General features: G+C 60.8%; 58 protein-coding genes, 1 tRNA gene and 1 riboswitch (1 of these 60 running past the window's edge). Of the genes, 25 read left to right on the top strand and 34 right to left on the bottom strand.

What is annotated here, in order from left to right; genetic code table 11:
- From NW814_RS06955 to NW814_RS06945, 3 genes are all read left to right on the top strand, one after another.
- On the top strand, positions 1–82 hold the 3' end of the coding sequence (locus tag NW814_RS06955) for a ubiquitin-like small modifier protein 1 (RefSeq protein WP_414405712.1). 194 nt of this gene lie to the left of the window's left edge; 82 of the gene's 276 nt are visible here — the last part of the coding sequence; its start codon lies off the left edge, out of view; the stop codon is at positions 80–82.
- Between the two features lie 17 nt (positions 83–99).
- Positions 100–687, top strand: coding sequence for a DNA-3-methyladenine glycosylase (locus tag NW814_RS06950; protein WP_414405711.1), 588 nt, complete (start codon positions 100–102; stop codon positions 685–687).
- A gap of 539 nt (positions 688–1226) precedes the next feature.
- Positions 1227–3089: a hypothetical protein gene (locus NW814_RS06945; RefSeq protein ID WP_414405710.1), complete on the top strand. Its 1863-nt coding sequence runs from the start codon at positions 1227–1229 to the stop codon at positions 3087–3089.
- A 29-nt stretch (positions 3090–3118) separates the two neighbouring features.
- On the opposite strand, the gene NW814_RS06940 is transcribed toward NW814_RS06945, so the two are convergent.
- The 3 genes from NW814_RS06940 to NW814_RS06930 all read right to left on the bottom strand — a co-directional run bounded on the left by NW814_RS06940 (position 3119) and on the right by NW814_RS06930 (position 5279).
- A complete protein-coding gene (locus NW814_RS06940) occupies positions 3119–4585 on the bottom strand; it encodes a DASH family cryptochrome (RefSeq protein ID WP_414405709.1) in 1467 nt (488 codons plus the stop codon).
- A 22-nt stretch (positions 4586–4607) separates the two neighbouring features.
- Positions 4608–4955 (bottom strand): HU family DNA-binding protein, encoded by a 348-nt coding sequence (locus NW814_RS06935; protein WP_414405708.1) that lies wholly within the window; start codon positions 4953–4955, stop codon positions 4608–4610.
- Positions 4956–5051: 96 nt separating this feature from the next.
- The gene (locus tag NW814_RS06930) at positions 5052–5279 is read right to left on the bottom strand and encodes a cytochrome b6f subunit family protein (protein WP_414405707.1); all 228 of its coding nucleotides are present in this window, start codon (positions 5277–5279) and stop codon (positions 5052–5054) included.
- A 148-nt stretch (positions 5280–5427) separates the two neighbouring features.
- Here NW814_RS06930 and NW814_RS06925 point away from each other — a divergent pair, with 148 nt between their 5' ends.
- The gene (locus NW814_RS06925) at positions 5428–5871 is read left to right on the top strand and encodes an ATP-binding protein (protein WP_414405706.1); all 444 of its coding nucleotides are present in this window, start codon (positions 5428–5430) and stop codon (positions 5869–5871) included.
- Here the strand turns inward: NW814_RS06925 and NW814_RS06920 are convergent.
- Entirely contained in the window at positions 5868–7472 is a 1605-nt protein-coding gene (locus tag NW814_RS06920) for a DUF3352 domain-containing protein (protein WP_414405705.1), read from the bottom strand. The two genes, NW814_RS06925 and NW814_RS06920, sit on opposite strands and share 4 nt — an antisense overlap.
- Positions 7473–7811: 339 nt before the next feature.
- On the opposite strand from NW814_RS06920, the gene tatC reads away from it, so the two are divergent.
- The 3 genes from tatC to NW814_RS06905 all read left to right on the top strand — a co-directional run bounded on the left by tatC (position 7812) and on the right by NW814_RS06905 (position 11308).
- A complete protein-coding gene (tatC, locus tag NW814_RS06915) occupies positions 7812–8498 on the top strand; it encodes a twin-arginine translocase subunit TatC (RefSeq protein WP_414394817.1) in 687 nt (228 codons plus the stop codon).
- A 606-nt stretch (positions 8499–9104) separates the two neighbouring features.
- Positions 9105–10328, top strand: a complete 1224-nt coding sequence (locus tag NW814_RS06910) for an NAD(P)/FAD-dependent oxidoreductase (protein WP_414405704.1) — start codon at positions 9105–9107, stop codon at positions 10326–10328.
- Positions 10329–10453: 125 nt separating this feature from the next.
- A complete protein-coding gene (locus NW814_RS06905; protein WP_414405703.1) occupies positions 10454–11308 on the top strand; it encodes a DUF2993 domain-containing protein in 855 nt (284 codons plus the stop codon).
- A gap of 444 nt (positions 11309–11752) precedes the next feature.
- Here the strand turns inward: NW814_RS06905 and NW814_RS06900 are convergent, their stop codons facing one another.
- Positions 11753–13630, bottom strand: coding sequence for a cation:proton antiporter (locus NW814_RS06900; RefSeq protein WP_414405702.1), 1878 nt, complete (start codon positions 13628–13630; stop codon positions 11753–11755).
- Between the two features lie 198 nt (positions 13631–13828).
- Positions 13829–13908, top strand: a riboswitch (Glutamine riboswitch).
- Positions 13909–14004: 96 nt separating this feature from the next.
- Between NW814_RS06900 and NW814_RS06895 the strand changes: the two genes are divergently transcribed.
- The 3 genes from NW814_RS06895 to NW814_RS06885 all read left to right on the top strand — a co-directional run bounded on the left by NW814_RS06895 (position 14005) and on the right by NW814_RS06885 (position 16905).
- A complete protein-coding gene (locus NW814_RS06895) occupies positions 14005–14454 on the top strand; it encodes a DUF4278 domain-containing protein (protein ID WP_414405701.1) in 450 nt (149 codons plus the stop codon).
- 207 nt (positions 14455–14661) lie between these two features.
- Positions 14662–15645, top strand: coding sequence for a methyltransferase domain-containing protein (locus NW814_RS06890; protein ID WP_414405700.1), 984 nt, complete (start codon positions 14662–14664; stop codon positions 15643–15645).
- A 15-nt stretch (positions 15646–15660) separates the two neighbouring features.
- Positions 15661–16905 carry an FAD-dependent hydroxylase gene (locus NW814_RS06885; protein WP_414405699.1) on the top strand — a complete coding sequence of 415 codons (1245 nt, stop codon included), beginning with the start codon at positions 15661–15663 and terminating at the stop codon, positions 16903–16905.
- Here NW814_RS06885 and NW814_RS06880 read toward each other — a convergent pair.
- Both NW814_RS06880 and NW814_RS06875 read right to left on the bottom strand, forming a co-directional pair.
- Positions 16875–17093: a hypothetical protein gene (locus tag NW814_RS06880; RefSeq protein ID WP_414405698.1), complete on the bottom strand. Its 219-nt coding sequence runs from the start codon at positions 17091–17093 to the stop codon at positions 16875–16877. The two genes, NW814_RS06885 and NW814_RS06880, sit on opposite strands and share 31 nt — an antisense overlap.
- A 506-nt stretch (positions 17094–17599) precedes the next feature.
- Entirely contained in the window at positions 17600–17905 is a 306-nt protein-coding gene (locus NW814_RS06875; RefSeq protein ID WP_414394661.1) for an AbrB family transcriptional regulator, read from the bottom strand.
- Positions 17906–18334: 429 nt separating this feature from the next.
- Between NW814_RS06875 and coaBC the strand changes: the two genes are divergently transcribed.
- Both coaBC and cax read left to right on the top strand, forming a co-directional pair.
- Complete coding sequence (gene coaBC / locus NW814_RS06870) at positions 18335–19564, top strand: bifunctional phosphopantothenoylcysteine decarboxylase/phosphopantothenate--cysteine ligase CoaBC (protein WP_414405728.1); 1230 nt, start codon at positions 18335–18337, stop codon at positions 19562–19564.
- Positions 19565–19857: 293 nt separating this feature from the next.
- A complete protein-coding gene (cax, locus tag NW814_RS06865; RefSeq protein ID WP_414405697.1) occupies positions 19858–20979 on the top strand; it encodes a calcium/proton exchanger in 1122 nt (373 codons plus the stop codon).
- Positions 20980–21058: 79 nt separating this feature from the next.
- Here cax and NW814_RS06860 read toward each other — a convergent pair whose 3' ends face one another.
- The 4 genes from NW814_RS06860 to NW814_RS06845 form a co-directional block, all read right to left on the bottom strand.
- A complete protein-coding gene (locus tag NW814_RS06860) occupies positions 21059–21298 on the bottom strand; it encodes a DNA-directed RNA polymerase subunit omega (protein WP_414405696.1) in 240 nt (79 codons plus the stop codon).
- A gap of 73 nt (positions 21299–21371) precedes the next feature.
- On the bottom strand, positions 21372–22277 hold the full coding sequence (locus tag NW814_RS06855; protein ID WP_414405695.1) for a cell division protein FtsX: 906 nt from the start codon (positions 22275–22277) through the stop codon (positions 21372–21374).
- An 80-nt stretch (positions 22278–22357) separates the two neighbouring features.
- The gene (locus tag NW814_RS06850) at positions 22358–23044 is read right to left on the bottom strand and encodes a cell division ATP-binding protein FtsE (RefSeq protein ID WP_414405694.1); all 687 of its coding nucleotides are present in this window, start codon (positions 23042–23044) and stop codon (positions 22358–22360) included.
- Positions 23045–23352: 308 nt separating this feature from the next.
- Positions 23353–24144 (bottom strand): WecB/TagA/CpsF family glycosyltransferase, encoded by a 792-nt coding sequence (locus NW814_RS06845; protein WP_414405693.1) that lies wholly within the window; start codon positions 24142–24144, stop codon positions 23353–23355.
- A 36-nt stretch (positions 24145–24180) separates the two neighbouring features.
- Here NW814_RS06845 and NW814_RS06840 point away from each other — a divergent pair, with 36 nt between their 5' ends.
- Entirely contained in the window at positions 24181–25101 is a 921-nt protein-coding gene (locus NW814_RS06840; RefSeq protein ID WP_414405727.1) for an alpha/beta fold hydrolase, read from the top strand.
- Here NW814_RS06840 and NW814_RS06835 read toward each other — a convergent pair.
- The gene (locus NW814_RS06835) at positions 25078–25665 is read right to left on the bottom strand and encodes a pyridoxamine 5'-phosphate oxidase family protein (protein WP_414405692.1); all 588 of its coding nucleotides are present in this window, start codon (positions 25663–25665) and stop codon (positions 25078–25080) included. The two genes, NW814_RS06840 and NW814_RS06835, sit on opposite strands and share 24 nt — an antisense overlap.
- Positions 25666–25780: 115 nt before the next feature.
- On the opposite strand from NW814_RS06835, the gene NW814_RS06830 reads away from it, so the two are divergent.
- On the top strand, positions 25781–26002 hold the full coding sequence (locus NW814_RS06830) for a high light inducible protein (protein ID WP_414405691.1): 222 nt from the start codon (positions 25781–25783) through the stop codon (positions 26000–26002).
- A 54-nt stretch (positions 26003–26056) separates the two neighbouring features.
- On the opposite strand, the gene NW814_RS06825 is transcribed toward NW814_RS06830, so the two are convergent.
- Together NW814_RS06825 and NW814_RS06820 are read right to left on the bottom strand one after the other, a co-directional pair.
- The gene (locus NW814_RS06825) at positions 26057–28072 is read right to left on the bottom strand and encodes a CHASE2 domain-containing protein (RefSeq protein ID WP_414405690.1); all 2016 of its coding nucleotides are present in this window, start codon (positions 28070–28072) and stop codon (positions 26057–26059) included.
- A gap of 43 nt (positions 28073–28115) precedes the next feature.
- A complete protein-coding gene (locus NW814_RS06820) occupies positions 28116–30254 on the bottom strand; it encodes a polyribonucleotide nucleotidyltransferase (RefSeq protein WP_414405689.1) in 2139 nt (712 codons plus the stop codon).
- A 309-nt stretch (positions 30255–30563) separates the two neighbouring features.
- On the opposite strand from NW814_RS06820, the gene NW814_RS06815 reads away from it, so the two are divergent.
- The gene (locus tag NW814_RS06815; protein ID WP_414394640.1) at positions 30564–32213 is read left to right on the top strand and encodes a 2-isopropylmalate synthase; all 1650 of its coding nucleotides are present in this window, start codon (positions 30564–30566) and stop codon (positions 32211–32213) included.
- A gap of 64 nt (positions 32214–32277) precedes the next feature.
- Here the strand turns inward: NW814_RS06815 and NW814_RS06810 are convergent, their stop codons facing one another.
- The 5 genes from NW814_RS06810 to NW814_RS06790 form a co-directional block, all read right to left on the bottom strand.
- Entirely contained in the window at positions 32278–33285 is a 1008-nt protein-coding gene (locus tag NW814_RS06810; protein ID WP_414405688.1) for an ABC transporter ATP-binding protein, read from the bottom strand.
- 103 nt (positions 33286–33388) lie between these two features.
- On the bottom strand, positions 33389–33592 hold the full coding sequence (locus NW814_RS06805) for a phycobilisome linker polypeptide (RefSeq protein ID WP_011431036.1): 204 nt from the start codon (positions 33590–33592) through the stop codon (positions 33389–33391).
- 157 nt (positions 33593–33749) lie between these two features.
- On the bottom strand, positions 33750–34235 hold the full coding sequence (gene apcB, locus NW814_RS06800) for an allophycocyanin subunit beta (protein WP_414394636.1): 486 nt from the start codon (positions 34233–34235) through the stop codon (positions 33750–33752).
- Positions 34236–34287: 52 nt separating this feature from the next.
- A complete protein-coding gene (locus tag NW814_RS06795; protein WP_414359834.1) occupies positions 34288–34773 on the bottom strand; it encodes an allophycocyanin in 486 nt (161 codons plus the stop codon).
- A gap of 144 nt (positions 34774–34917) precedes the next feature.
- Entirely contained in the window at positions 34918–35610 is a 693-nt protein-coding gene (locus NW814_RS06790; protein WP_414405687.1) for a hypothetical protein, read from the bottom strand.
- 427 nt (positions 35611–36037) lie between these two features.
- Between NW814_RS06790 and NW814_RS06785 the strand changes: the two genes are divergently transcribed.
- The 3 genes from NW814_RS06785 to NW814_RS06775 all read left to right on the top strand — a co-directional run bounded on the left by NW814_RS06785 (position 36038) and on the right by NW814_RS06775 (position 38934).
- The gene (locus NW814_RS06785) at positions 36038–37141 is read left to right on the top strand and encodes an HhoA/HhoB/HtrA family serine endopeptidase (protein WP_414405726.1); all 1104 of its coding nucleotides are present in this window, start codon (positions 36038–36040) and stop codon (positions 37139–37141) included.
- Positions 37142–37192: 51 nt separating this feature from the next.
- Positions 37193–37795 (top strand): sigma-70 family RNA polymerase sigma factor, encoded by a 603-nt coding sequence (locus NW814_RS06780; RefSeq protein ID WP_414405686.1) that lies wholly within the window; start codon positions 37193–37195, stop codon positions 37793–37795.
- A gap of 368 nt (positions 37796–38163) precedes the next feature.
- Entirely contained in the window at positions 38164–38934 is a 771-nt protein-coding gene (locus tag NW814_RS06775; RefSeq protein WP_414405685.1) for an anti-sigma factor domain-containing protein, read from the top strand.
- Here NW814_RS06775 and ubiE read toward each other — a convergent pair.
- The 3 genes from ubiE to NW814_RS06760 form a co-directional block, all read right to left on the bottom strand.
- Positions 38931–39644: a bifunctional demethylmenaquinone methyltransferase/2-methoxy-6-polyprenyl-1,4-benzoquinol methylase UbiE gene (gene ubiE / locus NW814_RS06770; RefSeq protein ID WP_414394628.1), complete on the bottom strand. Its 714-nt coding sequence runs from the start codon at positions 39642–39644 to the stop codon at positions 38931–38933. The two genes, NW814_RS06775 and ubiE, sit on opposite strands and share 4 nt — an antisense overlap.
- A 31-nt stretch (positions 39645–39675) precedes the next feature.
- On the bottom strand, positions 39676–40437 hold the full coding sequence (locus tag NW814_RS06765) for a hypothetical protein (RefSeq protein ID WP_414405684.1): 762 nt from the start codon (positions 40435–40437) through the stop codon (positions 39676–39678).
- 61 nt (positions 40438–40498) lie between these two features.
- The gene (locus tag NW814_RS06760; protein WP_414405683.1) at positions 40499–40771 is read right to left on the bottom strand and encodes a hypothetical protein; all 273 of its coding nucleotides are present in this window, start codon (positions 40769–40771) and stop codon (positions 40499–40501) included.
- A gap of 132 nt (positions 40772–40903) precedes the next feature.
- On the opposite strand from NW814_RS06760, the gene cobU reads away from it, so the two are divergent.
- From cobU to NW814_RS06745, 3 genes are all read left to right on the top strand, one after another.
- The gene (cobU, locus tag NW814_RS06755; protein WP_414405682.1) at positions 40904–41467 is read left to right on the top strand and encodes a bifunctional adenosylcobinamide kinase/adenosylcobinamide-phosphate guanylyltransferase; all 564 of its coding nucleotides are present in this window, start codon (positions 40904–40906) and stop codon (positions 41465–41467) included.
- A gap of 69 nt (positions 41468–41536) precedes the next feature.
- Positions 41537–42025 carry a CRR6 family NdhI maturation factor gene (locus NW814_RS06750; RefSeq protein WP_414394621.1) on the top strand — a complete coding sequence of 163 codons (489 nt, stop codon included), beginning with the start codon at positions 41537–41539 and terminating at the stop codon, positions 42023–42025.
- A 5-nt stretch (positions 42026–42030) separates the two neighbouring features.
- A complete protein-coding gene (locus NW814_RS06745; protein ID WP_414405681.1) occupies positions 42031–42579 on the top strand; it encodes a hypothetical protein in 549 nt (182 codons plus the stop codon).
- On the opposite strand, the gene NW814_RS06740 is transcribed toward NW814_RS06745, so the two are convergent.
- The 7 genes from NW814_RS06740 to NW814_RS06710 form a co-directional block, all read right to left on the bottom strand.
- Positions 42555–43028, bottom strand: a complete 474-nt coding sequence (locus NW814_RS06740) for a YbhB/YbcL family Raf kinase inhibitor-like protein (protein ID WP_414405680.1) — start codon at positions 43026–43028, stop codon at positions 42555–42557. The two genes, NW814_RS06745 and NW814_RS06740, sit on opposite strands and share 25 nt — an antisense overlap.
- A gap of 48 nt (positions 43029–43076) precedes the next feature.
- Positions 43077–43161 (bottom strand) — tRNA-Ser (locus NW814_RS06735).
- Between the two features lie 202 nt (positions 43162–43363).
- Complete coding sequence (locus tag NW814_RS06730) at positions 43364–43621, bottom strand: DUF2358 domain-containing protein (protein ID WP_414405679.1); 258 nt, start codon at positions 43619–43621, stop codon at positions 43364–43366.
- Positions 43618–44415, bottom strand: a complete 798-nt coding sequence (locus tag NW814_RS06725; RefSeq protein WP_414405678.1) for an MBL fold metallo-hydrolase — start codon at positions 44413–44415, stop codon at positions 43618–43620. The genes NW814_RS06730 and NW814_RS06725 overlap by 4 nt, the downstream gene beginning before the upstream one ends.
- Before the next feature lie 4 nt (positions 44416–44419).
- Complete coding sequence (locus NW814_RS06720) at positions 44420–45760, bottom strand: TldD/PmbA family protein (RefSeq protein WP_414405725.1); 1341 nt, start codon at positions 45758–45760, stop codon at positions 44420–44422.
- Positions 45761–45778: 18 nt separating this feature from the next.
- Positions 45779–46723, bottom strand: a complete 945-nt coding sequence (locus tag NW814_RS06715; protein WP_414405677.1) for a DUF4351 domain-containing protein — start codon at positions 46721–46723, stop codon at positions 45779–45781.
- Positions 46724–46738: 15 nt separating this feature from the next.
- On the bottom strand, positions 46739–48199 hold the full coding sequence (locus NW814_RS06710) for a TldD/PmbA family protein (RefSeq protein WP_414394609.1): 1461 nt from the start codon (positions 48197–48199) through the stop codon (positions 46739–46741).
- Between the two features lie 263 nt (positions 48200–48462).
- Here NW814_RS06710 and NW814_RS06705 point away from each other — a divergent pair, with 263 nt between their 5' ends.
- Together NW814_RS06705 and NW814_RS06700 are read left to right on the top strand one after the other, a co-directional pair.
- A complete protein-coding gene (locus tag NW814_RS06705) occupies positions 48463–49068 on the top strand; it encodes a uracil-DNA glycosylase (RefSeq protein WP_414394814.1) in 606 nt (201 codons plus the stop codon).
- A 50-nt stretch (positions 49069–49118) separates the two neighbouring features.
- Positions 49119–50726 (top strand): B12-binding domain-containing radical SAM protein, encoded by a 1608-nt coding sequence (locus NW814_RS06700; protein ID WP_414405676.1) that lies wholly within the window; start codon positions 49119–49121, stop codon positions 50724–50726.
- Between the two features lie 15 nt (positions 50727–50741).
- On the opposite strand, the gene rbsK is transcribed toward NW814_RS06700, so the two are convergent.
- The gene (gene rbsK, locus NW814_RS06695) at positions 50742–51659 is read right to left on the bottom strand and encodes a ribokinase (RefSeq protein WP_414405675.1); all 918 of its coding nucleotides are present in this window, start codon (positions 51657–51659) and stop codon (positions 50742–50744) included.
- A 120-nt stretch (positions 51660–51779) separates the two neighbouring features.
- Between rbsK and NW814_RS06690 the strand changes: the two genes are divergently transcribed.
- Positions 51780–52091, top strand: a complete 312-nt coding sequence (locus NW814_RS06690) for a YbjQ family protein (protein ID WP_011431068.1) — start codon at positions 51780–51782, stop codon at positions 52089–52091.
- A gap of 5 nt (positions 52092–52096) precedes the next feature.
- Here the strand turns inward: NW814_RS06690 and NW814_RS06685 are convergent, their stop codons facing one another.
- Entirely contained in the window at positions 52097–52846 is a 750-nt protein-coding gene (locus tag NW814_RS06685; protein ID WP_414394604.1) for a YebC/PmpR family DNA-binding transcriptional regulator, read from the bottom strand.
- A 95-nt stretch (positions 52847–52941) separates the two neighbouring features.
- Positions 52942–53541: a hypothetical protein gene (locus tag NW814_RS06680; RefSeq protein ID WP_414405674.1), complete on the bottom strand. Its 600-nt coding sequence runs from the start codon at positions 53539–53541 to the stop codon at positions 52942–52944.
- A gap of 363 nt (positions 53542–53904) precedes the next feature.
- Between NW814_RS06680 and NW814_RS06675 the strand changes: the two genes are divergently transcribed.
- Positions 53905–54603 carry a hypothetical protein gene (locus NW814_RS06675; protein ID WP_414405673.1) on the top strand — a complete coding sequence of 233 codons (699 nt, stop codon included), beginning with the start codon at positions 53905–53907 and terminating at the stop codon, positions 54601–54603.
- Here NW814_RS06675 and NW814_RS06670 read toward each other — a convergent pair.
- Together NW814_RS06670 and NW814_RS06665 are read right to left on the bottom strand one after the other, a co-directional pair.
- Positions 54600–54917, bottom strand: a complete 318-nt coding sequence (locus NW814_RS06670; protein ID WP_414405672.1) for a hypothetical protein — start codon at positions 54915–54917, stop codon at positions 54600–54602. The two genes, NW814_RS06675 and NW814_RS06670, sit on opposite strands and share 4 nt — an antisense overlap.
- Positions 54859–55130, bottom strand: a 272-nt coding sequence (locus tag NW814_RS06665) for a hypothetical protein (RefSeq protein ID WP_414405671.1), incomplete at its 5' end; no start/stop codon positions are given. The genes NW814_RS06665 and NW814_RS06670, both read right to left, overlap by 59 nt.

Genomic DNA, 55130 nt, shown 5'->3' with positions numbered 1-55130 from the left:
CATTCGCTTCCTGAAAGGATCCGACACCCCTCTGCAGGATGGAGATGAGGTGAGCATTGTCCCTGCTGTGGCAGGGGGCTGAGGGCTAGTGAGCCTACGGTGGACGCTAGGGACTGGCTGAGCCAGCCAGCGCCGGTGGTAGCGCCTGCTCTGCTAGGCATGGTGCTGGTGCGACAATTTGCCGATGGGCTGCAGGTGCGGGCCCAGATTGTGGAAACAGAAGCCTACACAGCTGGGGATCCGGCCTGCCACGCCTATCGCCGTAAGACCCGCCGCAACCAGGTGATGTTTGGGCCGCCAGGGCATCTCTACGTCTATCGCATCTACGGCCTCTACCACTGTCTGAACATCGTCACCGACGCAGAGGGGATCGCGTCAGCCGTTCTAATCCGCGCAGCCCAGTTGGATTGCCTGCCGGAGTGGATCCCGGCCAATAAGCGCATGAAACCGGCGCGGGTGGCGGCGGGTCCGGGCCTACTCTGTCAGGCGTTGCGCATTGACGGATCCCACAACGGCTGGCGGCTGGAGCCGGTGGCAGTCGGCCAGGAAGGCATTTGGCTGGAGGGATCCCCTGCCTGGGAGGCACAGTTCCCCATTGTCCAGACCACCCGCATCGGCATTACCCGCGGTGCGGAGCTCCCGTGGCGCTGGTACATTAAGGGGCATCCGGCAGTGTCCTGCTACTAGAAGGGCAAGATGAACCCAAGCCCTGCGGGTCGCCAGTGGGGGAGCTTGATGCTTCTGGCTGCTCTGGCGCTTGGGGCAGCCTCACCTCTTTGGCGGCAGAAACCTGAATTGCGCTAGGGGTGCCGGTAGTCCTCAGATCTGCCTGGGGCGGAGGCAAGCTGAGGGGCACCGATCCCCAGAAGCGACGGCAGCGAAAGCTTCTGCTCGGGATCCCGTCTCTGACCGTTGGGCGAACAAAAACAGACCTGGCTTAGTAAGCATCAGATTGCAGCTGGCTTTTCGAAAGGGATTTGCGTAAGGATAGAGGGAGTGAGGGGTGCAACTCACCCTTGGGTGAGACAGGTTAAGCATGAATAGAGTTAGGGTTAAAGGCCCAGGACGGTGGTTCGGGGGCTTCTCCTTGCCCAATAGACGCTGGGGCGTGGCTGTCGGAAGGAAGGCAGCGGGGCAATTTCTGCCGGCTTTTAGGTAGTCGGTGTCAACATGAGGGGTTTGGGTTGCTGCCACTTCCCAGTTTGTGGAAGAGGATGAGCTGCACGATGCCACGACGGGTTTCCCCTGCGCTGCTCTCCCTGCCTGCACTCAGTGCCCTGGTGCTGGCCCTCTCAGCCTGCGGCCAGCTCTCTTCCTCGAATGTCTCTCCCAGCCTTGTTCCCCCTCCTACCCTGCAGCCAGTTTTCACGCCAACTCCCCTTGGTCTTTCCACCTTTGCCCTCACGCTCGAACAGGCCCGCCAATCGGGTTTGGCGGTGCCCAGCAACCGCATCGTTTTGCTGCTCCAAGAACAGGGATCCGATCTGGTGGCCCAGCTGCCGGCTTCTGAGGTGGAGCGCTGGCTGGCCCGCACCCCTACCTGGCCGGGGGTGGAAGGGATCGACCTGAGCATTAACCTGGGCAGCTACCGCCAGACTGCCAACGCGCCCCTACGCCCGGGGCAACCAGCCACCTTCACCTTTACCGACCCGCCCGCTGGCGAAGCCGAGCTTAGGGCTGTCGCCTACCGGGGATCCACCACCTTGGCACAAGGAAAGGGATCCCTGACTCTTTCTGCCCGCTCTGGAAGCGCTGACAGCAGCAGTCGCCGCCTGAGCCTGCTGGTGCTCTCCGAGGTGGAAGTGCCGCTGCTGCACGCAGGGGCAGGGGTGCCAGCGCCCGGCCAGCCGTTGTTGCTGTCGGGGGAAAATCTGGAGCGGGTGGAAAGCGTTCTTTTTGCCTCAGCCGCCAATCCGGAGCGCATCCTGAGGGGGGAAATTCGCTCGCGCAGCCGCAATAGTCTGACGGTGATGCCGCCAGCCTCTCTTTCCGGCACGGTCTGGGTGGCGGTGGCCGACGCTGAAGGACAAGGACTGGGAACCTGGATTTACGAGTGGCCCACTCCCACCCCCACTCCTACAGCGGCCTCGGGCTGGCGAGTGGAGACCCTCCTCGATGGCCGCACCGCTGCGGCAGCCAAGCCGGAGGGCAGCAGCTCCGATAACGAAGGGGAGGCCGGGATCTCCCTGCAGCAGATCGGCGGCATTGCCGCAGACCCCGAGGGGTTCTTTTACTTAGCCGACCCGGCCCAGCACCGCATTTTCCGGCTTTCCCCCGAAGGGGAACTGGAGGTGTGGGCGGGCAGCGGCAAGGCCGGCCACCGGGATGGGGTGGCGGAGCAGGCCCAGTTTCACTCCCCCCAAGGGCTACTTTGGGATCCCAAGGGGGGGTTGTGGGTGGCCGACAGCGGCAACCATTGCCTGCGCTACATCAGCCGACAGCGGCGGGTGAGAACCTTTGCCGGCACCTGTTCAGCCGGCCACCGAGATGGAGAGCGCGACGAGGCGCAGTTTCGCGAACCCTTTGGCCTGGCCCTGGGTCTGGACGGCAGCCTTTACGTGGCCGATCGCGCCAACCGCCGCATCCGCCGCATCACTCCCACGGGCAAAGTGACGACGGCCGCTGGCACCGGCCAGCCGGGATCCGCCGATGGGCCGGCAGAGCAAGCCCAGCTTCTGGAGCCGACAGCTCTGGCAGTGGACAAGGCGGGTAACCTCTGGATTGCCGATAGGCATCGCCTGCGCCGGCTCTCTGCCGACGGACACCTGACCACCCTCTCCCAGGCGGAAGCAGGCTACCGCGATGGCCCTCTGGCGGAGGCCCGTTTTCAAACCCTTGCAGGGCTGGCCTTCGACAGTGCGGGGGTCCTCTGGCTGGCCGACCAAGACAACCGCCGCATTCGCCGTCTTCAGCCCAGCGGGCAGGTCTCTACCCTGGCCGGGGGGGATGAGCCGGGCTGGCAGGATGGCCCGGTGGTCTCAGCTCGCCTCCAGCGGCCTGGCTCTCTGCTTGCCTTGCCAGACGGCAGCTTGGTGGTGGCGGATGCTGGCCTGCCTGGCTTGTGGCGTCTTAGCCGCGTCGTCCCCTAGCCCGCCACTCCCGTTTCGAGGGGATCCTCCTAGCCGCCACGGTGGCGGGCCAGGGCCGCTTCGTAAGCCCGCCGACTGGCCTGCAGGGACTTTCCCAAATCCACCACGGGGCGGGGATAGTCTACCCCCAGCCGCACGCCAAACTGCTTTTGCTCAGCAGCGCTGAGGCGGTAGGGCTCGTGGATCTTGTCCCCCGGGATCCCGGCCAGCTCCGGCAGCCAGTGGCGTAAGTAGTGGCCCTGGGGATCGTAGTCGCGGGATTGCTTGGGAATGTGGAAGTAGCGAAAGCCGCGGGCATCGTTGCCCACGCCGGCGGCGTAGTTCCAGTTGCCGTAGTTGCTGGCCACGTCGTAGTCAATCAGCAGCGATTCAAACCATTCCGCCCCCAAGCGCCAGTCGATCCCCAGGTTCTTGGTGAGAAAGCTGGCCACATTCTGCCGCCCGCGGTTGGACATAAAGCCGGTGGCGGCCAACTCCCGCATGTTGGCATCCACCAGAGGGTAGCCGGTCTCGCCGCGGCACCAAGCCTGAAAGCGGTCCCAGTCCTGCTGCCAGGGGATGGGGATCCCTTGGATCCCCGAGGGACGAAACAGCTTGGCGCCATGCTTGGCCAGGATGAAGCGAAAGTAATCCCGCCACAGCAGCTCGAAGACCAGCCAGTAGGTGGATTCGTTGCGCACCCGCTCCTCCTCGTAGCGCTTGACTTCGGCATACACCGTGCGAGGAGAAAGGCAACCCAACGCCAACCAAGCAGAAAGACGCGAGCTGTCGTTGGGATCCAGCATGCCGTTGCGGGTTTCTTTGTAGACGCGCAGCCGATCCAGATCCCAGATGTAGATCTGCAGGCGCGCCTGGGCAGCGGTGCTGCCGCCGGTATAGACAAAGCGGGCGCGGGGATCCAGCGGCGGCAAGCTCAACCCCAGCTCCGCCAGAGTGGGCAGAGGGCCAGGGTCCAGCCCTGGCGGCAGGGGCGGCAGGGAGGGGATAGGCAGGGGAGCGCGAACGGCGGCCTTGGCTTCCACCTGCTGGCGGAAGCGGGTGAACACCTCCGGCAGGTCTGCCAGGGCAAAGGGGAGGTCAGCAGGATGGTAGAGGGTGTGGCCCCACTCCAGGTGCAGCGGGATCCCTAAGGGCTGAAGCGCTTGCTGCAGGGCCCTGGCAACCGCCTCCTCCTCCGTGCCCACCTCTTCGTAGGCATAGACAGCCTTTACCCCCCACTCCCGCGCCAGGGCCGGGATCACCTGCTCCGGCTGGCCTTGGCGGATGACCAGATCAGAGCCGCGGGCCCGAAGCTGCTGCCGCAGGTCAGCCAGGCTTTCCAGCAGGAACTGGGCGCGGAAAGGACCGGTCTTAGGAAAGCCAAAGGCCGTCCGGCCAAAGTGGCGCGGATCCAGGCAGTAGAGGGGAATGAGGAAGGATCCCTGCTGGCAAGCCCGCGTCAGCGGCTGGTGATCCAGTAGGCGCAAATCGGTGCGAAACCAAAGCAGAACGGCCATTCTAGACGGATGGCGGCGCTTCTCAATCCCCTCGGCGTTCTCTCCTAGGGTGTCCCAGCTCCGGGCTGGGGGCAAAATAGGGCACTTGGGCAGCCGGGATGTGGACAGGAGCCTTAGTGCGGGGGTGATAGGTTTGCCGGGCCGGACGGGGCCGCAGCAAGAAGGTGCCAAAGCGCGCCAGCCGCACGGATCCTCCTTCCGCCAGACATTGGCTGATGCTGTCTAGCATGGCCTCTAGAGCAGCGGCAGCCATTTTGACGGTCAGACCATCCACCTGAGCAGCCATCTGGCGGGCCAACAAACGGCGATTTAGATGGGGAGAAGCCACAGCCACCTCCCAAAACGGCAAGATATTATCCCAAAACGGCAAGATATTATAAGCTTCCCTAGCTCTACAACGGCGCCGAAGCTGGCTACCAAGCCGAAACACCAGCATAGGGAAGCCTGCTTGGCTGCCTCCAGAGCTTCAGCGAGCCTTCTCCTGCGTCGGGTTGGAATCGACCTCCTCCACCTCACTTTCGAAAAACCAGTGCCGCGAGCGGTCAGGAAATTCCAGGATATAGCCAATGCCACTGCCATCGACCACCCGACGCGCCAGGACCACGCCCTCCTTGCCCACCAAGGCGCTCACCTCTTCCTGCCCGCGATCGCGAATGGAGCGCACCCTAACTTTATCGCCAACTTTGATCGCCATAACACTAGAGGTAACCGCGAAGAGCTTCACCACTCAAGATGGTACGGCAAAAATGGCCACCCCTTTCCCGAAACTGGCCTGCGCCGGCCGACGCAGACGGCCATTGCTAAGATCGACAAGAGCGTTGTGCGCCGGGAAGACCGCCCCTGTGATTGCCCTGTCCCTAAAACCCGCCCATTGCTCCTGGAGCGTTGTCAGCTTTCCCTCCACCCTCTACACGCAGCCGATTCTGGATCTGTTGGTTGCCAAAGTTCCTCCCCCCTGGAAGGCAGAGGTACGCCTGGGCCTGCAAGAAGCCCTCATCAACGCTGTCCGCCATGGCAATGGTCTGGATCCCAACAAGAGGGTGATCGTCGAATACACCAGCTCCGAGCGCTTCTACCAGTGGCTAGTGCGGGATCAGGGATCCGGCTTCTGTCCCCAGCAAGAGCTGCAGCGCTGCCGCTGCGGCCTCTTGGAAACAGAGGAATCGGGCCGGGGGGTGCTCCTGCTGACCCAAATCTTTGACTTTGTGGAATGGAACGAGACGGGCAACCAAGTCTATTTGGCCAAGTTCATCTACCCCGGCTGCCGCGATCCCTGGATAGTCTAATACCACTGCCAAAACAGCTTGCCCCTCTGGAGAAGCCAGCGGCCCCGATCGGGGTAGGGAGCTTCAGAGAACTTCAGGGCAGTAGTGGCAAAGGCAAAGCGAGTGGATGACCAGCGGGATCCCGAAAGCTGAGGCAGCCAGGTTTCCAGTAAGCCTAAGGATCCATATCCATAACCCAGGTTGCGGTGAGGCAGGGGAGCCACCAGGCGGCGCCAGGCACGAGTGGCGCTCAAGGGGGGATCTGCCAGGGCCGCTTCCAGAGCCGCCAAAGACGAAGCCAGATAGGAATAGCCGTCCCGGTCAGCGTGATACACCTGGGCTAGCGGCGGCGGCTTTGGGATCGCGGGCAGGTTCTGAGGCACCAACTCTGCTAGGGGCTGGACTACGGGTTTGCTCCAGGCGGTGGCGACGCCGTGTTTTGTTGCCATCGACACCACCTGCCAGCCCTGCGCAATTGCCCGCTCATCCAGCGTCGGTGCCTCCGGCCTCTTGCCAACCCAGAGCCAGGCCGGTTTCCCATCCGCGGGTAGAAGGGCAAGGGCAAACTCTCCCGTTTCCGGCACCAGCCGCTGCCAGTCCAGGTCGACCTGGGCTGGCCCCCACTGACCCGGATCCAGCGGCAATCCCAGAAGGCGGAGGGGCTGCACCTGTCCCAGGCTCTGCCAAAAGACAGCCCAGTTGCGGCCAGACACCAGCGCCAGCGTCTCGTCGGGCAGCTGACCAATAACCTGGGGACGAAAAGCTTCGCTCCTGGGCAGGGCAAAGTTGGCAGGCGTATGCCAAAGGGCAGCCGTTTCTGCTAGCAAACCCTGAAAGCTCACCCCTAGCCCCAGCCCCACCGCCTGCAAGGTCAACCCTTCAGCGGAGGCCGGCTGCGGATTTTGCCAGAAGGCCCAACCTACCTGCGCCGGTGGCAGCGCCTGGATGACCTGCCGAAACTGCGGCTCGGCCATGAGCGACAGCTGCGGCACCTGCCAGGCATCGATAGCGGCGCGAAGGGCTGCTGCCTTCTCCGCCAACAGCACGTAGCGCTCCCCGAAAAGGGCTGCCGCAAACCCCGGCAACCCTGGCAGCGGACTGGAGACTACCTGGATGCCCTTGTAGGTGTCCACCTGGACCGGCAGACCGGCCAAACTCTGCCGCTCCCACAACAGGTTGAGCTCAAACTGCGCCAGCGCTGGCTTGCAGATTTCCAGGGCAACCAAGGTGCCCCACTCCGGCAAGCTGGCCAAGAGGGTGCTTTTTCCCAGCCAGGGCTGCACCTCCCGCTCGAAATTCAGGGATCCCCCCGCCAAGAGGGATCCCAGCCATCCTGGACCTTCGCTGGAGAAAAATTTGCGCCACTGCTGGCGGGTAGCGCGTCGTTGGGAGGCGGGGGTTGCCGCTTGCCAGAATGCCTGCAGATTTTCCAGGGGAACAGCTAGCAGCAGCAGCGCCTGAGTGGAGCGGGGGGCCAGGCCCACAATCGGCGGCAGCTCATGGCGAACCAGCAACAAGGCCAGCGGACTTTGGGTGAGCAGCCAAGCGATTACCCACACGCTCATGGCCGCCAGCAGGCCCAGACCAATTAGGATGCCGCGCCGGAGTTGCCCTTGTCCCATACCTCCATCCCCAGTCTGGAATAGACGCTGTCTTGCCGCAAAGCTGGCAGTTAGCACCGCGTAACCATCTTACCTGGGAGGGGAAGTTGGCTCCCCTTGCTTGCCGTTAACCGCCACCTATAAAGAGTTTCCTGGAACAGCGGTGCGCTGACCCATGCTGAGGGGGGCGTGTTGGGCAGGCGCTTTTCCTTGAGGCTGGGGCAAGGCTAAGATAGCGGGAAAGGTTGTGTTACCAGCCGGCTCATGCCCCTTGCCTCTGAGACTGACTCCTCGCAGCAAGCTGCGCCAGCGCAAGCGCCCACGCGGCTGCCCAATCCAGAGTTTCCCTACGAGGTCGAGATGACCTTGATGGAGCACCTGGAGGAGCTGCGCCGCCGCCTCTTGGCCAGCCTCATTGCTGTGGGCCTGTGCATCGTCGCCTGTTTTCTGGGGGTAAACCGCCTTGTTGCTTTTCTGGAGGTGCCAGCCCAGGGGGTAACCTTCCTGCAACTGGCGCCGGGCGAGTACTTCTTCGTCTCCCTCAAGGTAGCGGCCTATGCCGGCTTGCTCTTGGCCACGCCCTTTTTGCTCTACCAAATCGTCCGCTTTGTGTTGCCAGGGCTAAGCGTCAAGGAGATCAGGCTGCTGGGACCGGCGGTGCTGGGATCCAGCCTCTTGTTTGTGGCGGGCTTAGCCTTTGCCTACTACCTTCTCATTCCGGCAGCGCTGAACTTCTTTATTCGCTATGGGGAAGGGGTAGTGGAGCAGGCATGGTCCATCGATCGCTACTTTGAGTTTGTGCTGCTGTTGATGTTCAGCACTGGCTTGGCCTTTCAGGTGCCAATTCTGCAGGCACTGCTGGGGGCTTTGGGGCTGGTAACTGCCGAGCAGATGCTCAAGGGCTGGCGCTACGTCGTTGTGGCTTCAGTGGTGGCGGGGGCCATTCTTACCCCTTCCACGGATCCCCTTACCCAGAGCCTCCTAGCCGGCGCGATCACGTTCCTGTACGGGTTGGGCGTTTTGCTGGTGAAGCTACTGGGTCGGTGACACGGGCGCTAGCTTGGGCAGCCCGGCTTCCCCGTGCGGGGAAAGCGGTTTGACCTTGGAAAGAAAGATGGACAAGCTCTACCTGCTCACCAAAATCCTTAGCGGTAACAGTCGAGGCTGCAGCCCTGGTTAGGGCTGGAATACCAGCCTTTGGCAACAGCCGCACCCTTTGGCCAGCAGAAAGGCTCATTGGGGCAGAGGGAAAGTTTGTCCAATTTGTCTATCCCGGCAGGGGATCCGCCCCGCCCCTACCCTAGCTCAGGCGAGGGGGGTAGCTAGCTATGCGCCCCTAGTAAGGGGTGTGGGCAACAGTTGCTGCTGTTTTCCATCTTCAGTAGCTGCTGCAGGGCCTTGGCCAGCGGGGACAGGCAGCAAAGCTTCCTACTGCTGCTCGCTGCCGAAGAGGCTGCTGCTGCAGAAGCGGATTTTCTGAACTTTCAAGAACGAGTTCTTGACCTCAGGGCTTCTATGCTTTCTTGGAGTTTTTGCCCCAAAACAAACCCCTATCCTGCTAGAACCTACGATCCTTCCTATCCAGTTGGCAGTTACTGGGACAGCACGATAGCAGACTCCAGTTGGCGACACCCAGCACCTCTGCAAGGGCAGGTGGAGGCTGAGGTAGCCATCATTGGGGGCGGGTTCACAGGGCTTTCGACAGCCCTGCACCTAGTCCGCGATCACGGCATTTCCGCCTGCCTGCTGGAGGCGGGATCCCTGGGCTGGGGAGCCTCGGGGCGTAATGGCGGTTTCTGCGGCGTGGGGGCAAGCTGCCTGACTCACGCCCAGATGGTACGGCGGGTAGGGCTAGCGGAGACGGAGCGCTACTACCGGGATCAATGGCAGGCAGTGGAAACCGTCCAAGAGCTGGCTGCTACCGAGGGCTTTTCCCTGGATGCCCAGGGCCAGGGCTGGTACGCGGTGGCCCATCGCCCCAGTGCTTGGCAGGAGTTGGAGGCGGAATACCAGATCTACACCCAGGTGGCCGGCTACCCCGTTCAGCTCCTTAGCCCCAAAGAGCTGCGGGAGCGGGGCTTCGACAGTCGGGAGAACTACGGCGCTCTCCACATCGGCATTGGTTTTGGCCTCAACCCCCTCAAGCTTACCCAGGGGCTAGCTCAGGCTGCCCGCCGGTGGGGAGCCCAGCTATACAGTGCTAGCCCGGTTATCGCCTGGGAGAAAGTGGGATCCTACCACCTTTGCCATACGCCGGGGGGCACAGTGCGGGCGCGCCACCTGGTGATTGCCACCAATGGCTACACGCCAGCCCACCTCTATCCCCAACTGGCGGGATCCCTGCTGCCGGTGCTTTCCAACATCGTGGTGACCCGCCCCCTGACGCCAGCGGAGCAAAAAGCCCAGGGCTGGTGGGATCCGACCCCTGTCTACGACACGCGGCGGCTTCTGTTCTACTACCGTCTCTTGCCCGATGGGCGGCTGCTGTTTGGGGGGCGGGATGGCACCTGCGACGACCCAGCGCAACGGCAGCGCCTGCAAGCTTGGATGGTGCAGCGGCTCTACCGCCTCTTTCCCGCCTGGGAGGGGGTGGAGATTGAGTACGCCTGGAATGGCTTGGTTTGCCTCTCCCGCCAGCTTCACCCTCACATCGGCCCTTCGCCAACGGATCCCAGCCTGTGGTACGGCCTAGCCTACCATGGCAGCGGTGTGGCCACAGGGGTGTGGGCGGGCAAAATCTTGGCTCAGGATATCGCCGGTCATCGACCCCAGATCAGTGCCCTCTTTCGTCAGCCGCCGCGGGTTTTCCCTTTCCCTGGCTTGCGGCTTCACTACCTGCGGTTGGGGTATCTTTGGTGGCAGTTGATAGACGGCTAGCTTCCCCAAGAGTGCGCGAGAAGCCCCTGGGCGCTGCCACCGCCCTGTCGTAATCTAGTCCTAGCCTGGCCCGAGAAAGCCCCCTAGCTTCTCGCCTTTTGGTTCTTATTCCCCTGAGGTGCCTCGTGCTGTCCCCATCTTGGCCTGAACAGGACTCTCTCCCCCTGAAGCCAACAACTAGCCGCCAACAACAGCCCTCCGCCGGGAGGCAGCGGCTGGGGTTTGCTCTGCTGCTTGGCCTGCCTGCTATGTTTTTGCCCTGGCCTGCCCTTGCCCAAATTGCCGGATCCCTGCTCAATCCTCTGGTGGCTGCCTGGATTCGCTCTGAGGTGCAGCAGGTGGACAACTTGCAGGTGCAAATTGCCGGTTCCGACGCCCAGATTCTCAAGGGTCAGATCCCTCAAGCTCAGGTCTCAGGAGACAACCTCATCTACCAAGGCTTCCAGATCAGCCATCTGCGGCTGCGGGGCCAAGATATTCGCCTCAATGTGGGGGAAGCTATTCAAGGGCGCAGCCCCCTGCGGCTGTTGGCCCCTGTGCCAGTGCAGGTAAGCTTGCGCCTCACAGAAGCAGACTTGAATCGCACCCTTCAGGCTCCCCTCATCCAGTCGCAACTGGCCCAAGCGCGGGTGCAACTGCCCTTTGGAGAGCAAACGGTTCCCTTTTTAATCCGCCAGCCCCAGGTTGCCCTAGAGCCAGGGCGGCTGCGCATCCGGGCCCAACTGGTTACTCCTGAGGGGGCGGAGGTGCCCGTTACGGTGGTGACTGGGCTGCAGGCTCAGGGCCCTAGCCAGTTGCGGCTGGTTAACCCTGTGTGGATAAGTGAAGGTCAGGAGATCCCTATCCCCGGCCTGGCAGATTTTCCCATCCAGTTGGATCCAGGTGTGCGCATTGATCGCTTGGAGCTGCAGCCCGGCCAGATCCTCTACGAGGGGATGTTGGTTATCTACCCGGAAGCGGCGACCCCAGCCCGGGGGTAGTTGCTGCTGCTGAATTCTCTCCCCCGCAAGCTGCAGGTAGCCAGATACCACTTGACCAAGTTGAGGGCAGCGTTGAAACTACCCTATAACCGAGCTGGCCCCGGCCACGCCTATTGCCCCAATCCCTCCTCTCCAACTTCTCAAGGTAGGGTGACGCCTGTTCTCTGGGCCGGTGAGCCAATGATGGACGTAGGCAACAAGGCACGCCATGACACCCAAGTCGTGGCAAAGGCTACCCCCAGAAGTGCCTTGTTCTCGAAAATAGCGCTGGCTACTGCTCCCCAAAATAGAAGAAATCCTCCCCACCCCTGCCACGAGAGCAGAAAGGGCAAGCAGAGCAAAGGCTCTCAACCAAGCGAGTGGTCTGGGTAGCCAAACAGGCCAGCGCATAGAGATCTCCCAGAGAGTAAGTCACTCAGCTTAATCTTGCCCCAGCTTGTGTTCTCACTCAGCCGAGCTAGGGATCCCTGCCCATTCCGGCTGCCCGGGGTGCCGCCACTGCTCCCACCAAGCCAGCACCGATTCCGATGGACTAGCGTCATGGCTGCCGTTAGCAGGAGGCGGTGGCGGCCAGCTGACAGACGTGGGGATTAGGCAACTGGGGGGGAGAGGTCGCAGGTTGCGGTAGTGGCAGCTGCGGATGGCCAGGATCTCCTGCTGGACAACCTCCAGGGGCTCGCCCAGCTGGAGCAACAGGTGACTGCACAGCCCCAAGCTGGCCTCAAATTCCGGGTGGACGACTTCTCTAGCCCCCAACTGGTAGAGCTGTTCAATGTCCTCTTCGTGAGTGGCCCGCACCACTACCTCCAGGTGGGGCGCCAGTTCTAGCGCCTGTTTGAGGCAGAGGCGGGTGCTTAGACGATCTGGCAAGGCAATGACCAGGGCGTGAGCTTGGTTCAGGCGAGCTTTCTCCAGCACCAGGGCGCTGGCAGCATTGCCGTAGAGGTAGGGGATCCCCTGCGAGCGCAGCTGTTGGATGACCTGTTCCGAGGAGTCAACTACCAAAAGGGGATAGCGACGGGCCTGCAGAATGCGCACCACATCTTGCCCCACCCGACCGTAGCCACACACCACCACGTGGCCCTCTTGAGGAGCCCTGGCATCCAGGTCGCGAGGCCGCTCGTCTGCTGCTAGCCAGCGAGACAAGAAGGGGATCCCTTGCAGTTTCCTCAGCAGCCCCGGCGCGCCCTTAAGCAAAAAGGGAGTGACAAGCAAGGTAACAGCAGTGGTGCTGACAATGAGCAAATACAGCTGCCGCGACACCAGTCCCAGGGCCTGCCCCTCGCTGGCCAGGACAAAGGAAAACTCGCCAATCTGAGAAAGGCCCAGCCCTACCAACACCGCCGCCGGGAGGGGGTAGCCAAACAGCCCAGCCAGAGGCGCCACCAGGCAAAACTTGCCCACCATCACTAGCCCCACCAGCCCCAGAATCAGCGTCAGGTGGTCAGCAATGAAGCGGGGATCGATGAGCATGCCAATGGCAGCAAAAAAGAGGGCAGCAAACACATCCCGCAAGGGCTCTACGTAGGCCAGGGTTTGGTCGGCGTATTCCGCTTCCGAAATCATCAGCCCCGCAATGAAAGCCCCGATCTCGCTGGAAAGGCCCAGCCGCTCGGTTAGGAGAGCAATCCCCACGCAGAGGCTGATGACCCCCAGTAGGAATACCTCTTTGTTCTCCTGCTGGGCCAATAGCCGCAGCAAGGCGGGCACCAGCCAAATACCCCCCAGCACTGCTCCTACTGCCACCAGGCCAATTTCCGCTACTGACTTAGCCAGGGATCCCGCCAGCTTCGGCAGGGGAGCATCCAAAGCTGGCAACACCGCCAGCATTAGCCCTACCGCCAAATCCTGCACGATCAAGATCCCCAGCATGGCCTGGGCCTGGGGCGTGCCCATCTGGTTGGTCTCGGTGAGGCTTTTGAGCACCACCGCCGTGGAAGACAAGGAGAGCACCGCTCCCAAAAAGATCCCCTGCACCGGCGTCAGCCAGCCACTGGCCATCGCTAGCACCGCTGTGACTGCAATCGTTAGGCCAATCTGCAAAAGGCCGCCGCCTAGAGCAATCCCGCGCACTTGGCGCAGTTCTTTGAGGGAAAACTCCACCCCCAAGGTAAACAGCAAAAAGGTCACGCCAAACTGGGCCAGGGTTTCCACCTGCACCACCTCTTTAATCCACCCCAGCCCTGTCGGCCCCACTAGGATCCCGGCTAGCAAGTAACCCAAAAGCACTGGCTGCCGCAGCAGTGCCGCTAGAAGCCCTCCTGCTGCCGCTGCCGCCAGTACTGTGGCAATGTCCAGAATCAGGCGAAAGTCTTCCTGCACAGGGACACCCACCCCGAAATATGAACTTTTGTAGCCGATCCTGAGGGCTCTTCCACGATACTGCTTCCCTCAGCCGCGTGGACAGATCCCCGCGCACTCCAGTCCAGCAGGGGTAGCCCCGGGGGAGAGCGGCCAAAATTTTTGTTAAAGGTTACCTAGAAAACCTCAAAACCGTAGCTTATAATACGAAATGAAGAAATCGTTCATCCTCTGGCGGGTTCAAGAGCGACCCCACAGCCAGAGGACGGAAGTAGGGAGCTATCCCGAAGGAACGCGCCTCAACCCCTGTAGCTGTTTGCAAAACATCCCAGCTCACCTCTCACCTTGGGAGGGGGAGGGGATACCAACAACTCTCAACTTTGGAGGCGAAGATGATGAAACTCTCTTACCGTGGTGTCGGTTACACCTTCTCACCGCCGACTGTGACCGTTTCCCCTGGCAAGGTGGGGGGCCGTTATCGAGGGCTGGACTGGCGGTTCCGCCACCTAACCAAGCCGCTGGTTTTGTCCACCAACTTGGACTTTCTCTACCGGGGAGTAGCCTATCGTCCCAAAGCGGCTGAGGCAGCAGCTCAAGAGATTCCAGCAGTAGCCTCCGAGGCGGCAGCAACCCCTGGCCGTTCCCACGTTTTGGATGAGCTAGCTCGTCGGCTGATGGCGGGCCACCAACGCGCTATTCGAATTCGGCAGCAGGCGATGCTGGTACGCGGTACAGAGCGGGTTGGCCTGCACACCAACGTGCGCAACTTCTGGAACCGTATCCAAGGGAAAGTGCACCCCACCTTCCGCTTGACCTACGACCGTACGCGAGTTAGCATGAGCTAACCTCCAGGCAAGTGCTTTGGGGGGATCCTCAAAGAGGCCCCTTGCAAAGGGCACCAAAAAAACCCTCCTGCTGCTAGCAGGTAGGTAGGTGCCTTTTTCTGTATCTCTTGTGTATCTTTGTGCGGCCAAGAAAACTTGCCTTCCAAGGCTATAATGCCCTAGTGGGCTTTTGAGATCTGTCCCAACTCAAGCAGCCTCAAGTTATTGATGCGCCCAATGCCTTGGATTTTGGCCCCAGTTTTGCTCCTAGGCGTAGGTCTAGCGGCCTACGTGCTGACTGCTCGCAAGTATCGCTCTCCTGAGTCGGTAGCCCGCGCCTACGACGAGTGGACGCGGGACGGGATCCTGGAGTTTTACTGGGGCGAACACATCCACCTGGGCCACTACGGATCCCCGCCGCGGCGGAAAAACTTCATCCAGGCTAAGCACGACTTTGTCCATGAGATGGTGCGCTGGGGGGGGCTGGATCGGCTGCCGCCGGGGTCAACAGTGCTGGATGTGGGCTGTGGCATTGGCGGCAGCTGCCGCATCTTGGCTCGCGACTATGGCTTTGTGGTAACCGGCATTACTATCAGTCCACGACAGGTGAAGCGGGCTCAAGAGCTCACCCCCCCTGATCTGCCTGTGCGATTTCAGGTGGCCGACGCCCTCGACCTCCCCTTTCCCGACGCCAGCTTCGATGTCGTCTGGTCCATTGAGGCCGGCCCCCACATGCCAGACAAGGCCCGCTATGCTAGCGAGATGCTGCGGGTGCTCAAGCCAGGTGGCATTCTAGTGGTGGCAGACTGGAACCAGCGCGACGACCGCCAAAAGCCCCTCAACTTCTGGGAGCGCCTGGTGATGCGGCAGTTGCTGGACCAGTGGGCGCACCCCGCTTTTTCCAGCATCGAAGGCTTTGTGGAAGCGCTGGAAGCCACAGGGCTGGTAGAGGGGGGAGTGGAGACTGCCGACTGGACCCAAGAGACCCTTCCTTCTTGGTTAGATTCCATCTGGCAGGGGGTTGTCCGGCCGGAGGGGTTGCTAAAGTTTGGCTTGGTGGGCCTGATCAAGTCGCTGCGGGAGGTGCCCACTTTCTTACTCATGCACCTGGCCTTCAGTACCGGCCTCTGCCGCTTTGGCATGTTCCGAGCCGTGCGAGCGGCCACGCCAGCTAACTCGAGTTGCGTGGAGGCAGTGGCCTACAGCACCTAACTACCCAAGTGGGAAATGACAGCCCTTGCTCCCCCTTCAGGTACCTTGGAAGCCTTCTACGATGTGGTGATTGTCGGCGGAGGCATCACGGGTCTAACCCTAGCCTGTGCCCTCCGAGCCTCCGGCCTGCGTTTAGCCCTCGTTGAGGCCCAGTCGTCTGAGGCTGTTCGGCAACGCCCCCTGGCCTACGCCCTTTCGCCCCTGTCAATCCGCATCTTCCGGTCAATTGGCGTGTGGGAGGCCCTAGCTCCCCACATTACCCCCTTTGCCCAAGTCATTTTGACAGATGCCGACGCTCCCCAGCGGGTGACGTTTAGACCGGAGGATGTGGGGGAAACAGCAGTTTTCTACTGCGGCGAACATGCCTGGCTGCAGCAGGTGCTCCAGGAGCAGGTGGCTGCCGATCCCTGCATTACCTGCTACTACGAAGCCAGGGTGGAGCGAGTTACCTACGGGAAAAGCGCGGCTGAGGTGGAGCTGACAACAGCCCAAGGTCAGCGCCGACTGGCAACCTCGCTGGTAGTAGCCGCCGATGGTCTGCGCTCCCAGGTGCGGCAGTGGGCAGGGATCCCAAGCGACGGCTGGGACTACTGGCAGTCGTGTATCACTGCCCTGGTGGCCCCTGCCCAAGACCACCAGAACATCGCCTACGAACGCTTTTGGCCTGCTGGGCCCTTTGCCATCCTGCCCCTGCCTGGCAATCGCTGCCAGGTAGTTTGGATCTTGCCCCATGAGCAGGCCAAAGCCACGCTGGCTCTTTCTCAGGCCGACTTCTTGGCCGAGATGCAGCGCTACTATGGTTCCCAGGGCGGCTGCCTGACCTTGTTGAACCCGCCCCAGCTCTTCCCCGCTCGTCTGCGCCAGAGTCGCCGCTACTATCAGCACCGCTTGGCCTTGGTGGGAGATGCGGCTCACCACTGCCATCCGGTGGCTGGCCAAGGGCTAAACCTCGGTATCCGCGATGCCGCCGCCTTGGCCCAAGTGTTGCTGGAGGCTCGCAGGCGGCAGGAGGATTTGGGAGATGTCAGAGTCCTGCGGCGCTACGGCCGCCGTCGCCGTTGGGAAAACTGGGTGGTGCTGCTCTTTACCGACCTGCTCACCCGCACCTTCTCCAACTCCTACTGGCCCGTAGTGGTTGGGCGGCGCTGGGTTCTCCAGGGGATGATAGTTTTCCCGCCACTGCGGCGCTTTCTGCTGCGCCTGATGACTGGCCTGTGGGGGAGTCCTCCCTACAACCCCAGCTCCTCCTTGGCTTTTTGAGCTGCCCAAAGCACCTCCGCATCCTCGACCTGCAACCGGTTGGGCTTGACAATCTCAGCGTAGAACTTTTCGTCGTAGGGGCGGGTTCGCACCACCACCGGCATGGGCACAGCATGGCCAAGGATCAGGGGCTGCTGCTTCGAATCCAGCTTAACTAGCACCGTCTTCAGGTTCTGGTTGCCTGCCACTCGTGGGAGCACGGCCTTGACGACAGGACAAGTGCAGCTTGTAGGTGTCCTGCGGCTCAGGGCGAAAGCGCAGCTGACTAACCTGCTGCAGGGGCAGCCCTGGCTGCATCGGGATGGTGAGGGCAGAGTTGGTGCTGAAGCGCAAGAGCTCCTGCGGTTTAAGCAGCAGCTCGCTGCCCTACCCTACACGTCGAAAACGACCGCTGTCAGCGGCTCCAACTGAACCGTCAGCCGTTGTTCAAATTGCAGCCAAATGCGTCCTGCTGCCCAGGGGCTGGCTGAGAGGAGACCCACTGCAGCAACTCCCTTGGCAGTGACCCAACCTGCGGATCCGTTGCCCTCATGAACCCTCTACGCTGGAGCCCTCAACAATTGCAACTAGGGATCCTCAACAGATGTGAGGATCCCTTCTCTGCCTCAAGGAGGGGGAAGATTTCCCACCCACCGTACCTCCCTGAAACGCTGGCATTACTAGAGAGAACCTCGACAAGGTAGGTGATGGGAAATCAGTCGACGCGCTCCAGCTTGATGTTGTGGTGGCCCAACTTGATCTCAAACTGATCTCCGGGCTTGAGTCCCATTTTCTTTGTATAGGCGGCCCCAATTAGGATGTTGCCGTTCTTATGAACCGAAACCCGGAAGGTAGGAGCGCGACCGCGGGAACCGTTCTCATCACTGGTACCGAGATCTACCCCAATAGCCTTGAGCAAGGCGTTGTTGAACTGCATCAGATTTACTCGCTCCTGCCCGTTCTTGGTATAGGTGACGTAACCGCAAGCGCGAGCTTTCTCCTTGGGATCTGCGTTTCCCATGGAGGTTACCCTGTCGAGGAGCTCTTGGCCAGTGAGTGGCTTCGGCTTTCCGGTCGTAGTCATATCCAGCGCGTTTAAGGACAACAGTTAGTGTAGCCAAAAACAAATAGCGATTGCAATAGAGTTGCCTTCAGCTCTTTCTTATCTTGTTAGACTTGTTAGAAGGGATAAGTTTGGCAACCGAGTAGGATCTAAGGAGGCGGGTGCGCAAAGCCGCAGTAGTGAATTCTGTCTAGGGGACGGAGCCTGTAGAGTTGGGTTGGACTTTTGCAAAGAGGGGTTCTCCGCAGGCAAGCCATAGGCTTGCAAGTGCTGTTCTCAGCTAGGTCTACTGTCGGAGTACTAGCGCCTTTGGGCGAGGGATTTGTGTCGCTAGCAGGAGGCAAAAGTAGGGAAACTGGAAGCAAGGCTGTTTGAGTGTTCACTGATATGGATCTCTTTTGGTCGGGGCGGCGTCTTTTGGTTGGGGTGAGCGGGGGAATTGCAGCCTACAAAACGGCAGCCTTGGTGTCAGCTCTGGCGCAGCAGGGAGCAGAAGTAAGGGTGGTTTTAACCAGAGCCGCCGAACAATTTATCTCCCCGCTGACCTTTGCTACCCTGTCCCGTCAGCCAGTTTTTACGGATGCCGAGTTTTGGCAAGCTACGCGGGGGCGACCGCTGCACATCGAGCTGGGGGAATGGGCCGAGGCTCTCCTGATTGCGCCGCTTTCGGCCAACACCTTAGGCAAGCTAGCCCAGGGGCTGGCGGACAATTTGCTCACCAATGTGGTTTTGGCTTCCCGCGGTCCGGTGGCCTTGGCGCCGGCCATGAATACACACATGTGGAAGGCTGAGGCGGTGGCTGAGAATTGGCAGCGACTGCAGCGGGATCCCCGCTTTTGGGCCTTGCCTACTGCCAGTGGCCGCCTGGCCTGCGATGCGGTGGGGGAAGGACGGATGCTGGAGCCGGAGGTGTTGCAGGAGTACGTACGGGCTTTGTTTTGGACAGGGGGGAAAAAAGATTGGCAGGGCAAGCGGGTGTTGGTGACAGGGGGGGGTACACGGGAGCCCATTGACGCCGTGCGTTTCATCGGCAACCCGGCCAGTGGACGGATGGGGGTGGCGCTGGCGGTGGCTGCCGCCTGCCGAGGTGCCAAGGTTACCCTGGTGCATGGGCCACTGGGAATCCCCTTTGATCCAGCACCCTTCGCCATCCGGACCATTCCTGTGCAGACAGCAGCCCAACTGGAGCAGGTTTTGCAGGCCGAGTTCCCCCAGGCCGATCTCCTGTGGATGGCAGCAGCGGTGGGGGATGTGCGACCTGTGCAGACCTACACGGGCAAGCTGGCTAAGACTGAGCTGCCGTCGCTACTGCCTTTGGAACCCGTTCCTGATCTGGTGGCAGCTTTGGCCCGTCAGCGACGTCCCGGCCAGCGCCTGATTGGCTTTGCTGCCCAGAGCGGGGATCCTCTTCCCCTAGCCCGCAAGAAGCTCCAGCAAAAAGGGCTAGACGCCATCGTAGCCAACCCCATTGACAGGCCGGAGAGCGGCTTTGGCAGCAGCCACAACCAAGGCTATTGGATCCCGCGTCAGGGAGATCCCGAGCGGCTCCCCCTGGCCCCCAAGGCCACCCTGGCCCATCGGCTGCTGGATCTGGCCCTGCAACTGGACCTAGGCTGAAAGCTACCTCTGGCACTCCTCGTTCTGAAAGGCTGGAGAGAGCTCCTGGCAGGGGAAGCTCAGCAGCCCCTATCCGCGCCTCCCCAGCAACGGCTAGACTGCTTCGGGAGATGTCCAGACGGTGGCTCTTGCTTTGGGCAGTCCTATTTTCCGCAAAGTCTCAAAGCTGCAGCGGCAGCCACTTTATCTGAAACTGGAACTAGCTATTGGTCTTCATCTTTGGAGCTATGACTCTGGCGGATACAAATTTCCCGGCTCGTTCTGCAGCAGGTTGGCAGCAAGTCCTAAACGTCTTGCCGTTTCTGCTGCTGGCGGGGGTTCCCCTCTCCTGGATAGGCCACCTTCGGGGTTGGGATCCCAACCTAATCTTCCTCTGCGCCGCTTTGGCAGTGGTGGCTTTGGCCAAGTTTACCGGCCAGGCCACAGAAGAGATTGCTGCCTTGACGGGGCCGACGATCGGGGGGCTGGTCAACGCCACCTTTGGCAATGCCACCGAGCTCATCCTCGGCCTGGTGGCACTGCGGGCTGGCCTAGTGGAGGTGGTCAAGGCTTCCATCACTGGCGCCATCATCAGCAACCTGCTCCTGGTGGCTGGCTTGGCCATGCTTCTGGGCGGGATCAAGTTTCGCGAGCAGAGCTTTCGGCCTGAGGTAGCGCGCATGAACGCCTCAGTAATGAACCTGGCCGTGGTGGCGCTGATCCTGCCCAGCGTGGTTACCTATGCCGATGCCAATTTGGGCGAGATCTCGATTCAGGAGCTCTCGACGGCAGTGGCTCTGGTGTTGCTAGTCGTCTACGGTCTCACCTTGCTCTTTTCCCTCAAAACCCACAGCTACCTCTACAGCATTCACGAAGCTGAAGCCGCGGAAGAGGAAGCTGCCGCCCGTCTTGCCCCCAATCCGGTTCTGCAGGCAGAGGGATCCATCCCCCAGATCTTGACGGCCTCGTCGGAGCAAAGTCGGCTGTGGCCCTGGGTGCTCGCTCTTTTGGGGCTAACAGTGCTAGTGGCCCTTGAGTCGGAGTTGCTGGTGGATACCCTAGAGACCGCCCTCGAGCAGTTGCAAGTCACGCCTCTGTTTATGGGGGTGATCCTGCTGCCAATCATCGGCAATGCGGCCGAACACGCGACGGCAATCACAGTGGCCTTGAAAAACAAGATGGATCTCTCTTTCTCGGTGGCCCTGGGCTCGACGATGCAGATTGCCCTGTTCGTGGCTCCTCTCTTGGTGCTGGCCGGTAGCCTCCTCGGCCAACCGATGAACTTTAACTTCGGGCCAGTGGAGTTGGTGGCAATTGCCGTCTCCGTGCTGCTGGTTAACTCCGTTACCAGCGACGGGCGTTCCAATTGGTTGGAGGGGCTTTTGCTCTTGGCCACCTATGCCATTCTTGGGATTGCCTTTTTCTTCTTGGAGTAACTGCGCCTGCTGGTAGACAAAAAACCCAGCTTTGTCCCTCAAGAGCGCTCCCTCCCGCTCCAAGGAGGTGGGCCGACTTCTACTCATCCCCAATGATTTCTGGCTGGGTCAGCTCATCCGACATCTCGAGGATGGCGCGGCGAATGGGCTTCATCCAGCCTTCTTCGACATCGTCGGGATCCTCATAGCGGCGACGCTTGGCACGATTAGCTACCTGTACGGTAATGCGATAGCGATTTTTGGAAGCGTTAATCAATGCCTCTACCCGACGCATGAGCTCGTCGTTGTCAATGGCCAAGTGAGGGTTGCGGGACACCATAGTTGGAGTCTTCCTGTTCCTGAGTCAATCGTAGCGTAAGGGGGCCGAGTAGACTGGCATAGAAGTCCCAAGCTTAGAACCCGCGACCTGCTGACTTGCGCACTGCAATGAGGCTACTGCTGGTGCCTAGGGAAATTCCCATCCCCAAAAGCAAAAGCGGTAAGAACCAAGCCTTCAGGGGATCGGAACCTGTCTGGAACACTTTGATCAAGGGCAGGGCAATGAGCTGCTCCAGTGCCTCCTGCAGCAACTGCCGGGATCCCAGAACCAAGCCCCAAGCCCCCAGGGCACTGATCAACCCAAACAGGCAGCCCTGCAAAACAAAGGGCAGGTAGATCCAGGCTGCTGTTGCCCCCACCAGCTGCATCACCTCAATCTCCCGCCGCCGGGCGATGACGACAAGGCGAATGGTAGTGGTGGTTACAGCCACCGCGGCCAGGGTCAGCACCCCAAGGATGCCCAGGGATCCCAGCCGCAGCAGCTCCTGAAGCTGGGCCAGTTCCTCCACAACACGGCTGCCGTAGTATACCTCGTCCACCCCTTCCAGGCGACGGATCTGCTCAGCCACTTGAGCCAGGGTTGCGGCAGAATCCGCCTTGACCCGCAGGGTATCCACGAGGGGGTTTTCTCCCAACTGGGTTTCCAGGGCCGCCTCCTCTTGGATCCCCATCTCCAGCAAAAGGTCGCGCCAGGCCTGCTCTTTGGTGATCACCCTCACCGCTTCTACATGAGGCAGTCGGGCAACTTGCGGCTCCAGCTCCACCCCCTGGCGCCCCGGCTCCAGATAGACAGAGATCTCCAGTTGTCCTCCCAGGGAGCGCACCGTCGCCTCCACGCCCCAAGACAGCTCCACGCCGATCCCGACCAAAAACAGCAACACCAGCAGGGTGCTGATAGCAGCCCAGTTCAGCCAGCCCCCCCGCCGCAACCCCAAAAGAGTCTCCTGCAGGAGATAGCGGATCTTATAGAGAAATGGCATGCTGCCTACCGCCACCTGAACCCAGCTTGGGATTCCAGCCCTCTGGAGCGCCGCCTTGCGTTGGGAATCCCGGCAGCTCCTCAGCCCATATCATACAGACGTCCTCCTTCTATGCGCACCACCCGGTGGCCGGCCCGCTCCACAAGATAGGGGTCGTGGCTGGTCATGATGACAGTCACCCCAAAAGAATTGAGCCGCTCCAAAATCTGAAGGACCAACAGCGAGTTTTCCGGATCCAGGTTGCCCGTTGGCTCGTCTGCTAGCAGCAGCACCGGCAGGTTGACAATGGCACGGGCCAGGCTGAGGCGCTGCTGTTCTCCCCCTGAAAGTTCGTGGGGAAAGCGATCCTCCTTGTCAGCCAGCCCCACCATCTTCAGGGTTGGCCCGAGGCGGCGGCGAATTTCTGCTGGGGAGAGCCCTTGGGCGCGCAGGACAAAGGCCACGTTTTCCGCTAGGGTGCGATTGGCCAACAGGCGATAGTCTTGAAAGACCACTCCCAAACGCCGCCGCAACATCGCCAGGGGACGGGAGGAAATCTGGTAGGGCCGCTGCCGACCTTCCGAAGAAAACAGGCACACCCCATCCACCATCACCGTGCCTTTGGTGGCCTGTTCAGCCCCGTAGAGCAGCCGCAGGAGGGTGGATTTGCCCGCTCCCGAGGCCCCCGTTAGGAAGACAAACTCGCCGCGGCGCACCTCCCAGTCTACCTCCCGCAAGATCCACTCGCCGTTGGGAAAGACTTTGCTCACACCCCGCAGCAACACCATGCTCTCGGAGCCGCTGGGCAGGGATCGCGGGCGAGGTTGAAGGCCTAAGTCCGTTAAAGCTGGAAGAGAGAGGCTTGGGCTTGGATTGGCCAAGTAGCAAGAAGCATAGCCAACGGGCTGACCAGCCATATGGAAAAACGCGGCGCACAGATCCCCAGACTTAGCCGTGGCAAGGAGCGCCACCCTCTACAACCCTGGCCTGCAAGCTAGCTACTGCTTCTTCCGGAAGCAGTTTCCCTACTCGGGCCAGCGGAGCGGCGTCCTTAAAGCTCCCGGCTTTAGCCGTAGGGTAGTTTACAGCAAAGCACCTACAAAGAGGAAGCCGGGGAGGAGGAGGAAGACCACAGCACTTGCCAGGCAAATCTGGGCAGAGCCAGCATGCGTCGCCAGCGCCAGGGTTCCTGATAGAGACGATACAGCCATTCCAGGTGATGGTCGCGCCACCAGCGAGGGGCCCGTCGTTTTTGCCCAGCCCAAATGTCGAAGCTGCCGCCCACTCCCATCCAGATGGCTTGGGGCAACAGAGCTCGCCAGCGAGCAATCCACAGCTCTTGGCGCGGGGAGCCCAGCCCTACCCACACCAGTTGCGGCTGAAAAGCCTGGAGAGCTAGCAGCAGGTTTTCCTCCTCGGCGGGGGAGAAGTAGCCGTGGTGGCCCCAGATGGCCAAGGAAGAAAAGCGGGCTTGCCAATGCTGAATCGCGGCCCGGTTGACCTCCGGCTTCCCCCCCACCAAAGCCAGGCGCCACCCCCGCGCAGCTGCCGTCGAGATTAGGGCTTCGGCCAGCTCGATCCCTGGCACCCGCTGGACGCGGATCCCCTGCCGCCGCAACGCCCACACTACCCCAATGCCGTCTGGGATCACCAGCTCGGCCTCCTGCAGCACTTGGGCAAAGGCCGGATCCCGCTGCGCCTGCACGATCATCTCCGGGTTGCAGGTAACCACCTGGGCGCCCAGACCCTGGCTGATGCGCGCTTCAATCCAGGCAGCGTAGCTCTGCAGGTGGGCTTCCGGCAGGGTAAGGTGCAGGTTGACGCCCAAGAGGGGGCAGGTGACCAGCGACATGCCACGAGGGGGGAGAGGACTTGCTTCCCAATTCAAATTGTGCCAGCAAAAAAGAGCGCCATCCTAATCCCCATGCTCCCCGAACAGCCTTCTCCAAGCGGTGTTGCTCCTTGCGAGGGGCGCTGGCTCTGGCGGGGCCAGCCCATTCGCTACCAGCAGGCGGGATCTGCTGGTCCAGCGGTGGTGCTCATCCACGGTTTTGGGGCTAGCAGCGACCACTGGCGGAAAAATCTGCCGGAGCTGGGGCGGCACTGCCGCGTGTACGCCCTTGATCTCCTGGGATTTGGGGGATCCGCCAAGCCCTTGCCCGGATCCCCGCTCCCCTACACCTTCGAAACCTGGGGCGCCCAGGTGGCCGATTTTGGGCGGGAGGTGGTGGGGGAGCCGGCTTATCTGGTGGGCAACTCCATTGGCTGCATTGTGGCCTTGCAGGCGGCTGTTTTGGAGCCAGCCCAGGTCTTGGGAGTGGCGATGTTGGATCCCTCGCTGCGGCTGCTGCACGAGCGCAAGCGACACCAGCTCCCCTGGCTGCGCCGCTGGACTGCTTCTCTGCTGCAGTTCCTGCTGGGGTGGCCCCCCTTCGGGCGGTTTTTCTTTGCCCAGCTAGCTCAGCCCCGAGCCATTCGCCAGATCCTCCTCCAAGCCTATGGGCGCAAGGAGGCAGTTACGGAGGATCTAGTGCAGCTTTTGCTGCAACCGGCTCTCGACCCAGGGGCGGCAGAGGTCTTCTTGGCTTTTGTCCGCTACTCCCAGGGGCCCTTGGCCGAAGATCTCCTGCCGCAGGTCACCTGCCCCGTCCTCATCCTCTGGGGGGAGGCAGATCCCTGGGAGCCCATTGCCCTAGGGCGGGCCCTGGCCGAGTTTCCCTGCGTGGTGGGGTTCATTCCCCTGCCGGGGGTGGGCCACTGCCCCCAAGATGAGGCGCCGGAGCTAGTCAACCCCCTGCTCCTGGCCTGGATCCGGGATCCCCTACGCACGCCCTGGGTGCTCTAGGTGATCCAAGTTGGGCCCACTCAGCCGGAAGGCCTGGCCAAACCCCTGGATGAAGCTGCCGCCAGTGGGGGTGATCTGACAGAAGTGGAAGTCCGCTAGTCCTAGGATTATCTCGGCAATCTCGTACTTGGAGCGGTAGAGGGCCTCGAACCCCTGGGCTTGGGCCTCCTCACGCCTGAGGAACTGGGCTGTTCCACTGACCATTAGCCGCGGCAAGGCGTGATTGCTGCGCGGATCCCCTGCCGTGGGCGGCTCGTGGATGAGCAGGCCGACCCGCGGATCCTCCCGCAGGGCCTGAGTGTGGGGGGAAAGGTCGCTAATGACGATGGCAAAACGCAGGGGATCCCACTGCACCACAAACGGCACCAGCGACACCGCCGGCGATCCCCGCTCCAGCACTGCCAGACTGGCTACTGGCTGGGTCTCCAGCAGTGCTCGCAACTTTTCCTGGGCTGACATGGCTGCTCCCATAGCCGCTGCTATTATCCCCAACCTGGCTTGGCTTGAGAAGAGTGGGATGTAGTCCTCGGGTTGCAGGGGAGCAAAATCCCGCGTCTCAGTCACCGAGCTCGCACCTCTTCACGAAAGCCACAACCCTGCTTACCCAGCTTTCTCAACAAAACTTTACAATTCTCTATAGAGCAGGCTACACTGCTAAAGAAAGGATGAGGAGAACCCTATGAGCAGATATCGCTCCGTGGTTGTCGAAGACGGTGGCCGCCTCAACAACTACGCCATTGAGCCAGAGATGTACGTAGATCCCGTTCCACGGGTGGGCTTTACCGAGTATGCGGAGCGCTTGAACGGGCGCTTGGCGATGATTGGCTTTGTGGCGCTGGTTTTGTTTGAAGCGCTGTCCGGCACCACCCTCATCGGCTGGCTACAGGCCTTGGGTCGCTAGGAGAAGGGAAGGCAGGCGGGAGCTTCCGAAGAGCTTCTCTTGCCTTCTTTGTAGCTAGGGACCAGGCATCTCCCAGTGCAGCTCTACGTGGGTGTAGCCTTCCGGGGTTTGGGTGCGGTGCCAAGAGCCCTTGGGTAGGTAGCGGGCGATGGTATTCATGGCCTTGCTGCCGTAGCCGCCGCCCGGGGTAGGGGCGTACTCTATGCCGTCGTTGATAATTGACAGACAGCAGAGGCGATCCCTTTGAACCAGCGACACCTTGACGAAGGAAGCGTTGCCCTTGGGAGGCTGGACATGGGCAATGACGTTGCCAATGGCCTCCCGCAAAAAGCGCAAGATGTCCTCCCGCTGGTCAAACCACTCACTGGTATTGGGCTCCGCTAAGGGCTGTAGGTGGCGCTCCACAGGCAAGGTCAGGCTGCCCGTTTGGATAAGCTCGTCCAGGTAGGTGTCGATGCCCCGGTGCAGCCCTTCCCGCAAGCTAGGGGAAATGTGCAGCTTGGTGGCCAGGGTGCGCACGTCGTTGAGCTGGGCGCGAATGCCCCGCCCAATTTGCTCCAGTTGCTCCAGCAGACGATCGTAAATAGCCGGATTGGGAGCCCTGCCCTGCTGCTGTTGCCATTGCAAGCTCTCCAGCTCGTCCATGACCACCTTCAGCTCCTGCAGCTCGCGATCGTGAATGTCGGTGGCTACCCGGTAAAGGAGCTTACGGGCTTGGTCAATGGCTGCCTCCTGCTCAGCCCGGCGCAGGCGCTCCAGTTCCTGCTGTTGAGCCAAAAGCTGCTGGTGGTTTTCCAAGATCACCAGGGTCAGCAGCAAGCTCACCCCCGTCAGGCCAACGGCCAAAGCTGGCAAGGTCAGCGGCCAAATCCAACGCCCCAGCAAGAATTGGGCCACAGCCCAGCCCTCGTAAACGGCTAGCCCTAGCAGCGGCAAGAGGAGAGAGCGCGCCTGTTTCCAGCGGTTTTCGCGCGAAGAGGAGCGATAGCGCACCAAGAGCAGGCCCGTTGCCGCGCCTAGGAGGAAGACAACTCCCGCTGCTAGCTCTGCCGGCAGGGATCGGTACACCTGGCCAGTGAGCAGGCTGGACAGGATTTGCGCCTGGAGTTCTACTGCCGCAATCTGGGATCCATCCGCTGTCCGCACGGGAAAGGTCTCGGGGTAGCCGCCCACAAAGCCGACCAGAACGATCTTGTCCCGCAGTTGACGAGCTACCTCGGGCTTGAGGGGAGGGATCCCTTCATGAGCGCCGCAAGTCTGGCCGAGGTTGAGCTGGAGGGGCGGACAAACCTGTTCGATAGGGAGGATGGGAATGGAGTGTTGGGCGCCGAGAGGGTTGAATTGCACCGGCCGGAAGCCCCGCTCGCGCAGCCAGCGGCTGGCCCGCTCTGGATCGTACTTGGCAAAAGCCAAGGCCTCCACCGAGGCAAACATCTGCTCCTTTTGGCTGTCGCGGCGCAGGTAGAGCCCTCGCAACTGGGCCTGGCGCAGGATCCCAGCCCCATCCAGGCGGTGTTGCACCACTCCCTGAACATGTTCTGGTGCTACCAAATACTCCAGCCGTAGGGAGGAAAAAGGCAAGAAGTGGTTGTAGATGGTGATCTCAGGGCGGCCAAAGCTCTCACTGCTGCGGGTAGCCAGAACTACGCGATCTGGGTAGCGCTGGACTACCTGACGCAGGGGAGCATCCAGATCCTCGTCACCCAGCGTCTGGGGCACCACAAAGCTACTGGGCAGATTCAGCACCACCACCCTGGCTTCTGCTTCTTCCAGTAAGCGCAGGGTCAGGGCAGCGTAGTTGGAGCGCTCCAGGAGAAAGTCAACATGGGGATGAGGCTTGCTCTCTCCACTTTCCCCCTGTCCTTCGAGGCGGCCATCGATGCCGACGATTGCCACCTCCGGGGAAGGCTGCTGGGGGCCGCGCAGGGCATAGAGCCATTCTTGGGCATCGCTCTCAAGCCGCACCAGCAAGGGGTGCTGAGCGGAAAGGTTGAGCAAGGCAGCCCACCCCAGCCCCCAAGCCAAGGCCCAGCCCACTTCGCCGCGGGAGGCAGCTAGTTGAGCGAGCAAGCCAGAACCTTGGCCCCTACAGGACTGGGGAGAAACCCCAGCTTTAACGGCGGTGGCTGCGCACCCGCGCCGCTTCCTCAGGGCTAATGCCAAGCCGAGTGAGGTTGACCCGGCCCTTGTGATCAATGCTGCGAACCTTGACCACCACTTCGTCCTCCACGGCAACTTCATCTTCTACTCGGGTGACACGGTACTCCGCCAGCTGCGAGATGTGGATCATGCCCTCCTTACCGGGCAGGAACTCCACAAAAGCGCCAATGGGGAGGATGCGGGTCACCCGGCCCAGGTAAACTTGCCCCTCCTCCACTCGCCGCACCAGGTTTTCAATCATCGCCCGCGCCGCTTCGGCCTGGCCGCTGACGGTGGAAGACACTGTGATCGTGCCGTCGTCGCTAATGTCTACCTTGGCTCCTGTGGCTTCAGTAATGCTGCGCACCATCTTGCCGCCAGGGCCGATGATCTTGCCGATGTCTTCTGGATCCACCTTGAAGGTGAGCAGACGGGGAGCCGTTTTGGCCAACTGCGGCCGGGGGGCAGGAATGACCTCCAGCATCTTGTCGAGGATGGAGTCGCGCCCAGCCTTGGCTTGCAGGAGAGCTTTCTCGAGGATGTCAACAGTGATGCCGGTAATTTTCATGTCCATTTGCAAGGCGGTGATCCCTGCCCGCGTGCCGGCCACCTTGAAGTCCATGTCGCCCAAAAAGTCCTCGATCCCTTGGATGTCCGTGAGGATGCGCACCTCATCCCCTTCTTTGATGAGGCCCATGGCCACGCCGCTGACCGGTGCCTTGATCGGCACCCCGGCATCCATCAAAGACAGGGTAGAGCCGCAGACCGAAGCCATCGAGGTGGAGCCATTGGAAGAGAGCACCTCCGAGACCACCCGCACCACGTAGGGAAACTCCTCCTCCTTGGGCAACACGGGCACCAGGGCCCGCTCCGCCAGCGCCCCATGGCCAATCTCCCGCCGCCCTGGCGAACGAGAGGGCCGCACCTCTCCCACGGAAAAGCCAGGGAAGTTGTAGTGGTGCATGTAGCGCTTTTCGTCCACGGGGTGGAGGTCGTCCAACTCCTGGGCATCGCCAGGGGTGCCAAGAGTGGTAATGGAAAGAACCTGAGTGAGGCCGCGGTTGAACAGAGCACTGCCGTGGACTCGCGGGATCAAGCCCACTCGGCAAGAGACTGGCCGCACCTCATCCAGCTTGCGCCCATCTACCCGCACCCCCTCTTCTAGGATCTGTCGGCGCATCAGCTTCTTGAGGAGAGCCTTGAACTGGTTGTCCAACTCCTTGGGGTTTTCCAGCAGGTAAAGCCGCAAGGGATCCCCCTCTGGCCGTTCTTGGATTTGGGCCGCCAGCTTGGCCTTGATGGCCTCCAGTTGCTGCTCGCGGCTGGTCTTGTCCAAAAACTGCTTGAGGACAGCGCGAATCTCCTCCTGGGCCTGTTCTGCTACGAAGGCAACCAGCTCCTCATTGACGGGGGGTGGGGGTAGCTCTACACGAGGGATGTTGAGATCGGCAAGGACTTGCTGTTGAGCTTTGAGGAGCTCCTGAACAGCCTCGAATCCAAACTCGATAGCCTCGACCATGTCCTTTTCCGGCAGCTGCTTGGCGCCTGCCTCGACCATGATCACGCCGTCGGCGCAGCCAGCTACCACCAGATCCAGGTCGCCAGCCTCGATTTCGGCGTAGGTGGGGTTGAGGATAAACTCATCTTGAAGTAAGCCCACCCGCACCGCTGCCACCGGGCCGTTGAAGGGAATGCGGGCGCCGTGGAGGGCCAGCGAGGCTCCCAAGATGCACAGCACGTCAGGGGGCACCTTGTCGTCCACAGAGAGGGTAGTGGCTACAATTTGTACGTCATCCCGCAGCCACTCCGGGAACAAGGGCCGCAGGGGTCGGTCGATGAGACGCGAGATCAAAGTAGCCCGCTCCGGGGGCCGACCCTCGCGCCGCAGATAACTCCCTGGGATCCGACCGGCAGCGTAGAGGCGCTCCTCGTAGTCCACCAGCAACGGCAAAAAGTCAGCCCCCTCGCGATTTGCCTGGCGGGTAGCCGTGACCAAGACGGAAGTTTCCCCACAGGTTAACCAGACTCCACAGCCTGCCTGGGGGGCCATCAAGCCAATATTGATGTCAATTTCCCGTCCGTAAAAGGAAATCGACCGAGTATATTCTGCCATGTAACGCTTTGCCTTCCTTTTTTCCTTGCCGCTATCGTAGCATTTTGGCTTGCTGGAGAAGGCAACCCTTGTCCAGCCAGGAGTTGGTCTGCAGCTACTTCTTTTGCATTGGCTAGCTCAGCCTCACCCCTCCCCTTCTCCCTCGGTCGAGTATCGCCAAAGGCGGTCGGCAATGCCTCCTCCCGAGGCCACCCAACGGGTTTTGCCTTTGCCAGCCGCTGACCTGTCCCCGGTGGCTCTTTACGCCGCTTCTAGGAATGCCAAAATAAAAAGCACTGCCTACTGTCCCCTTCTTCAATCGAACAAGTTATGAACGCTGCCGCATCTTCTCCCTCTTCTTCATTCGATGGCCAAGCTTTGGATCATGTGCTTATTCTCGACACTACTCTGCGCGATGGGGAGCAGTGTCCTGGCGCAACCCTCAACGCTGAGGAGAAACTGGCCATTGCCCGGCAATTGGCTCGGCTAGGGGTCGACATCATTGAGGCGGGGTTTGCCTACGCCAGCCCCGGCGACTTTGAGGCGGTGCAGAAGATAGCGGAACACGTGGGCACCCCCGATGGCCCCGTCATCTGCAGCCTGGCTCGTGCCTGCAAGGCTGATATTGAAGCGGCAGCTGAAGCCCTCAAGCCTGCTGCCAAGCCCCGCATCCATACCTTCATCTCCACCTCTGACATCCACCTCAAATATCAGTTGCGCAAAACCCGCGCTGAGGTGCTGCAGATTGCCGAGGAGATGGTGGCCTATGCCAAATCCTTCGTCGACGATGTGGAGTTCTCCGCCATGGACGCCACCCGCTCCGATCCCGAATTCCTCTACCAGGTTCTTGAAGCAGCCATCCGGGCCGGGGCCAAAACCGTCAACATCCCTGACACGGTCGGCTACAGCATGCCCGAGGAATTCGGCCAACTGATTAAAGGCATCCGTGAGAACGTGCCCAACATCAAGCAGGCCATCATCTCTGTCCACGGCCACGACGACCTGGGAGTCTCAGTAGCCAACTTCCTAGAGGCCATCAAGCAGGGCGCGCGCCAGGTGGAAGTAACCGTTAACGGCATTGGCGAGCGGGCCGGTAACGCGGCGCTGGAAGAATTAGTGATGGCCCTGCATGTGCGCCGCAGCTACTTTAACCCCTACTTTGGCCTGCCAGTGGACTCTGAAAAACCCCTTACTCACATCAAGACTCAGGAGATCTACCGCACCTCTCGCCTTGTCTCCAACCTCACCGGCATGTTGGTGCAGCCCAACAAGGCAATTGTTGGGGCCAACGCCTTTGCCCACGAGTCCGGCATCCATCAAGACGGGATGCTCAAAAACCGCCAGACTTACGAGATCATGGACGCCCAAACCATCGGTCTGCAATCGAGCACCTTGGTGTTGGGCAAACACTCAGGCCGCCATGCCTTCCGTACCCGCCTCAAGGAGCTGGGCTTCGAGTTGTCCGAGCAAGAGCTCAACAAGGCTTTCTTGCGCTTTAAAGAGCTGGCCGACAAGAAGAAAGAGATCACCGATCTCGACCTGGAGGCCATTGTTAACGACGAAACCCGGCCAGTGCCGGATCTCTACCGGCTGGAGCATGTGCAAGTGGTGTGTGGCAATCACGAGACGCCCACAGCTACCGTGCGCCTGATTACCCCTGAAGGCGAGGAAAAGGTGGATGCAGCGGTGGGCACGGGACCGGTAGATGCAGTTTACAAAGCCATCAACCGCATTGTTAACATTCCTAACCAGCTCATTGAATTTTCCGTCCAGTCGGTTACCGCCGGCATTGACGCCATGGGGGAAGTCACCATCCGCCTGCGCCATGAGGACCGCATTTTCTCAGGACATGCTGCCAACACGGACATTATTGTTGCCTCTGCGCAAGCCTATATGAATGCCCTCAATAAGCTCTACGCCGCTCTGCACGCAGCTCGCTCAACGGCTGCCCAGCGGGAGGCTGCCACTCAGAAGGTTTGAGCGCAAGGCTAGGCTTCCCGGCTGCCTCCTCCCCAAGAGGAAGAGGAGTTGGCGGGGGAGCGGCCTAGATCTCTCCGGCAAACACTCGCCCGATGACCTCTTCAAGGGGCGGATCGGTTACCGCCAAGTCCAACACCTCCAGCTCCGCCAGGAGCCTGGCTACCGTCTGGGTGAGGTGTTCCCGCCGTACCCACAGCCGCACCTCGCAGCTGCTGCCGGGATCCCCCTCGCTGCGCAGCTCGCCATAGGACTGCAGTTGCGCCAGGGGACAGGGGTGGGCCAATTCCAGCTTTACCTCTCGGTAGGGGGCAAAGCGCTGCCGCAGCTCTTCCAGGCCGCCATCGTAGATAAGCCGCCCGCCGCTAATCACCAACACCCGCTCACAGAGGGCGGTAATATCGGCCATGTAGTGGCTGGTCAGGAGCACTGTTGCCCCATAGCGGCGGTTGTAGTCGCGCAGAAATTGCCGCACCGCAGCCTGGGCGTTGATATCCAACCCCAAGGTGGGCTCGTCCAAAAACAAAACCTGCGGGCGGTGGAGCAGGGCCGCCAGCAGCTCTGCCTTCATCCGCTCCCCTAGGGAAAGCTTGCGCACCGGCTGCTTTAGCTTGTCCTTCAGGTTGAGCAGCTCCGCCAACTCCTCCACCCGCTCCTGAAACACTTTCTCCGGGATCTCGTAAACAGCGGCGTTAATGCGCAAGGAGTCCATCGCCGGCAGATCCCAGAGGAGCTGCTGCTTTTGCCCCATCACCAGGGTAATCTGCCGCAAAAAAGCTGGCTCGCGCCGGTAGGGTAGATGGCCGACCACCTGTACCGTGCCACTGGAGGGGTAGATGAGACCCGTCAGCATTTTAAGGGTGGTGGTCTTGCCAGCCCCGTTCGGCCCTAGAAAGCCTACCACCTCCCCCGCTTGAATTTGAAAGCTCAGGGATTGCACCGCCGGGATGTAGCGATAGGTGCGGCGAAAAAAGTGGTGTAATGTACCCACTACCCCCGGCTCCTTGATGGCTACGGGGTAAACCTTGCTCAGGTTGTTAACAGTAATGACCGGCTCCCGCTCCGTCAACCTCATCCCCACAAAATAGCCAGCCTGGCCTCCCCAACCCCAGAGCCAAGTTCCCTGAAGCTGAGTCTGCCAGATCTGGCAAGGAGGCCACAGCAGATGGGCAGGGGCACTACAGCAGCCCCACGTCTATTCCTGGCTTGCCGGCAACGAGCTCTACTTTCAAGATGCGGCCACCCGACTTCTGAATGCGCTGCTGCTCGCGGAACCAGTTGTCGTAGGGCACCAACTTGGTGAAGTAGGTATTCTGCAGCTCCCGTTGGGTGCGAATTCGGGTTTGGCTAGGCACACAAGCGGTAATCTTAAACATGCGCATGGTGGAGGATCCCCCCTGGCAAGGATTAACTTGACCAGCAACACAGGCGACCCACCTCAGAAAGCTCGCGTACCTTAGTTAGCACACCAGATCCCTGGGGCAAGTCGCCTGTCGTGCTTGTTAGATGAACTTCACGCCAAGGCCACGAGGCTGGCAGTTAGCTGAGGCCAGAGCAGATGTAGTCGAAGTACACACCCATTTCTTTGCCGGCTTCAGGGCCCACCAAAGCAGCGGTTACTTCTTTCATAGCTTGGATGGCCTGAATCGTTGCCCCAATTGGCACCCCCAGCGAGTTGTAGGTTTCTTTGAGGCCGTTGAGCACCCGCTCGTCGAGGATGGAGGGATCCCCCGCCAACATCGCATAGGTGGCATAACGCAGGTAGTAGTCCATGTCGCGAATGCAAGCAGCATAGCGACGAGTGGTGTACATGTTGCCACCAGGGCGGGTGAGATCGGAGTAGAGCAGAGCCTTGGCAGCAGCCTCCTTAATGATGTTGGAAGCGTTGGCGGCAATGGTGGCAGCCGCTCGCACCCGCAGCTCGCCCGTGGCGAAGAAAGCCCTTAGCTTGTCCATGGCCGAGCTGTCGAGGTACTTGCCTTGGACATCGTAGCTGTTGATAACAGCAGTAATGGCGTCTTGCATGATGAGCTTCCTAAATCAAACAACCTTAAACAGAGGGCAGTCGAAAAAGAGCCTAGCTCATGGCTCCCGCGACAAAGTCGAAGTAGTAGGCCGCTTCAGCCGCGTCCTCGGGAGACAAAAGACCCATGGCTACCTGCTTCATGAGGCGGATGCTCTCCGCCACTGCCGGGAGGGGCGTGCCCAGAGAGTTGTACATCTCCCGCACACCCACCAAGCCGATCTCTTCAATCGGGGTAACGTCGCCGGCAACGATCCCGTAGGTAATCAGGCGCAGGTAGTAGTCCATGTCCCGCAGGCAAGTTGCCGTCATTTCCTCCCCATAGGCGTTGCCCCCTGGAGAGACAATGTCGGGACGCTTCTGGAAGAGCTGATCAGCTGCTTGCTTAACGATGCGCTCGCGCGACTCCGTCAAGACTTGAGCGATGCGCAGCCGCTTCTCCCCCGAGGTAACAAAGGACTTAATCCGATCCAGTTCTCCCGGGCTGAGGTAGCGGGCCTCCGCATCCGCATTCACAATCGACTTCGTGATAACGCTCATGGATATCCATCCTCAAGTCGCTTTTTTAAAAAAGGAGTATGGCAGGCATACCCGCATGCTATTTTCCGATATGCCTGCCGTCTGCCATCTTAGATCTTCACACTTCTTAAAATCTTTCCCAGGAAAGGAGCTCTCCCTTCGCCGCTAGGGCAGATAGGGTTGAAAGTCTTGCGTAACCCTCAAGGTCAGGCTGGCGTTGGCCTCAATCACCGCCACTTCTGGCGCTGTTACATTGCCAATCACCGCCCCTGCGGCTGCTCCGCCCAGCACTTTCTCGGTTGAGATCACCCGGTCGCCCAAAAGGCCCCCCAAGAGAGCCCCTGCGGCTGCCCCAATCAGGGCATCTTGGACAATTGCTTCCGCGGAGGTGTGACGGGGATCCTTGCGCAGCGGGATCACCTGGCTTTGCGCATAGAGGGGGTAGGATCGGCCATTGAAAATCAAAGCTCGCGAGACAAACTGGGCGCCGCCGCTGACTGGCTGGAATTGGCCTTCTAGGAGGGCTCCTGCCGGAACAACCGTGTTGCCGTAGATATCCCGCAGGGGGGTTTCCAGAGTGAGCCTGACGGTGCGAGTTTCGCCAGGGGCCAAGAAAAGAGGCTCAGCAGAGCGGTGCACTGCTTGGATCAAGTCTCCGGAGCGCAACAGCAGCGTGGCTCGCAGTTGAAAGGGCTGGCCAAAGCCGTTTCTGCCTGTCCCTGGATTTACAGGCCGCCATCCCTCGCCACGGGGCGGAGGTGGCAAGGGATCCCTCTGCGCCAGAACCGGCGTAGCCACCGGTAGCCAGAGCATCCCCCCCACTAGAGGGACCAACAGGCGACGGGCTAGGTTGGTCATGGTCTCAATCCCTGAGCTCCACTTCTACGTTAGCAGCAAGCTGGCCAAAGCCAAGGGCAAGAGCTACTTTGGCATTCCCCCTCCATCAAACCCCGTCCAAAAGTGGGGTGGACTACCCCAAACCAGTAGATGCTGCTGCTCTTTGGCCTTAATAGAAGTGCGGAAAAGCGCTGCCGTCGCCGCTTTGGGAACTCTGCTGTCCGTGCTAGATTAGCCCTAGGTTTCTCCCTTCAGGTAGGGCTTACACCCTTTTCCTGTGGCCATGAAGCGCATCCCCTCCACGCCAGAGCAACCCTCCCCCAGTTCAGGCGCTTCTGCCCAACCGCACTGTTTGTCGCAGGGGGAAAGAGGCTTTCCCTTTTTGCGGCCTTGGGCTGTCTCGGGGCTAAGGTCTCTTCTCTCGTCAGTGCTGCTGGTGCTCTTGGGCATGGGTCTGGGGGCAGCTCTGGTGGGAGGCAAGGGGGTATTGGCTCAGACGACGGCAACTCCGCCCCAGCTGAACCTAAACTTTATTGCCGAGGTGGCCCAGAAGGTGGGGCCGGCAGTAGTGCGCATCGACGCGGAGCGGACAGTGAACGTTCCTGGGGCTTTCCCAGAGGAGTTCTTTAGCGACCCGTTTTTCCGCGAGTTCTTTGGCCAGGTGATCCCTCCCCTGCCGCGACAGCGGCGACAGCAAGGCACCGGCTCCGGCTTTATCATTAGCCCGGACGGCCAGATCATCACCAATGCCCACGTGGTAGAGGGATCTGACAAAGTAACGGTGACGCTGAAAGATAGCCGGAGCTTTGAGGGCAAGGTCATTGGCACGGATCCAGTTACGGACATTGCTGTGGTGAAGATTGACGCCCAAAACTTGCCAACGGTGAAGCTGGGCCGCTCCGAGCTTCTCGAGCCGGGCCAGTGGGCCATTGCCATTGGCAACCCGCTAGGGCTAGACAACACGGTAACCGCTGGGATCATCAGTGCCTTGGGCCGTTCCAGCAGCGAGATCCGCGTGCCCGACAAGCGGGTGTCTTTCATCCAGACCGATGCAGCCATTAACCCCGGCAACTCTGGCGGTCCGCTGCTCAACGCCCAAGGGGAAGTGATTGGGGTCAATACCGCTATCATCCAGGGAGCGCAGGGGCTGGGCTTTGCCATCCCTATTGAGACAGCCCAGCGGGTGGCCAAGCAGTTGATTGCCCGGGGCAGGGTGGATCACCCCTACTTGGGCATCCGCATGCTTACCCTCACTCCTGAGCTGAAGGAACGCCTCAACCAGGATCCCAACAGCCGCATTTTCGTAACGGTGGATCGGGGGGTGCTCATCGGCGAGGTTGTTCAGGGATCCCCAGCCGAGCGGGCCGGCCTGCGCGCTGGCGACATCATTCTCTCCATCAATGGCCGCCCCGTAACCACTGCCGACCAGGTGCAGCAAGAGGTGGAGCGCATGGAGGTAGGCAGCAAGCTGGAGCTGGAGATTGAGCGCGGTGGGCGGCGGCAGAAGATTCAGGCGGTCACCGGATCTTTCCCAACCCCGAAGCGCAGCTAGGCGGAGGCCTAGGCGTACTGCTTGTCAACTTCGGCGGCAGGGGGGCAAATGATGGACAAGCAGGTCGGTTTCCTCTGGCGCAAGCGGGTGAGGAATTGGCCAGCCTGCACCGATTTGGAGCTAATGGAAGGCCTCAAAGCGGGGCAGCCTGCTGCTCTAGCGGCCCTTTATGATCGCTACGCCAGCTTGGTCTATGGCCTGGCCCTCCAGATCCTGGGCTGTATGACTGAGGCGGAGGATCTAACTCAGGAGGTGTTTGCCCTTCTCTGGCGGAAGCCCAGCCACGATCCAAGGCAGGGATCCATCAACAGTCTTCTGTGTAGGTTGACCCGGGCGCAGGCCCTTGAGCGTCTGCGCTCTCGAGGCAGCCAGCGCCGCCTCGGGAAACCCTGGCAGCCTCTGCTGATTGCCAGCCATAGATCCCCAGCCCCCTTTGAGCAGCTCTCCGTCGAAGAGCGGCGGCAGCCCGTTCAGGAGGCTCTCAGTCAACTCTCGGAAAGCCAGCGCCAGCTGCTGGAGTTACTCTACTACCGAGGCCTAAGCGCGGCAGACATTGCCCAGGAGCTGGGGATGCCCCTGGCAACCGTCCAAGCCCGCTCTCGCCAAGCCCTCTGCAAGTTGCGGAGATCCCTGCGGCCTCTGCTTGACCAGTAAGGCGGCGGGGCTTTGGGATGGCCATGTCTACATGTCCGCTCTGAAAGACTTATACAACCCCGGACAAAGGTGAACCTCTGATCCAGGCTGAGGCTTTCTTCCTGCTTCCACAACCCGTAGCTAGTAGTAGGCTCAACACCTCCTACCCTGCCAGAGGGATCTCCACAGGCATAACTTCCCCGCGAGCTGCAGGTAGTTGCTCCTTGCTCTTGATCGAGCACACAGGCTAAAGACGGAGCCAGCTTTAGCCTAGGCAAGGTGCCTACCAGGTAGATAAAGTGCCTACCAGATAAAGATGCGCTTGCAAGTCCACTAGCTCAGCTAATCCACGTCAAGGCAGAAGGTTTGTTATGCCACAAGGTGGCGGATTGTCCAGTGAATCAAGGACTAGAGGAGAGCCCTCTGAGCTGGGAGAGGAAATTCTAGCTGACTATCTGCTGGGGATCTTGCCACCCGAGCAGGCAAGGGCCCTAGAGGCGCGCTTGGCCCAAGAGCCCCAGCTAGCGGCAGAATTGCAAGCCCTCCAGGAAGCTCTGCATTTGTTGCCCTATGGGCTGCCGGGGATGATCCCGTCGGCCAGCGTGCGAAGCCAGGTGATGGCAGAAGCGGGCGCCCCGCCCATCCCCCCCCAGCCAGCCTTGCCCTCTCTAGGGCTGGCTCGCCTCAAGGTTGAGAGGCGCTGGTTGAAGGGCCTAGGGGCAGTGGCCCTGCTGTTGCTGGCTTTCGATAACTGGCGGCTACGGCAGACCCCGCAGCCAGCTCCCCTAGAAGCGGGGCAGGCGCTGGCCCAGTTGCTCCAACAGCCGGGATCTCGCCTAGTTACCTTGCAAGGGGAGGCAGGGTCAGCTAACTTGCTGTTTCGCCCGGGGGAGTGGCAGGCGGTGGTTTTGGCAGCAAGGGATCTGCCCCCTTTGCCTGAAGGGGAGCGCTACCACCTTTGGCTCAAGCTGGACACTGAGGAGATGCTCTATGGCGGCAGCTTTCAAGTAGATGCCCAGGGCAGTGCCATTGTTGCCTTGCGCCTGCCGCAACCCCCCTCCGAGGAGGCGCGCGTCCAAGAAGTGCTGGTTACGGCCGCCCCTGCCCTGCCAGAACTTGGCAGCAGGGTTCTCCTCAGCGCTAGGGTGGTGGAAGACTAGCGGGCCACCAGCAGCACCCCCATCATGCCGCCGGCGAGAGGATAGAACTTGGCAGCAGAAAATCCCACCTGCAAGGCCATTTGCCGCTGTTGTTCTCCGGAGGGAAAGCGATCCAAGCTGGGGTCAATGTAGGCATATTCGGCTGCCAATCCCAGGGCTTTGGCCTGAGCCACAACCCAGCTGTTGAGGTACCAGCGCTGAAAGCTCTCCAGGAAAGGGATCCCCCTGGGGCGATGGAAATCCAAAATGGCAGCGCGGCGGCCAGGTTTGAGCACCCGGCAAATCTCCCGCAGGGCCTGAGGAATGTCGGTTACGTTGCGCAGGCCGTAGCCCATCGTAATGGCGTCAAAGCTGCCATCCGGAAAAGGCAAGGCCAGAGCATCGCCCAAGACCCACTCCAGGGAGTAGTCGGGGAACAATTGCCGGGCCCGGCGCTGGGCAATGGCCAGCATGGCTGGGGAGAAATCCAGTCCCACCACCTGTCCGCCTCGTCCCACTCTCCGGGCCAGTTGCAGGGCCAGGTCGCCAGTGCCACAGCAGAGATCCAACACCCGCTCCCCCGCAGCCGCACCCGACCAGCGTACGGCCATGCGCTTCCAAACCTGATGCAGCCCCAGGCTTAGAGTTTGGTTAAGGGCGTCGTAGTGAGGAGCAATGCGGTCAAAGAGCTCCCGGATTTGCTCAGGGCGCTCAAAGGCTGGGCTGGGCACCGGTTCTCAACTCCACGGGCAGAAGAAGAGGCTAGGGTGGCACAGGGATCCCGCTGACCCCAACTTGGTGGCGGCGGCTGGGATAATCCGCTAGGCTCAAAGACAATGAGCGGGAGCCAGCCAAGGTGGAAGCAGGGATGCGGATCGTTCCCTGGAAAACTTGGCTGTTGGGAGGCAGCTCTCCAGGCAAGCCCTGGATGAGAGCGTCGATTGGCCGGCCGTTGTCGTCGGTAACGTTGAGGAAGCTGTAGAGAAAGCGCACCGTTTCCGGCGAATTGTTTTGTAGGGCAACGTTTAAAACCACCTGCCCTCCCTCGCGACGCACGGAGAGCACCTGCATGGCCACCTGCCCGCTGGCAGCCACTTGGAGAGGCGGAGGAGAGGGCGTGGGCGGAGAGGGGGAGGCAGGCTGCGGGGTAGACAAGGGAGAGGGAGCCGAGGCCAACTCGGGAGACAAGCGGCGTGGAGGAGTGGGGGTAGGAGGGGCAATGGCTACGGGTGGGGGTGTGAAAAGCGGAGTAGGAGGGGGAGGCGGGCGAAGAAGGGCTTCCGCTGCTGCGATCACCTCTGCCTCGTTGAGGAGGGGCACAGTGCGGGGATCGCGAATGACCCGCGAGGCAGAAGAAGTGCTGGTTTCGGTAACTGGGGAGGAGACCCCCGAGAGAGCACGTTGGCCGAAGAGGTAACCCACGCAGCCGCTCACCACTGCCGTAAAGAAAAAAGCCACTAGCCAACCCACCTCTCCCAAGAAGCTGGAGGTGAAATCTCGGGCTGGCCTAAGCGATCTCCGCAAAGACTGCTCACTCCTGCTAGGAACCTGTTCTACCTATGATGATATGCAGGCAGCAGGCCAGCTACTTCACCGGCTCAGAATCATAGTGCTCTTGCGCCTGGCAGCCGAGAGAGGCGCTGTCGAGGTTGGGCAGCCGTTCCCCCAACCACCAGCCCGGATCCTCCCAGTTCAGAGATCCCAGCCACTTCCCCGCCCGATCCGCCAAGACCAAGCCCAACAAAACCGGCGCGGTGGTGATCCCCAACGCCAGGCTCAGCCAAAGGGGAGGAAAGGTTGGCGAGGCAGCTGAAGCAGCATTTTGGCCAGAGGAAGATGCTGGCTTGGGATCCGCCATGCCTCTTGTAAAACTGCTCCTAATTGAGCTTTATCCTAGCTCCAAACTCACAGATCCAGAGAATGTGCCCGAGCTCCGCGCAGGGGTTTTCAACCGCTAAGCTAAGGCAATGGACTTCCCTCCTCCTGCCTGATGGCGATTGTACTTATCTGCGGCCCTGCCCGCTGCGGTAAAAGTCGGCTGGCGGAGAGCCTAGCTGCCGCTTCCGGCCTGCCGGTCTTCTACCTGGCCACGGGGCCCAAGCCGGATCCTGAGGCTGACCCAGAGTGGGCGGAGCGGGTTCGACGGCATCGGCAGCGGCGTCCTCCCACCTGGCAAACCTGGGAAACGGGGCCTGACCTGGGCGCCGAACTGCAGCAGCTACCTCAGCCCTGCTGTGCCCTAGTGGATTCGCTGGGGGGCTGGGTGGCCCAGAGCTTGGACTGCTCGCCTGGGGAATGGGATCCCTTGGCACAATCTTTCTTGAGAGCGTTGCAAGGCTGCCGAGGAAAAGTGATCCTGGTTTCCGAAGAAGTAGGCTGGGGGGTGGTGCCTGCCTATCCGCTGGGGCGTCAGTTTCGCGATCGGATGGGGGAGCTCACCCAGAAGCTGGCCCCGCTGGCAGACCAGGTGTTCCTGGTGGCGGCAGGCTTTGTCCTCGACCTAACTCGGCTGGGGATCCCGCTGGCAGGGGTGAATAGCCCAGAGCTGAGATAAGCTGCAAGGGGTTGATGCTATCCACAGCCCTGGCCAGGACTTAAGACGTTAAGGTAACTGCTTGTCGTCGTGCCGATTACCTTCTACTTGCCGGCCAAAGCCATTCAAACCCTGGATTTAACGCCGGGCCATGAGTTGGTGAAAACCTTGATGGCGGATCCCGTTGGCGCCGCTCAGCAGGTTCAGTGCGCCATCGATTGGCCGCGCAGCCCCGACGATCCGCGCGAGCTCTCGGAGATCCCAGAAGTGCGCCTGTGGTTCATCCGCTGGGACACGGTTTACCCCTGGATGCCCTACTTTCTCGACTGGCGCAGTGGTGAGCTGGCCCGTTACGCCGCCATGCTGGTGCCTCACCAATTCAACCCCCGCGAAGGGATCGTCTACAACCCGGAGGCATTGGAGATCTTCGTCTACCAGAAGATTTTTGTGCTGATGCGCTGGTTTAAGCAGCAGAAACTGGGATCGGTCTCGATGCTGCGCGACATGGCCTTGGTGTTTGGCTTTGAGGTGCAACCCGAGTTTCTCAGCCTCTGGGAAGCTGAGACAGGGGAGCCATGAGAGTGATGGTGGCAGACACCTGGCCTGGAAGTCGGGCAGCACTAGGAGTGGCAGAGGCCTGGCAGCAGGCGGTGCAAGCCCCTTGGGGCCTGCTCGAGGTGGATCCCAGCCCTTCTGAAGCCCAGCTTAGAACCCTCTGGCGGCAGATGGTTGCTTGGGAGGGAGAGAAGGCCCCGCTGCTGGTGGTGCCCGGAAGCCTTGCCGACCCTCTGGGGCCTGGCCAAACCTGGGCTGACCTAGCTGCTGCGTGGGGGTTCAAGGTACTTCTGACGCTGCCTGAAGAAGCTGCCCTTAGCCAAGCAGCCGCCTTTGCAGCTTTGCTGCGGCAAACCAAGGCCGACTGCCTAGGGTGGGTGCTCCTGGAAGCGGCACCAGCCCTCTCCTCCCGACTAGAGCCTGCCTTGGTCTGGCAGTTGCCGGCCCAGGTAGGGATCCCCGTTTTGGGTAGAAAAGCAGTGGCTGGCTCGGTGGTGTGGAGAGAAGAGCTGTGGGATCTCCTCAGTCTAAGATCTACGCAGGGATGGGGGGCCTACCCCGAGCTTCCCCTCCTTTGATAGGTGCCCATCAGCTGCGCCTGGGCGAGGATGTGGCCTTCCATGGCCCGTAGCAAGGCCTCTTTGGTGGCTCCTGGAGCTAAGGCTAGCTGCCTGTCCAGGGCGTAGAGGGTGAAGAAGTAGCGGTGGGTGCTGCTGGGAGGGCAAGGGCCACCATAAGTGTTCCGACCCCAACTGTTTTGCCCGTGGACGGCCCCTTGGGGGAGATCGCTGTCGGAGCGGATCCCTTCTGGCAGACTCGTGACCCTGGCAGGCAAGTTGTAGACTACCCAATGGACAAAGGTGCCTCTGGGGGCGTCTGGGTCATCCATGATCAGGGCAAAGCTTTGGGTTCCTGCAGGTGCCCCCGACCAACTCAAGGGGGGAGAAAGGTCGTCTCCTTCACAGGTGTAGCGGGAGGGGATGGGTTCTGAGGGGGCAAAAGCGGAGCTAACAAGCTGCAAAGTCATACGACCGGAGCTCAGGAAACCTCAGCAGCTAGGGAAACGATTCTGTGACGGAGAGAGTGGGATTCGAACCCACGGTGAGTTGCCCCACACAGCATTTCCAGTGCTGCGCCTTCGACCACTCGGCCATCTCTCCAGTGCACCTATGCAACTACTTTTCAGCAGCGCCGAAAAGTGAGCTTTCTAATTCTAGCAAAGAAACTCCCCGCCCTCTAAAGCTTGCAGCAGTACCTGCCAGCGAGAGCAGCGCTAGGGATTGAGGGTGGCGTTGAGTTGCATTGCTGTCTAGTCAGGGATGCACAGGCGGGGACGCCAGGGCAAAAAAGACAGGGATCCCCTTAGCGTCCACTCGGTGCTGATATAGCGCCGACCGGTTGGATGTCGTGCAGCTCGAGATGGATATCTTGCAGCCACCGCCCCAGGCTGTCGATCATGGCTCGATAGCGATCCAGGCCGCAAAACTCGTTGAGGGGATCCCGGAAGTAAACTTGGGGATCGTAAATTGAGTAAGTTCGATTTTTGGGGAAGCGAGCGTAATCTGCCCGCAAAATAGCCACCAGATCAGGGCCAGGCGGGGCTTGGGAAGGAATGCTCATGCCTTGGCTGCAACAGAAAGAGACACCGTTTCCCCAGGAGCAGGGCAGCATAGTCGGATTGATCGGCCGGTGGCAGCGTTCAGGGATCCCAGCTTTTCCCGAAACTCCTCTAGGCTCCCCAGAGGGCGGATCTGGGCGGCAAACCAGCCCTGGTAGTTCACCTCTCCCATCGCCGTCGGGATCACCTGCTGCGGGCGCAGGGCTGCCACCACCTGCAGGGCTCGCTCCGGCCCCATGATGACCTCGCCCAAGAGGGGAAAGATTTGCCCCACCACCGGAATCAACAGAGTGTGGATGGGAGAAAACTCCTGCTGCAGCCGCGGGCGGACATCGGGTTGGGAAAGATGAGGCTCATAGTAAAGCCGCGTCTGGGTGGATAGCTCTTCCAGCAAAAAGCCCAGCTCCCGCACCGGCCCCAAAGGCGCGCCGGGAACTGCTGTGATGCGCAGATCCCCCCACTGCACCCCCTGCCAGGGATCCAGAGCTTGAACCGCTGCAAATCCCAGACGCTTCACTACCCTAGCTGCAGCCGGTGAAGCCAAAACCGGGATCTGCTTGTCCAACCTTTGCAGGGTAGGCGGGTGGCAGTGATCCGGCTGGCCCTGGCTGAGGAGGATCCCGTCAATTTTGGGCAGAGTCTCCGGGGTAAAGGGGGGCGGCTGGCGGTGCTCCAGGCGGAGGAACCAGGGCAGGCCAAAGAAGACCAAAGGATCCACCAGCCACGGATCCAGGAGGAAGGTCTGCCTCTGGGTCTGGACGAGCCAACTGTTAAGGTCGAGGCGGGTGAGTTTCATGGAGCTATTGGCCGGTGATGGAGAGGTCAGCTACCCAAATGCGGGGACACAGGCCAGCAGGAGTGACCTGTGGCTCCGGCTCGACGTAGAAAATCGACTTCAACAGCTCCAGAAAGTCCCCGGCTACTGTGGCCGCCTCGATGCTGATGCGCTCTCCCTGGCGCACCCACCAGCCCTGAAAGGGCAGGGAGAAGGATCCCTGTAGAGGCTTAACTCCAGCATGGAGGGCCTGCAACTCGTCAATCCAGACCACGTTCTCAGCCGTGGCCAAGTCATAGGTGCTCTCCGGCGGTGCGCCAGCAAACACGTGATAGTAGTGGGCGGCAACCGTCACTTTGGCGCCGATGTTGGCATGGCCGGTGGGCTGGGCCCCCAGACGTTTGGCAGTGCCGGCGCTGTGCAAGAAGTGGGTTAGGACACCGTTGGTGATGAGGGGAACGCGGCGGGTGGGGGTGCCTTCGCCGTCAAAGCTAATTGCGCCTACGTTGGTGGGGTGTAGCGCGTCATCACACACGGAGAGCAGCGGCGAGGCAATCTGCTTGCCCAGCGAGTCGGGGGTGGAAAGGCTTTGGTTGTCGAGGATGTTCTGGGCGTTGAAGAGATTGGAGAAAGCTCCCAAGAGGCTTAGAAAAGCTTCCCCAGAAAAAACCACCGTGTATTTCCCCGAAGGGATCCGCTCGTACTCCAGGTGGCTGATGAGTTTCTCGGCAGCTTCTTTGGTGCAACCTTGAATATCCAGCTCCTCCAGGCTGCGAGCCACCCGCATGGCGCCGGCGCTGCGGGGTTTGCGGCCCTCTTGTTCTGCTTTGCCGTAGAGAAAAATTGAGGCCAGGGTGTGGCCCTCTTGGCGCAGGGCTTGGTCGCTGTTGAGGTAAAAGCGGTCAATCTGCCGCTGGGCCAAGCCGTTGTAGGGTACCCCTTGGATGGCGGGATGGGATCCCAGCAAAGCCTTCTCAGCAGCCACCAGTTGCTCTAGGAGCTCGCTAGCCAGCGCCAGGGGCCTTTTGTCGTTGCAGGGCTGGAGAATGGGCAGCTTGGCCTCTGGGCTAAATTGGGGCGCGTGTTCCCGCACACCGAAGTGGCTGGCCTCAAAGGCCGTCTGCAGGGCCAGTTCCAACCCCGCCTCATCGACATCGGTGGTGGAGGTCACTCCCACCTGCCCTTGGTCGTTCCAGGCCCGCACCGTTACGCTGCAGCGGTGGGAAGCCTTGACCTGGCGAGGTTCCCCGTGATCTACCTGCACGCTGGTTTCGTCCACTTGAGCCCCGTAGAGATCAAACTGGGGGATCCCCAAACGTTTGGCACAGCTTTGCACCCGTTCGGCCAAGGCCTCAACTTGCAGTATCGCCACTCCTTCTCTCCCCTACCGACAGGCCAGCCAGGCGGTCAAGTCCTCCACGCTGTTGAAATCCAGCAGCGCTTCCCCCAGCGCCTCCAGTTGCGACGTTGGCAAAGTCCAAATCCTGTTTTCCAGAGCCGGGTCAAGGGATCCCAGCTTCCGCCGCAAAAGCCGCAAAACCAGCGTTGCTTCTCCATGCTGCAATCCCTGTTGCAGTCCTTGTTGCAGTCCTTGTTGCAGGCCCAGTTGCAGACCTTCTTTGCGCCCTGCTTCCAGGCCCTCGCGCAGAGCTTCTGCCCGCCACTCTTGGTAGATCACCGACTCCCTCATATCCAAAGACCTCATGGTTTGTCGAATTAAGCACCGATCCAATGCTAGTCCTGCCAAAACGGCTGTTGCCGCTGCCAGTTCCCGTCGCTCGTTGAGGTCTGGCAAGCGCTCTAGCTCACTGACCACTCCCCGCAAGGTTTCTGCCGGATCCTCCACCGGACTCAGGACGCGAAAAGGGAGCAGGGCTTGCCAAACGTGCTCCGCACCGCTCACGCGAATGTGCTCCGCACCGCTCACGCGAACGGTTCCGGCTGGCAAGTTGCATTCCCACAAGCGAATGACCTCGAACTCATGGCTGAGCCTTTCTAGGCGGAAAAAGGTTTGGAAAACTCTCTCCGAGCGCGTTTTGCGAAGATAAATGACCACCTGCCGCACCGGTAGCTGGGGATATTTCCGATAGAGGCGAAGCCGGTAGTCAGCCATGCGAAAGGGGATTTCAGGATCTGGATCTGTTTGAAATTCCAGATGCAAAATGCTCTGCTGAAGCCCCAACAAAATCACGGAGTCTGCCCGGATGGGCTCCTCTGACAATTCCGTAGGCAGCATCTGTACCGGTGCAGCCACTTCTCTTACCAGCCAGGCGGCAAACTGCTCCGGGAAGCGCTCTGCCAGGTATTTGCAAACGTTGTCGTAGGCCATGGGGGATCCCTGGATCTAGCGCCCGCCCACGGTGATGGCGTCCACCTTGATGTGGGGCTGACCCACGGTGACGTAGATGTTGCCGCTGACAGAACCACAGAAGCCAGGGGCTAGGCGAAGATCCTTGGAGCACATGGAGATCTTGGTCAGGATGTCCTTAGCTTCCCCGATTAGGGTAGCCCCCTTGAGCGGCTTGGTAATTTTGCCGTTTTCGATGAGGTAGGCTTCTTCAACGGCAAAGTTGAATTGTCCCGTGGGGCCGACGCTGCCTCCCCCCATGCGCTTGCAGTAGATGCCCTTGTCAATAGAAGCAAAAAGATCGTCCAGTTCGGCATCGCCGGGAGCGATGTAGGTGTTGCGCATGCGGCTGGCGGGGGCAAAGGTGTAGTTCTGGCGGCGACCGCTGCCGGTGCGAGGGTGGCCAGTGCGCATGGAGCCAGCGCGGTCAGCCAGGAAGTTCTTCAGAATGCCCTTTTCAATGAGCAGGGTGCGCTGAACCGGCATGCCCTCGTCGTCCACATCTAGGCTGCCAAAGGCCCCCTCGGAGAGCCCCTCATCCCAGGCGGTGAGGTTTTTGTGGGCAATTTTCTGGCCTTTTTTGTCGGCAAAGGGGGTGGTTTTGCGCTCGATCTGAGTGGTTTCCAAGAGGTGCCCACAGGCTTCGTGGAAGATCACGCCGCCAAAGGCGTTGGACATGACGATGGGGTAGGTGCCCGACTCCACGTAGTCGGCGTAGAGCATCTGGCCGGCAGCCTCTGCCAGCTCCTGGCTGTGGGCTACAAGATCCCAGCGGCGCAAAAAGTCGGGATCCCCGGTGCCCCCCGCCCGTTGACTAACCGAAGCCCGGTGGTCGCCGTCGGCGCAGAGCAGGGTAGAACTGACCGACTGGGTGAGGCGAATGTCACGCACAAAGGTGCCATCGCTGCAGGCCACCAGGATCTCCTGCCAGTCGCGGAAGTAGTTGGTGCGGCGGGACTGGACGTGGCGAGCTTGCCGCTTCAGCTCTGCGTTGGCCCGCAGCAGGATCTCCCCCATTTCGCCGATAGGGCTGCATTCCTTGAGCCAGCCGTCTTTGCTGCGGCGCTCGGCGTAGTCTTGGAGCAGCCCTAGGTTGGCAGGGGAGACCAAAGCGGCAGGGCCAGGGGGGGTGAGGCCCATGAGCAGCAGGCCTTTTTCCAGAGCAGCTTTGAGGCCGGCAAAGGAGAGATCGTTGGTGCTGACGTAGCAGTCAGCCAGGCCGCGAAACACCCGCACCCCCGCGCCGGTGGAAAGCCGAGGGGTGATGCTGGTGATGGCGTCGTCTTCCGCCAGGCAGCTGATGGAGTTGACCCGCTCCAGGAAGATCTCCACCAAATCGGCGCCGGCAGCCCGTCCCCAGCCCAAGAGAGTTGAAAGGGGATCCCGCCAGTCCTCGCCGAAGCGCTGCAGGGTGGGGCGATAGTCGAGGTTGGGCAGGTCTTTGGATAGAAGCAGCATACAGGCCTATGGGGCTGGGGCCGGTTTTTGTTTCCTCAGTTTAACAAGACGTAAAGGCTGCCTTTTGGGGGAAAGAGCCTCCCAGCTTGACAAGGGCAAAGGAGCAGCCGAAGATCGCTGCACAAGGAACCCCCCAGCTTGCAATGGCTGCCAAGAAAAGAGGCTCGGAGCTTCAGCCCAGCCTGTTTGACGATCCCCTAGAGCCGCCTGCCCCCACTGCGGAGACTCTTCCCCAATGGGATCAGATCCCGCTCTCGGCCCAGGTGCCCATTCCCCCCGGTACCTATCGGGATCTGGAACAACTGGAGCAGCACTGCCGAGTCTGCCAGCGCTGCGAGTTGGCGGCCAACCGTACCCATGTGGTGGTGCACCGAGGCAACCCCAAGGCAAGGATTCTCATCATCGGCGAGGGGCCGGGGGAACAGGAAGATCTGCAAGGGCTGCCCTTCGTGGGCAAGTCGGGGCAGTTGCTCGATAAGATCTTGGCCTCCGTGGGGCTAGATTCCGAACGGGACACCTACATTTGCAATGTCGTCAAGTGCCGTCCCCCCAACAACCGCGTGCCCACCCAGGAGGAGATGGACGCCTGCCGGCCCTACTTGTTGGAGCAGATCCGCCTGGTGGATCCCTGGATCATTTTGTTGACCGGCGCCACCTCGGTGCGCTCCCTTCTGGGGGATAAGCGGGGCATTACCAAGATTCGCGGCGAGTGGATCCAGTGGCAGGGGCGCTGGTGCATGCCGATTTTTCACCCAGCCTATCTGCTGCGTAACCCCGACCGCACCCCCGGCAGTCCCAAGTGGCTGATGTGGCAAGATATTCAGGCGGTAAAGCAAAAGTACCTGGAGCTTGCCGGCGCAGCGCGGTGAATCCTGCAAAACCCGACTAAGCTGGGAAAGGAGCTCCTTGCCGTCTTGCCTTGACCCCTTCGGAGTTTGCCCTCGAGCAGCTTCTTTTCACCCCGGCCACACCCGACCCGGACGCCGTGCGGGTCATCTACGCCTTTCCCAACACTTACTCAGTAGGAATCACCAGCCTTGGCTACCAGGTCATCTGGAGCCTGCTGGCCAGCCGTCAAGATGTGGTCGTCTCCCGCCTCTTTACAGATCTGGCCGAACCTCTGCCGCGGGATCCAGAGCTGATGGGCTTTTCCCTGTCTTGGGAGCTGGACTACGTCCATATCCTGGATCTGCTGGAGCGACAGGGGATCCCCCTCCAGGCCGAGGCGCGGGGGGAAGCGGATCCCTTGGTTTTCGGCGGTGGCCCGGTGTTGACGGCCAACCCTGAGCCCTTTGCTGCGTTCTTCGACTTCGTCCTGCTGGGGGACGGGGAGGGGCTAGTGGAGCAGATGATCCAGACCTACCGCCAGGTGCGGCAGGGCTCCCGAGCGGAAAAGCTGCAGGCGCTGGCCCAGGTACCGGGGATCTACGTGCCCAGCCTCTACGAGGTGCATTACCGCGAGCCCGAGGGCCCGGTGGAGAAAGTCATCCCCAAGCTGGACGGGATCCCCAGCTCCATCCGCAAGCATACCTTCCGCGGCAACACCCTCTCGGTTTCCACCGTGGTTACCCCCAAGGCAGCCTGGGAGAACATCTACATGGTGGAGGTGGTGCGCAGTTGTCCGGAGATGTGCCGCTTTTGCCTGGCCAGCTACCTGACCCTGCCCTTCCGCGCTGCTGAGGTGGAGGGGCATCTGATCCCCGCAGTGGAGCGGGGGCTGCAGGTGACCCAGCGGATTGGCCTTTTGGGGGCCTCGGTAACCCAGCACCCCCAATTTGAGCAGCTGCTGGAGTACCTGGCCCAGGATCGCTTTGAGCGGGTGCGCCTCAGCCTGGCTTCGGTGCGCACGGGCACGGTCACGCCTCGCCTGGCGCAAGTTCTCTCCCGTCGCGGCAGCCAGTCCATCACCGTGGCCATCGAGAGCGGCTCGGAGCGGCTGCGCCAGGTCATTAACAAAAAGCTGGCCAACGAAGAGATCTTGGCGGCGGCAGCCCACGCCCAGGCTGGCGGCCTGAGGGGGATCAAGTTCTATGGCATGGTGGGGATCCCGGCAGAGACCCAGGCCGATCTCGAGGCCACGGTTGCCCTCTTCAAGGAGCTCAAGAAGGTGGCTCCCCGCCTGCGCTTGGCCTTGGGCTGCAGCACCTTTGTGCCCAAAGCCCATACTCCCTTTCAGTGGCAGGGGGTAGATCCCCAGGCGGAGAAAAAGCTGCAGTGGTACCAAAAACACCTGCGTCCCTTGGGGATTGAGTTCCGCCCAGAAAGCTATAGTTGGTCGGTCATTCAGGCTCTGATTTCCAGAGGGGATCGACGAGTAGCGCAGGTTTTGCAGTTGGCGCGGGAGTTTGGCGACTCCCTGGGCAGCTACCGGCGCGCCTTCAAAGAGCTCAAAGGAAAGCTTCCGCCCTTGGACTACTACGTCCACAGCAACTGGGATCCGGCGGATCCCCTTCCCTGGCAACACCTTGAGGGCCCTCTTAGCCTGGAGCGGCTGCGGCAGCACCGCCAAGAGGCCTTTTCCGTGTAGCGCAGGAAGCTGTGCTTAAGGATGAGGGCCTGTAGCGGCCAGAAACGCCTCGATCTCAGCGCGGCGCGGCAAACTAGGCTGAGCCCCAGGGCGGGTTACGCACAAAGCCGCAGCGGCATTCGCAAACCGTAGAGCTTCCCTCAGGGGTTTGCCAGTAGCTAGGCAGGCGGCCAAAGCGCCGCAGAAGCTGTCGCCGGCAGCGGTGGTATCCACTACCGCCACAGGGTGGGCCGGCAGGTAGCCGCTTTCTCCGCCATCGGCCCAGACCAAGCCTGCTCCCCCCAACGTGACGATCACTGTCGGGATCCCCTGCCGTTGCAAGGCTTGGGCCACTTTTTCGGCTTGCGCGGGTGTCTCCACCGGCAACTGGGCAAGAGCAGCGGCTTCGCTTTCGTTGAGCACCAAGTAGCGCACCTGGCGCAGCAGGGATCCCGGCAGGGGCACCACAGGGGCTGGATTGAGCAGGACGGGGATCCCTTGGGCAAAGGCTTGCTCTGCCACCGCCTGCACCGTGGCCAGGGGGATTTCCAGTTGCAGCAGAACCATCGCTGCCGGCGTCCAAGGAGGCAGCTGGGCGGGGGTGTAGCGACCGTTAGCGCCGGGGCTGACCACAATCCGGTTTTGCCCTGCTGGATCCACAGTGATCAGAGCGATGCCGCTGGGCCCTTCCAGCTCCCGCAGGTGGTGGGTATCGACGCCGTTCTGCTCTAGGTTCTCTTTCAGCAGGCGGCCAAAGCTGTCAGATCCCACTGCCCCCCACATCTCCACCTGGGCTCCCGCCCGTGCCGCTGCCACCGCTTGGTTGGCCCCCTTGCCGCCAGGGTAGGTGGCGTAGTCGGATCCCAGCACCGTTTCCCCAGGCCCAGGATGGCGTGGTACCTGCACCACCAAGTCCAGATTCAAGCTCCCCACTACGCGAACTAGGGCTGTCATTGGCTAGCTGAAAAACGGTGCCCTAGAGGTAGCTCATTCTAGCTCCCACCACTGGGTTGGAGAGCTTTCCACCTTGGAGAGGATTGGCTAGCTTGTGAGGGGGTGACGCGGAAACAAGCCATGCTGCTGACCACTACAGACGTGCTCCAAGGTAGAGAGGTTGAGCGTTACTTGGGCATTGTTACCGCCGAGGTAGTTTATGGCACCAATGTTCTACGGGACTTCCTTGCTAGCCTCCGCAACATCATCGGGGGACGCACAAGAACCTATGAAGAAGTTCTCGAGAATGCCCAGAAAAAGGTTTTGGAAGAGTTGGAGCAGCGAGCCAAACGTTTGGGAGCAAATGGCATCCTAGGCGTTAGCATTCATACCAACATGAGCGCGACAATGATCCTCGTTACCGCCGCCGGCACCGCCGTCAAGCTGCGCTAGAACCTTTAGGCCAGGCTCTCCATCAATGCCTCGTCGATCTCAAAGTTGGCGTAGACATTTTGCACATCATCCAAGTGGTCCAGCCGCTCCATGAGGGTCAGTACCAGCTTGGCTGTCTCGGGGTCCTCCACATGCACCTCCGTAGAGGGGATCCAGCGGATGGCCGCCTCTTGCACCTGGTAGCCTTCTTTTTTGAGGTAGGTGGCCACCTGCTCCAGCAGGGTGTAATCGCAGTAGACTTCTGCGTCGGTTCCCTCTACCTTGAGATCCTCCCCGCCTGCTTCGGCTACCGCTAGCAGCAGAGCTTCGGGATCTGTCACCCCCTCTAGGCTAATCACCCCTTTTTGCCGGAACAGCCAGCTCACGCAGCCACTTTCCCCCAGGCTGCCGCCGACTTTGCTGAAGGCCTCCCGCACCTCGGCAGCCGTGCGGTTGCGGTTGTCGGTCATCGCCTCGATCAAGACAGCTACCCCCCCAGGGCCGTAGCCTTCGTAGCGAATTTCCTCCAGGGGGCTGTCGTCGGTCCAGTTGCCGGATCCCTTGGCGATGGCCCGCTCGATGGTCTCAGCAGGCATGCCTGCCGCTTTGGCTTTCTCCACGGCCGAGCGCAGCCGAAAGTTGGCGTCAGGATCGGGCAGGCCGTTGCGCGCTGCCACGATGATGGCCCGGGAAAGTTTGGTAAATAGGCTGCCCTTTTTGGCATCTACACGGGCTTTTTGCCGCTTAATATTGGCCCATTTGCTGTGTCCTGCCATGCTGTGCACACCAGTCAAGCAACCTAAGGGAAGGGATCCCCTAACTTTGAAGCCTAGATCACCACTTGCTTAGGTCTCAACCCCAGAGGTGCAGGTCAAGGCTGGATGGGTTGCCGCTCGATTACACCCCCTGGTGGCGGTGGAGCTTCTGGCGTTGCTTGAGGTGTAGGCGTTGGTGTCTCTATAGGAGCTGGCGTGGGAGGCAAAGGAGGTACAGGCTCTTCAAGCACAGCCTCAGGCGGAGGGGTCGGGGTTGGCGGCTGAGTTAAAAAGGGCGTTACCTGTTCCAGCAGCTCGGCATAGAAGATTCCGTCCTGCTCCGGCCCAAAGCGGCCCACCGCCCAGCGGTGACGGGGCACAAACAGGGTTTGCAGCAGCACTTCCCGACTGGCGAAAGAGGGAGTGCCCACAAAGACGTAGCCATCGACAATGACACGGTTCAAGTCAGGCCGAGTTTGAAACACCCGGTCCACCTCCCGCAGCATCTCCGCATCCAGCCGCTCCAGCAGAGTTCCCAGAGTGTCTTCAGGCCTGACCAAAACCCGCACTGGAAAGCGATAGCTTTCGCATCGATACTCTCCGCAGAGCTTAACCAGCTCGTTCCGAACTCGGATCTGCACCGCCGGATCGATGTCTCTCACCGGCAGGGAGACTTCTGGCTCTGGCTGCTGTTCCGCTTCCTGGGCCCAAGTCAAGAGGTGGCCACCCCAAGCTCCCAATAGCAGCGATCCGCACAACAAGGCGAGTTCCCAACCTCCAAGGGGAAGGCTCCAGCCTGGGCTGCCTCGCGCAGGGCGTTGTGAAAGCAGGAGATTGGGATCCCGATTCTTACTCAGCGGGCTGTTCATAGGTTAACCACTACGGCGTCGATAGCTACCGCCAACTCTACCCGACATGGGCCTAGGAGGCACTAGGCTAAAACGGAGCCGCTCCTGCTGGATGTCGATGCTCAAAGGATCAGGGGGAGGGATTGCTGGATTACCAAATCCGTTCGCTGCAGCTTGCCGAAATGGCTGTAGTCTAATCTGGAGAAGCTAATGATCCTGCAAGAGGTATCTATGGCAGCGCCAACATCAAAGGTTTGGGGATCCCCTCTGAAGCTTTTTTGGGGCTTCCTAGCCTCGGCTGCCCTCCTGGCAGGCTGTGGGGGAGCTGGAGGGACGGTGCCACCTCCGGTCAACGTTTGCGAGCAAGCCTTTCCAGCGATTTTCGAGGCCAAGAGCTTGCGCCCAGGAGCAAGGCGCAGTGGAACCTTGGGGCCAAATAGCGACTTGGAGATCTACTTCGATGAGAGGGACAATGTCATAGATGCCCGGGAAGTTCCACCTCCCCCTGGCACGTTTACCTTTTATGTCGATGGATTCCTTTACTTTCCTTCTGCAGCCAATGTTACAGGAGTTACTATCCGCCTAACCAGTCCAGTCTTCGACCCTCTGCTGGTCATCTCTGGTCTTGATGTCAACAGGGAGACTGATCCGGAATTCTTCTTCATCAACGATGACGCAAAGCCTGGTGATTTCACCACCTCTGAGCTGACGATCCCAGTACGGCAAGACCGCTGTTACCTAGTGCTAGTGCAAAGCTACTGGGCCCAGAATTCCCGCAGCGTTGCTCCGGGTAGCCCAGGCCGAGGTCCCTATACCCTCGAGGTGGTGAGGGAAACCTCTGCCGCGCCTCCTCCTCCCCCTCCCATCCAGCAGAAGCCTGACGACAGGGAAAACGGCGGTGGCGGTGACCGAGGCGGTGTGGGTATTTAGCTCTGGCGGGTAAGCCTAATGGCAAAGCTTGCGCTGCCACAGGTGGCTGTGCCGCGAATCAAACGCCCGTCAGAGCTGACGGTACCGCTCCACGTGACAGTTGGAGTACCGCTACCCCCTATCCTGCCGCTAACAGAAAGTTGGTTGCCGATGAGCTGGCCACTGCGCTCAGAAAAGCTGGGTGAGGAAATGGTAATCTGATCGCCGTTTTGCTGAATGGAGACGGTTTCCTGGATGCCAGTTGCAACATTGATCTTACACAGCGATCCCTGCCAGATAAAGGATCCTCCCTCGTAGAGCCACTGGCCGCTCAAGGCAAGCTCTGGTGCAGGCGTTGGCGTTGGCGGGGTTGGTGTCGAGGCCGGAGTTGGATTGGGGGTAGGGGCAAGAGGGACAAACGGCGTAAATCGAGGAATAGGGGTAAGCGCTGGTGTTGGCACTGGCGTGGGAGTGGGTGTTGGGGTTGGAGGGGGTGTTGGTGCCGGAGTTCGAGTAGGCGTTGGCACCGGAGCAGGAGTGGGTGTCGG

Origin of the sequence: Synechococcus sp. R65.1 (assembly GCF_047461755.1) — a bacterium.
Lineage (GTDB): Bacteria > Cyanobacteriota > Cyanobacteriia > Thermostichales > Thermostichaceae > Thermostichus.
This window is presented reverse-complemented; position numbering and strand designations above follow the sequence as displayed.

Excerpts from the sequence above, each read along its gene's own strand:
- NW814_RS06945 (WP_414405710.1), top strand. The coding sequence starts at position 1,227 with ATGCCACGACGGGTTTCCCCTGCGCTGCTCTCCCTGCCTGCACTCAGT.
- NW814_RS06940 (WP_414405709.1), bottom strand. The coding sequence starts at position 4,585 with ATGGCCGTTCTGCTTTGGTTTCGCACCGATTTGCGCCTACTGGATCAC.
- NW814_RS06930 (WP_414405707.1), bottom strand. The coding sequence starts at position 5,279 with ATGGCGATCAAAGTTGGCGATAAAGTTAGGGTGCGCTCCATTCGCGAT.
- NW814_RS06920 (WP_414405705.1), bottom strand. The coding sequence starts at position 7,472 with ATGGGACAAGGGCAACTCCGGCGCGGCATCCTAATTGGTCTGGGCCTG.
- tatC (WP_414394817.1), top strand. The coding sequence starts at position 7,812 with ATGACCTTGATGGAGCACCTGGAGGAGCTGCGCCGCCGCCTCTTGGCC.
- NW814_RS06895 (WP_414405701.1), top strand. The coding sequence starts at position 14,005 with ATGAAACTCTCTTACCGTGGTGTCGGTTACACCTTCTCACCGCCGACT.
- NW814_RS06890 (WP_414405700.1), top strand. The coding sequence starts at position 14,662 with ATGCGCCCAATGCCTTGGATTTTGGCCCCAGTTTTGCTCCTAGGCGTA.
- NW814_RS06885 (WP_414405699.1), top strand. The coding sequence starts at position 15,661 with ATGACAGCCCTTGCTCCCCCTTCAGGTACCTTGGAAGCCTTCTACGAT.
- NW814_RS06875 (WP_414394661.1), bottom strand. The coding sequence starts at position 17,905 with ATGGGAAACGCAGATCCCAAGGAGAAAGCTCGCGCTTGCGGTTACGTC.
- coaBC (WP_414405728.1), top strand. The coding sequence starts at position 18,335 with ATGGATCTCTTTTGGTCGGGGCGGCGTCTTTTGGTTGGGGTGAGCGGG.
- NW814_RS06860 (WP_414405696.1), bottom strand. The coding sequence starts at position 21,298 with ATGGTGTCCCGCAACCCTCACTTGGCCATTGACAACGACGAGCTCATG.
- NW814_RS06855 (WP_414405695.1), bottom strand. The coding sequence starts at position 22,277 with ATGCCATTTCTCTATAAGATCCGCTATCTCCTGCAGGAGACTCTTTTG.
- NW814_RS06850 (WP_414405694.1), bottom strand. The coding sequence starts at position 23,044 with ATGGTGTTGCTGCGGGGTGTGAGCAAAGTCTTTCCCAACGGCGAGTGG.
- NW814_RS06840 (WP_414405727.1), top strand. The coding sequence starts at position 24,181 with ATGCTCCCCGAACAGCCTTCTCCAAGCGGTGTTGCTCCTTGCGAGGGG.
- NW814_RS06830 (WP_414405691.1), top strand. The coding sequence starts at position 25,781 with ATGAGCAGATATCGCTCCGTGGTTGTCGAAGACGGTGGCCGCCTCAAC.
- NW814_RS06820 (WP_414405689.1), bottom strand. The coding sequence starts at position 30,254 with ATGGCAGAATATACTCGGTCGATTTCCTTTTACGGACGGGAAATTGAC.
- NW814_RS06815 (WP_414394640.1), top strand. The coding sequence starts at position 30,564 with ATGAACGCTGCCGCATCTTCTCCCTCTTCTTCATTCGATGGCCAAGCT.
- NW814_RS06810 (WP_414405688.1), bottom strand. The coding sequence starts at position 33,285 with ATGAGGTTGACGGAGCGGGAGCCGGTCATTACTGTTAACAACCTGAGC.
- NW814_RS06805 (WP_011431036.1), bottom strand. The coding sequence starts at position 33,592 with ATGCGCATGTTTAAGATTACCGCTTGTGTGCCTAGCCAAACCCGAATT.
- apcB (WP_414394636.1), bottom strand. The coding sequence starts at position 34,235 with ATGCAAGACGCCATTACTGCTGTTATCAACAGCTACGATGTCCAAGGC.
- NW814_RS06795 (WP_414359834.1), bottom strand. The coding sequence starts at position 34,773 with ATGAGCGTTATCACGAAGTCGATTGTGAATGCGGATGCGGAGGCCCGC.
- NW814_RS06790 (WP_414405687.1), bottom strand. The coding sequence starts at position 35,610 with ATGACCAACCTAGCCCGTCGCCTGTTGGTCCCTCTAGTGGGGGGGATG.
- NW814_RS06785 (WP_414405726.1), top strand. The coding sequence starts at position 36,038 with ATGGGTCTGGGGGCAGCTCTGGTGGGAGGCAAGGGGGTATTGGCTCAG.
- NW814_RS06780 (WP_414405686.1), top strand. The coding sequence starts at position 37,193 with ATGGACAAGCAGGTCGGTTTCCTCTGGCGCAAGCGGGTGAGGAATTGG.
- NW814_RS06760 (WP_414405683.1), bottom strand. The coding sequence starts at position 40,771 with ATGGCGGATCCCAAGCCAGCATCTTCCTCTGGCCAAAATGCTGCTTCA.
- cobU (WP_414405682.1), top strand. The coding sequence starts at position 40,904 with ATGGCGATTGTACTTATCTGCGGCCCTGCCCGCTGCGGTAAAAGTCGG.
- NW814_RS06745 (WP_414405681.1), top strand. The coding sequence starts at position 42,031 with ATGGTGGCAGACACCTGGCCTGGAAGTCGGGCAGCACTAGGAGTGGCA.
- NW814_RS06740 (WP_414405680.1), bottom strand. The coding sequence starts at position 43,028 with ATGACTTTGCAGCTTGTTAGCTCCGCTTTTGCCCCCTCAGAACCCATC.
- NW814_RS06730 (WP_414405679.1), bottom strand. The coding sequence starts at position 43,621 with ATGAGCATTCCTTCCCAAGCCCCGCCTGGCCCTGATCTGGTGGCTATT.
- NW814_RS06725 (WP_414405678.1), bottom strand. The coding sequence starts at position 44,415 with ATGAAACTCACCCGCCTCGACCTTAACAGTTGGCTCGTCCAGACCCAG.
- NW814_RS06715 (WP_414405677.1), bottom strand. The coding sequence starts at position 46,723 with ATGGCCTACGACAACGTTTGCAAATACCTGGCAGAGCGCTTCCCGGAG.
- NW814_RS06710 (WP_414394609.1), bottom strand. The coding sequence starts at position 48,199 with ATGCTGCTTCTATCCAAAGACCTGCCCAACCTCGACTATCGCCCCACC.
- rbsK (WP_414405675.1), bottom strand. The coding sequence starts at position 51,659 with ATGACAGCCCTAGTTCGCGTAGTGGGGAGCTTGAATCTGGACTTGGTG.
- NW814_RS06690 (WP_011431068.1), top strand. The coding sequence starts at position 51,780 with ATGCTGCTGACCACTACAGACGTGCTCCAAGGTAGAGAGGTTGAGCGT.
- NW814_RS06685 (WP_414394604.1), bottom strand. The coding sequence starts at position 52,846 with ATGGCAGGACACAGCAAATGGGCCAATATTAAGCGGCAAAAAGCCCGT.
- NW814_RS06675 (WP_414405673.1), top strand. The coding sequence starts at position 53,905 with ATGGCAGCGCCAACATCAAAGGTTTGGGGATCCCCTCTGAAGCTTTTT.